48 protein-coding genes (2 of these 48 running past the window's edge) are annotated in these 57,671 nt (G+C 44.1%); 22 read left to right on the top strand and 26 right to left on the bottom strand.

Annotated features, from left to right (window positions below):
• On the top strand, positions 1 to 98 hold the 3' portion of the coding sequence (locus tag ACHZBG_RS01030; protein WP_320127577.1) for a carbohydrate ABC transporter permease. Its footprint begins 772 nt before the window's first position; only the last 98 of its 870 coding nucleotides appear in the window; its start codon lies off the left edge, out of view; it ends in the stop codon at positions 96 to 98.
• 308 nt (positions 99 to 406) lie between these two features.
• Positions 407 to 604 (top strand): hypothetical protein, encoded by a 198-nt coding sequence (locus tag ACHZBG_RS01025; protein ID WP_320127576.1) that lies wholly within the window; start codon positions 407 to 409, stop codon positions 602 to 604.
• A 35-nt stretch (positions 605 to 639) separates the two neighbouring features.
• Here ACHZBG_RS01025 and ACHZBG_RS01020 read toward each other — a convergent pair whose 3' ends face one another.
• On the bottom strand, positions 640 to 1,515 hold the full coding sequence (locus ACHZBG_RS01020) for a nucleotidyl transferase AbiEii/AbiGii toxin family protein (protein WP_320127575.1): 876 nt from the start codon (positions 1,513 to 1,515) through the stop codon (positions 640 to 642).
• Positions 1,516 to 1,517: 2 nt separating this feature from the next.
• Complete coding sequence (locus ACHZBG_RS01015) at positions 1,518 to 2,150, bottom strand: hypothetical protein (protein WP_320127574.1); 633 nt, start codon at positions 2,148 to 2,150, stop codon at positions 1,518 to 1,520.
• 313 nt (positions 2,151 to 2,463) lie between these two features.
• On the opposite strand from ACHZBG_RS01015, the gene ACHZBG_RS01010 reads away from it, so the two are divergent.
• Positions 2,464 to 2,658 (top strand): hypothetical protein, encoded by a 195-nt coding sequence (locus ACHZBG_RS01010; RefSeq protein WP_320127573.1) that lies wholly within the window; start codon positions 2,464 to 2,466, stop codon positions 2,656 to 2,658.
• A 58-nt stretch (positions 2,659 to 2,716) separates the two neighbouring features.
• On the opposite strand, the gene ACHZBG_RS01005 is transcribed toward ACHZBG_RS01010, so the two are convergent.
• The 7 genes from ACHZBG_RS01005 to ACHZBG_RS00975 form a co-directional block, all read right to left on the bottom strand.
• A complete protein-coding gene (locus ACHZBG_RS01005; protein ID WP_320127572.1) occupies positions 2,717 to 3,757 on the bottom strand; it encodes a serine hydrolase in 1,041 nt (346 codons plus the stop codon).
• Positions 3,758 to 3,958: 201 nt separating this feature from the next.
• On the bottom strand, positions 3,959 to 4,561 hold the full coding sequence (locus ACHZBG_RS01000) for an HAD-IA family hydrolase (protein WP_320127571.1): 603 nt from the start codon (positions 4,559 to 4,561) through the stop codon (positions 3,959 to 3,961).
• Entirely contained in the window at positions 4,558 to 5,406 is an 849-nt protein-coding gene (locus tag ACHZBG_RS00995; RefSeq protein ID WP_320127570.1) for a carbohydrate ABC transporter permease, read from the bottom strand. Before ACHZBG_RS00995 ends, ACHZBG_RS01000 begins: the two co-directional genes overlap by 4 nt.
• 11 nt (positions 5,407 to 5,417) lie before the next feature.
• A complete protein-coding gene (locus ACHZBG_RS00990) occupies positions 5,418 to 6,323 on the bottom strand; it encodes a sugar ABC transporter permease (protein WP_320127569.1) in 906 nt (301 codons plus the stop codon).
• Positions 6,324 to 6,385: 62 nt separating this feature from the next.
• The gene (locus tag ACHZBG_RS00985; RefSeq protein ID WP_320127568.1) at positions 6,386 to 7,690 is read right to left on the bottom strand and encodes an extracellular solute-binding protein; all 1,305 of its coding nucleotides are present in this window, start codon (positions 7,688 to 7,690) and stop codon (positions 6,386 to 6,388) included.
• A gap of 45 nt (positions 7,691 to 7,735) precedes the next feature.
• Positions 7,736 to 8,656: an N-acetylmuramic acid 6-phosphate etherase gene (gene murQ / locus ACHZBG_RS00980; protein WP_320127567.1), complete on the bottom strand. Its 921-nt coding sequence runs from the start codon at positions 8,654 to 8,656 to the stop codon at positions 7,736 to 7,738.
• A 308-nt stretch (positions 8,657 to 8,964) separates the two neighbouring features.
• Positions 8,965 to 10,002 carry a LacI family DNA-binding transcriptional regulator gene (locus ACHZBG_RS00975; protein ID WP_320127566.1) on the bottom strand — a complete coding sequence of 346 codons (1,038 nt, stop codon included), beginning with the start codon at positions 10,000 to 10,002 and terminating at the stop codon, positions 8,965 to 8,967.
• 233 nt (positions 10,003 to 10,235) lie between these two features.
• Between ACHZBG_RS00975 and ACHZBG_RS00970 the strand changes: the two genes are divergently transcribed.
• The 13 genes from ACHZBG_RS00970 to ACHZBG_RS00910 all read left to right on the top strand — a co-directional run bounded on the left by ACHZBG_RS00970 (position 10,236) and on the right by ACHZBG_RS00910 (position 28,064).
• Positions 10,236 to 11,249, top strand: coding sequence for a substrate-binding domain-containing protein (locus tag ACHZBG_RS00970; protein ID WP_320127565.1), 1,014 nt, complete (start codon positions 10,236 to 10,238; stop codon positions 11,247 to 11,249).
• A 91-nt stretch (positions 11,250 to 11,340) separates the two neighbouring features.
• Positions 11,341 to 12,828 (top strand): sugar ABC transporter ATP-binding protein, encoded by a 1,488-nt coding sequence (locus tag ACHZBG_RS00965; protein WP_394699287.1) that lies wholly within the window; start codon positions 11,341 to 11,343, stop codon positions 12,826 to 12,828.
• Positions 12,825 to 13,802, top strand: coding sequence for an ABC transporter permease (locus ACHZBG_RS00960; protein ID WP_320127563.1), 978 nt, complete (start codon positions 12,825 to 12,827; stop codon positions 13,800 to 13,802). The genes ACHZBG_RS00965 and ACHZBG_RS00960 overlap by 4 nt, the downstream gene beginning before the upstream one ends.
• A gap of 9 nt (positions 13,803 to 13,811) precedes the next feature.
• Complete coding sequence (locus ACHZBG_RS00955; RefSeq protein ID WP_320127562.1) at positions 13,812 to 14,885, top strand: Gfo/Idh/MocA family oxidoreductase; 1,074 nt, start codon at positions 13,812 to 13,814, stop codon at positions 14,883 to 14,885.
• A 12-nt stretch (positions 14,886 to 14,897) separates the two neighbouring features.
• Positions 14,898 to 15,887 (top strand): sugar phosphate isomerase/epimerase, encoded by a 990-nt coding sequence (locus tag ACHZBG_RS00950; RefSeq protein ID WP_320127561.1) that lies wholly within the window; start codon positions 14,898 to 14,900, stop codon positions 15,885 to 15,887.
• Between the two features lie 291 nt (positions 15,888 to 16,178).
• Positions 16,179 to 19,664: an EAL domain-containing protein gene (locus tag ACHZBG_RS00945; protein WP_320127560.1), complete on the top strand. Its 3,486-nt coding sequence runs from the start codon at positions 16,179 to 16,181 to the stop codon at positions 19,662 to 19,664.
• Positions 19,665 to 19,780: 116 nt separating this feature from the next.
• Positions 19,781 to 20,806, top strand: coding sequence for a branched-chain amino acid aminotransferase (locus ACHZBG_RS00940; protein ID WP_320127559.1), 1,026 nt, complete (start codon positions 19,781 to 19,783; stop codon positions 20,804 to 20,806).
• 94 nt (positions 20,807 to 20,900) lie between these two features.
• Complete coding sequence (locus ACHZBG_RS00935; protein WP_320127558.1) at positions 20,901 to 23,621, top strand: hypothetical protein; 2,721 nt, start codon at positions 20,901 to 20,903, stop codon at positions 23,619 to 23,621.
• A 236-nt stretch (positions 23,622 to 23,857) separates the two neighbouring features.
• Positions 23,858 to 25,135, top strand: a complete 1,278-nt coding sequence (locus ACHZBG_RS00930) for a KamA family radical SAM protein (protein ID WP_320127557.1) — start codon at positions 23,858 to 23,860, stop codon at positions 25,133 to 25,135.
• Position 25,136: 1 nt separating this feature from the next.
• Positions 25,137 to 26,123: an ATP-grasp domain-containing protein gene (locus ACHZBG_RS00925; RefSeq protein WP_320127556.1), complete on the top strand. Its 987-nt coding sequence runs from the start codon at positions 25,137 to 25,139 to the stop codon at positions 26,121 to 26,123.
• Positions 26,123 to 27,097, top strand: a complete 975-nt coding sequence (locus ACHZBG_RS00920; protein ID WP_320127555.1) for an ATP-grasp domain-containing protein — start codon at positions 26,123 to 26,125, stop codon at positions 27,095 to 27,097. The genes ACHZBG_RS00925 and ACHZBG_RS00920 overlap by 1 nt, the downstream gene beginning before the upstream one ends.
• A gap of 11 nt (positions 27,098 to 27,108) precedes the next feature.
• A complete protein-coding gene (locus tag ACHZBG_RS00915; RefSeq protein ID WP_320127554.1) occupies positions 27,109 to 27,585 on the top strand; it encodes a GNAT family N-acetyltransferase in 477 nt (158 codons plus the stop codon).
• Positions 27,586 to 27,605: 20 nt separating this feature from the next.
• On the top strand, positions 27,606 to 28,064 hold the full coding sequence (locus tag ACHZBG_RS00910; RefSeq protein ID WP_320127553.1) for a GNAT family N-acetyltransferase: 459 nt from the start codon (positions 27,606 to 27,608) through the stop codon (positions 28,062 to 28,064).
• 4 nt (positions 28,065 to 28,068) lie between these two features.
• On the opposite strand, the gene ACHZBG_RS00905 is transcribed toward ACHZBG_RS00910, so the two are convergent.
• The 6 genes from ACHZBG_RS00905 to ACHZBG_RS00880 all read right to left on the bottom strand — a co-directional run bounded on the left by ACHZBG_RS00905 (position 28,069) and on the right by ACHZBG_RS00880 (position 37,530).
• A complete protein-coding gene (locus tag ACHZBG_RS00905; protein WP_320127552.1) occupies positions 28,069 to 29,127 on the bottom strand; it encodes a D-alanine--D-alanine ligase in 1,059 nt (352 codons plus the stop codon).
• Between the two features lie 106 nt (positions 29,128 to 29,233).
• Positions 29,234 to 31,129 (bottom strand): ABC-F family ATP-binding cassette domain-containing protein, encoded by a 1,896-nt coding sequence (locus tag ACHZBG_RS00900; RefSeq protein ID WP_320127551.1) that lies wholly within the window; start codon positions 31,127 to 31,129, stop codon positions 29,234 to 29,236.
• A gap of 37 nt (positions 31,130 to 31,166) precedes the next feature.
• Entirely contained in the window at positions 31,167 to 32,078 is a 912-nt protein-coding gene (locus ACHZBG_RS00895) for a DMT family transporter (RefSeq protein WP_320127550.1), read from the bottom strand.
• Positions 32,079 to 32,188: 110 nt separating this feature from the next.
• Positions 32,189 to 35,320: an efflux RND transporter permease subunit gene (locus ACHZBG_RS00890; RefSeq protein WP_320127549.1), complete on the bottom strand. Its 3,132-nt coding sequence runs from the start codon at positions 35,318 to 35,320 to the stop codon at positions 32,189 to 32,191.
• Positions 35,321 to 35,322: 2 nt separating this feature from the next.
• Positions 35,323 to 36,255 carry an efflux RND transporter periplasmic adaptor subunit gene (locus ACHZBG_RS00885; protein ID WP_320127548.1) on the bottom strand — a complete coding sequence of 311 codons (933 nt, stop codon included), beginning with the start codon at positions 36,253 to 36,255 and terminating at the stop codon, positions 35,323 to 35,325.
• A 9-nt stretch (positions 36,256 to 36,264) separates the two neighbouring features.
• Positions 36,265 to 37,530 (bottom strand): TolC family protein, encoded by a 1,266-nt coding sequence (locus ACHZBG_RS00880; protein WP_320127547.1) that lies wholly within the window; start codon positions 37,528 to 37,530, stop codon positions 36,265 to 36,267.
• 184 nt (positions 37,531 to 37,714) lie between these two features.
• On the opposite strand from ACHZBG_RS00880, the gene ACHZBG_RS00875 reads away from it, so the two are divergent.
• Both ACHZBG_RS00875 and ACHZBG_RS00870 read left to right on the top strand, forming a co-directional pair.
• Positions 37,715 to 39,271 carry an FAD-dependent protein gene (locus tag ACHZBG_RS00875; RefSeq protein WP_320127546.1) on the top strand — a complete coding sequence of 519 codons (1,557 nt, stop codon included), beginning with the start codon at positions 37,715 to 37,717 and terminating at the stop codon, positions 39,269 to 39,271.
• Complete coding sequence (locus tag ACHZBG_RS00870; RefSeq protein WP_320127545.1) at positions 39,265 to 39,738, top strand: DNA-deoxyinosine glycosylase; 474 nt, start codon at positions 39,265 to 39,267, stop codon at positions 39,736 to 39,738. The genes ACHZBG_RS00875 and ACHZBG_RS00870 overlap by 7 nt, the downstream gene beginning before the upstream one ends.
• Positions 39,739 to 39,906: 168 nt before the next feature.
• On the opposite strand, the gene ACHZBG_RS00865 is transcribed toward ACHZBG_RS00870, so the two are convergent.
• From ACHZBG_RS00865 to ACHZBG_RS00850, 4 genes are all read right to left on the bottom strand, one after another.
• Complete coding sequence (locus ACHZBG_RS00865) at positions 39,907 to 41,211, bottom strand: TRAP transporter large permease (protein ID WP_320127544.1); 1,305 nt, start codon at positions 41,209 to 41,211, stop codon at positions 39,907 to 39,909.
• On the bottom strand, positions 41,208 to 41,774 hold the full coding sequence (locus ACHZBG_RS00860; RefSeq protein ID WP_320127543.1) for a TRAP transporter small permease: 567 nt from the start codon (positions 41,772 to 41,774) through the stop codon (positions 41,208 to 41,210). The genes ACHZBG_RS00865 and ACHZBG_RS00860 overlap by 4 nt, the downstream gene beginning before the upstream one ends.
• Before the next feature lie 99 nt (positions 41,775 to 41,873).
• Positions 41,874 to 42,896 (bottom strand): TRAP transporter substrate-binding protein, encoded by a 1,023-nt coding sequence (locus ACHZBG_RS00855; protein ID WP_320127542.1) that lies wholly within the window; start codon positions 42,894 to 42,896, stop codon positions 41,874 to 41,876.
• A gap of 76 nt (positions 42,897 to 42,972) precedes the next feature.
• Positions 42,973 to 44,037: a LacI family DNA-binding transcriptional regulator gene (locus ACHZBG_RS00850; RefSeq protein WP_320127541.1), complete on the bottom strand. Its 1,065-nt coding sequence runs from the start codon at positions 44,035 to 44,037 to the stop codon at positions 42,973 to 42,975.
• A gap of 235 nt (positions 44,038 to 44,272) precedes the next feature.
• On the opposite strand from ACHZBG_RS00850, the gene nagA reads away from it, so the two are divergent.
• From nagA to ACHZBG_RS00830, 4 genes are all read left to right on the top strand, one after another.
• Complete coding sequence (gene nagA, locus ACHZBG_RS00845; RefSeq protein ID WP_320127540.1) at positions 44,273 to 45,451, top strand: N-acetylglucosamine-6-phosphate deacetylase; 1,179 nt, start codon at positions 44,273 to 44,275, stop codon at positions 45,449 to 45,451.
• 47 nt (positions 45,452 to 45,498) lie between these two features.
• Positions 45,499 to 46,239, top strand: a complete 741-nt coding sequence (locus ACHZBG_RS00840) for a 6-phosphogluconolactonase (RefSeq protein WP_320127539.1) — start codon at positions 45,499 to 45,501, stop codon at positions 46,237 to 46,239.
• An 824-nt stretch (positions 46,240 to 47,063) separates the two neighbouring features.
• Complete coding sequence (locus ACHZBG_RS00835) at positions 47,064 to 47,846, top strand: ice-binding family protein (protein ID WP_320127538.1); 783 nt, start codon at positions 47,064 to 47,066, stop codon at positions 47,844 to 47,846.
• Positions 47,847 to 48,051: 205 nt separating this feature from the next.
• Positions 48,052 to 49,137: an ice-binding family protein gene (locus ACHZBG_RS00830; protein WP_320127537.1), complete on the top strand. Its 1,086-nt coding sequence runs from the start codon at positions 48,052 to 48,054 to the stop codon at positions 49,135 to 49,137.
• 98 nt (positions 49,138 to 49,235) lie between these two features.
• Here ACHZBG_RS00830 and ACHZBG_RS00825 read toward each other — a convergent pair whose 3' ends face one another.
• From ACHZBG_RS00825 to ACHZBG_RS00795, 7 genes are all read right to left on the bottom strand, one after another.
• On the bottom strand, positions 49,236 to 50,054 hold the full coding sequence (locus tag ACHZBG_RS00825; RefSeq protein ID WP_320127536.1) for an FAD binding domain-containing protein: 819 nt from the start codon (positions 50,052 to 50,054) through the stop codon (positions 49,236 to 49,238).
• Positions 50,048 to 50,524, bottom strand: coding sequence for a (2Fe-2S)-binding protein (locus ACHZBG_RS00820; RefSeq protein ID WP_320127535.1), 477 nt, complete (start codon positions 50,522 to 50,524; stop codon positions 50,048 to 50,050). The genes ACHZBG_RS00825 and ACHZBG_RS00820 overlap by 7 nt, the downstream gene beginning before the upstream one ends.
• The gene (locus tag ACHZBG_RS00815; protein WP_320127534.1) at positions 50,524 to 52,635 is read right to left on the bottom strand and encodes a xanthine dehydrogenase family protein molybdopterin-binding subunit; all 2,112 of its coding nucleotides are present in this window, start codon (positions 52,633 to 52,635) and stop codon (positions 50,524 to 50,526) included. Before ACHZBG_RS00815 ends, ACHZBG_RS00820 begins: the two co-directional genes overlap by 1 nt.
• Positions 52,622 to 53,290: a nucleotidyltransferase family protein gene (locus tag ACHZBG_RS00810; RefSeq protein WP_320127533.1), complete on the bottom strand. Its 669-nt coding sequence runs from the start codon at positions 53,288 to 53,290 to the stop codon at positions 52,622 to 52,624. Before ACHZBG_RS00810 ends, ACHZBG_RS00815 begins: the two co-directional genes overlap by 14 nt.
• A complete protein-coding gene (gene xdh / locus ACHZBG_RS00805; protein ID WP_320127532.1) occupies positions 53,283 to 55,853 on the bottom strand; it encodes a selenium-dependent xanthine dehydrogenase in 2,571 nt (856 codons plus the stop codon). The genes ACHZBG_RS00810 and xdh overlap by 8 nt, the downstream gene beginning before the upstream one ends.
• Before the next feature lie 78 nt (positions 55,854 to 55,931).
• On the bottom strand, positions 55,932 to 56,849 hold the full coding sequence (locus ACHZBG_RS00800) for an NTP transferase domain-containing protein (RefSeq protein ID WP_320127531.1): 918 nt from the start codon (positions 56,847 to 56,849) through the stop codon (positions 55,932 to 55,934).
• A 170-nt stretch (positions 56,850 to 57,019) separates the two neighbouring features.
• Positions 57,020 to 57,671, bottom strand: partial view of a calcium-translocating P-type ATPase, PMCA-type gene (locus ACHZBG_RS00795; RefSeq protein WP_320127530.1) — the end only. The gene runs 1,964 nt beyond the window's last position; 652 of the gene's 2,616 nt are visible here — the last part of the coding sequence; its start codon lies beyond the right edge, outside the window; the stop codon is at positions 57,020 to 57,022.

The raw sequence follows: 57,671 nt of genomic DNA, 5'->3' as shown, positions 1-57,671 counted from the left end.
CTGTAATTATTACGAGCACACTCCCTATCATTGTTTTGTATCCTTTCTTGCAACGTTTCTTTGTGAAAGGTGTCATGATAGGGGCCGTGAAGGGATGATGGACGACAATACAATATGATGAATTGTGCAGATATCCGTTGATGTTTTCGTCGAGGACAAAACAAATCAGTAATAGACAAACCGACTGCTATTTGTCACAACTGGAGACTATCTTTGATAGGCCAAGGAGAATGAAGAATCAATTTATATATAACGGCAAAACTACTTATGATAAGAATCTACATAGAACTTAATCGATTGCATAAGGCAATGCATAGCTCAAATTGACACTTCTATATAGTAGGAGTTACGCACAAAACGGTTAAAAATGGATGACAACTTGTTGTGCTGCAAGCATACAAGTAAGATGCAAAAATTGATGGAAACCTCATGTAACATGCTGTGCAAGAATTCCCGGAGGCTCGGCCTCAACGCAAATGCCCTTTTCGTAAAAGCCGTCCTTGGCCTTGAGGGCAAGGAGAACCAGCATGGATATGAAAGCAGTTGGTTTTCCATCCTGTTCCTGGAAATGGCTTTTGGTAGGGGCGATACCTGCCAATCATGAGACTACCCTGAGGTATATTCCCCTGCGTTTAACATTCAGTGGAATTGTCTTTCTGGAATCCTGCTGAGTCTGCTTTTGAATGTGGCGTTTTCCCATTTCTTGATGGATTCAACTTGAAACGATGAGAGAGCAAACCGAATGATATCCCTCTTGGCTTCTTGCCAATCAATGGTGTCGATTCTATTTTCCAACTCCCTAAGAATCCAGAGACGGTCGATGCTGGGCTTTGTCCCTTGCCATGGGCCCATCTGGTCAAGACTGTGTTGCAACAGTTCATAGTTAAGTTTGACATCGATTCTCGCGGTGTACCAAAGGAAATCATACCAATCGCGGCCCTTGGTATATTCTCTGCAGAGCAATGCATGGATTTTACCAGCGAACAGGGAGCCAAGTTCAAGCGTGGAGATGTTTCCGCTCGTTGGAAACAAAAGGGGAGTGCTTTGGACGATAGCTCCTTGGGGAGAATTGGTATCAATTTCCAATTTGATGTTCACGGTCTGGGATTTGTCAGTATTTCTGGTATAGGAGAGTTGGAGTAACTTTCCTATTGTGTTATCTTTGACAAAGACCTTTTTGACAGTTTTGTCCAAGATGGGCTTGTCTTTCAGCACCGCTTGATAGCCAAACTGGGAGAGCACATCACATAAAGAAGATAGATAACGGTTCCAGGTGAATGCTGGATCCGGTTGTAAGAGTGAGAAATCCATATCTTCGGAGAACCTGTCTAGATTGTGGAAAAGTCGCAGGCACGTACCTCCCATGAAAGCAGCCTTTTCGAAGAAATCAGTCTGGGACAGATGATACAGGATTAACTCCTGGGTAATTTGCCGGAGTGCAAAGAATTCTTGATTCTTATTTCCCGCTGTCATTTCTTCCAAGCGGTCTTTAACCATGAGGGTTTCCATTTTCATACTCATACCTCCAATTCTTTTCGCAGTCCCTGCAAAAATGCATTTACCCGGTCTGAGACATAATTGCCTTCCAGTTCCTCGAAATCATTCGCAGTCAATTCTTCAAGGTATTCCGGTTCAATTCTCAATGATTCAATCAAAGGTCCACTGTTAATCCAATCCCGTTTATGTACGTACACATAGTCTGCAAGGGCCTTCAGAGGCGTCGCCTGTAACCAGTAATATCCATTTTCACAATGGCGTTCCAGTCCAAAATAGAATCGGTTCTGCTTTACCCTATCATAGGCATAGATTCCGATGGGTGTATTGAACCATGCATTATTATTCATAGTAACGCTACTGTAGACTCCAATTGCCTCAGGAATCCATCCATGGTTAGCCAGCGCAGATTCCAAACTGATGTAGCTATAGCGATAGATGAAATGGCTAATGGCAAACTGGGGGATGGGTTTTTTCTGTAAATACGGGGCAAAGCCGTAGAATCCCCTTCGGATCCTAATAATATCACCATCTCGAATTGCCCGGTGTAGCAATCCAAATCGGACAGAATCCTCAGGTACCGTCTGTTTGATTTCCAATTCAGTGATGAAAGAATTTTCTGTTGTCTGTAGCAAGGCCTTGGTTAATCTGTTCATAATAGATACTTACATAATATGAAAGTTTTTATTATATGTCAATTATTATAGATACTTTCATAATACAGAAGTTTCGATGTATCTGCTTGCGATAATTCATACCTTTTTCCATAAACTCTATGCAGAAGAAGAGCGAGCAATTGGTGAGAACGGTGGGTAAAATGTTTTATTCTGCCGATAACGCAAAGCTTTGGTATCTGGAGATTCAAGCATCTATTTAGCGGCCATCACAGCCTTGACTACCGGACTCTATACCGCGGTGTTTTTCAGGAATGATTGATTAATTTACCTCAAGGGTACCCAATTCCCGGTCATGCTTTTCTTGAAAAATATCGTAAATGGAACCAGTATGGTAGGTGATGCCGCAGGGGCAGGGGATAAGACGACCATAGCAATTTCCATCAAGAGTGCTGTAATTATTACGAGCACACTCCCTATCATTGTTTTGTATCCTTTCTTGCAACGTTTCTTTGTGAAAGGTGTCATGATAGGGGCAGTGAAGGGCTAGTAAAAAGGAATTCCAGGAATCTGTCTACTTGAATGATTTGGGTTTCATAGAGGGGAAATCATTGAAATACCAAATTGTGAAATTCCCGTCTCATTCCTAGCAACGCTTTATTATTCCTTGATGGATGTATCCTATTGCAAAGTAAAATGGCTGCTTTGTCGCGTAAAGGGTCAATGGCAATTGAAGTACCGGTAAATCCAGTGTGTCCTATGGTTTGTGCACTAGCCACTGTTCCAAAAAGTTGAGCATCTCCGATTTTAAAACCAAGAGTTCTTTTTTCACCTTCACAATTGCCTGTTTGGAGTTTGAATAACAGATTCATTGTTTCAGGGCCAAGAAAAGTTCCTTGCTCGCTTTGCCCATTACAGAGAAATAACCTGCAAAATCGGGTAAGGTCTTCTGAAGTTGAAAACAATCCTGCATTACCTGCAACTCCACCCAAGAATCTGCTGTTCTCATCATGTACGGTTCCACAAAGGATTCTTTCTGTATCTTCAAGTTTTTCTGTTGCTGCATACTGAGCAGCAGGAAATTTCAATAAAGGATTGAAACCAGAGGCTTTCATTCCCAAAGGGGCCAGGACTTCTTGTTTGACTAGCTCTTCAAACGAAATGCCTGTTACTCTCTCCAGAATTTTGGCAAGGATTATATATCCAAAGCAACTATACTCTACTCTCGTACCAGGCTTATATTGAATCGGCTGACGTAAAATGAATGGTTGTGCCTCATCAGGGTCTTTCAGATATTTTTCCAAACGCATTTCAGAAATAAATCCGCCAGTATGTGTCAAAATTTGACCAATGGTCGTTTCTCTGAAATTGCCAGCATAAGGAAGAAGAAAACCAAGGTTCATATCCAAGGATATCTCTTTTTTCTCCATTATTCGAAGAGTTGCCATTAAAGTACCGACAACCTTAGTCAAGGAAGCAAGATCAAATTGAGTATTCTTGGTGAGAGGAAGTACCTGAGGAAAGAGTTGCCTGTATCCGAGGTTTTCTTGATATAGCACTGACGAACTGCTGAGTACCACAGTGCTGATGCAAGGAGAAGCTTGGTTCAGAATTTTCTGAAGGTAGAGATTTAAAGCGTCAATGTCCATAATATTTCATTACCGATGGCCTCCAAGGCACAGTCAAGGATTTCAAGTGCTGCTCCATGATAATTCAAATTGCACAAATTGTTTCCAGTCTGTTTATACCTGCTTCAAGCATAAATGCTAAATCGTCTACAAAATCTACCGTTTGAAAAGCGGCTTCAAAAGGATGCTCCAAAGGGATTTTTCGGTGAATCAAAGAACATTTCATAGTAACTTAAATTCTTTTAATTGGCATTCCAGAGTTTCTGCATCTACATATAAATACCCCTTCAAACCGGCTTGTATGGAAGCATCCACATTTGCCTGCATATCATCTGTGAAGAAAGCTTCCTCCGGATTGACTTGTTCTGCCTCGCATATTGCATGAAAAAATTCTAATTTGGGTTTTGCAATCCCCAAAATATGGGAGGGATATACCTTATCAAAAATATCATATTGGTGGAGTTGCTGGTGGATCTTGAAATGGGCATCTATAACGTTTGTGCCACAAACAACCCTGAAGTTCTTTTTTTTAAGCTTTTCTACCAAAGTAACCGTTGGTCGATCTAATGTTGGAGTGAAAAATCTTCCCAAAAGTGACCCTTGTTGTTGTGGAATTTTCTTATTTGTGATTTCACGATAATAATTCCAAAATTCATCCTCAGTGATTTTGCCTTCGCTATGAAGCGCTAGAGAAGCTCCGAGTCTTGGGTCATATTCTTGTAGTGTCTTGGTTTCAAGGCCTAGAAAGGGAAGAAGCTTCGGAGCAATATGGAAGTTCCTTATTATTACTCCCCCCATGTCAAAAATACATAATTTCATATTCATTCTTTCCCTGCACTATACATAGAGCTTCCACCAAGAAAATACTTTGACATGGTTATGAAGAGAATTATGATTGGTATACAAGCTATGACAGCTACTGCCATCATGGCTCCTTCATCAGAAGTTTTTTCTTCAGTAAATTTAACTATGTAGGTTGGAATGGTCTTCATGGTCTCCTTCTGGGCAATAAGGAGCGGCCAAAGGAGATTGTCCCACTGTCCTTTGAAACATAGGATTGCACATGTCGCAATGGCAGGGGTACTGTTTCCGAAAACAAGTTTCCAGAAAATTCCCATTTCTCCCAGTCCGTCGATGCGACCGGCATCCAATAAGTCATCAGGAAAAGACATCAGATATTGTCTCATCTGAAAAACTCCAAATGCATTCAGCAAGAAAGGAAGGACCAAGCCGGAATATGTATTTTGCATTCCAAGTTTCACTGCGGTGATATACATGGGAATCATAATGGCTTCAAAAGGAATCATCATTCTTCCCATGATCATCATGAATACCGTTGTTTTCCCCTTGAATTGGAATTTGGATAACCCATATCCAGCAAAGGCACTTACAATTACCGAAAGAATAGTCGTGCTGAGGGCAACTATCAGTGAATTGATAACGTTGCGAATGAACATGAAAGAACGATCATTCCCGGAAATGGCATTGAAGTAATTGATTGCATGTATTTTTTTGGGTATCCATCTATAAGGCATTGTGAATATTTCTGATGAACTCATAAGCGACGCCGTAAACATAAAGGCAATGGGCATCAGTATGGCTAAGCAACAAAGTATGAGAAATATATTCACGACCAGACGTCCAGCTAAGTTTTCTTTTACGATATTCAATTGTTGGCCCCCTAGTAGGATACTGAATCTTTTTCGGAAGATTTCAAACGAATGAGGGTGAGTCCCATCATTATCAAGAATAAGAGAACACTCATAACACAAGCCCTGCTGATATTTAAATCACGCATTGCCGTATTATAGATATTGAGGGTAATGACATTGATAGGCTCCAGGGGAGCACCTCTCTGTGTGAATAGGTACTGGGTTGAAAATGATTTCAAGCAACTGAGCATTGCAACGATTGAGACCATCACAGTTGTTGGTTTTATCAATGGAAATATTATCCTATGAATTATCTGATGTTTTCTAGCCCCGTCGATAGTTGCCGCTTCTATCACGGATGTAGGGACCTTGGCGATTCCTGTCACGAATATGATAGTAAAGTATCCGACATATTTCCAAACATAAATAGTACTGGTGCAGAGCCTGAGCATGACAGGATCCGTCAACCACTGATGATCGATTCCAGGGCTTCCCAAAGTGAAATTGACTACTGTATTTCCTAAACCTCTTGGGTCAAATATCAGAATCCATATCAATGCTGCCACAACCGAGGAAAGAATGGCAGGGGAATAGAGAATCAATTGGATAGTTCGCCCAGATTTTTTCCTTGAGGTAACCGCAAGGGCGAGAATCATTGAAAAAATGGTTAAAGGAACAAAGGCCCCAAAGGTGAAAATGAGTGTAGCTTTTGCAGAGTTCCAAAAATCTTTTGAATGTAAGATATAGGTGTAATTTTTCAAACCTACAAACTTTGGAGCTTTCAATGACAGTAATTTCATATTGAAAAATGTATTGAATAAGGCGTTGAGCATTGGATAGAACGAAAACAAGAGGAAAAGAAGAACTGCAGGTGTAACGAATACCCATCCCCAACGGGCTTTTTTCTTTTCTATTCCAAGATAAGTGGCTTTCATGGTAAAACTCCTTGGTTCATTATGTGGTTTCCTCATTTGAAGAAACCACATAAAGGATGATTCTACTGTTCGTTCAGTATGTCTTGGACAGATGCCCTGAAAGAATCAAGAACTTCTTTTGAATCTTTTCCCTGGAGCATTGAGCTCTCGACAGCAGCTTTGAATTTATCATTGATGGCACCGCTGTTTTCTGCGTAAAATACCAGGTTGGCGTGATTCATGTCATCTTCAAACACTGCAGAGAAAGGGGTTTCCTTGAAAGCTTTACTTTCAAATAATTTGTATGTCGGTTGGACAAGATTGACTTGGGTGAGATATTCTTCACCATGGCTCAGCATGAAATCAATCAGTTTCCACGACCAGATTTGCTTTGCTTCTGAACTTTGGCCATTGACAAGGTAGTAATGGCAACTTACTTTTCCTGAAACGTGTTGGATTGCATTTTCCCATTGTGGGTAAGGGACGACCATCCAATCGCCACTATCATAAAATTCAGGATTGGCAGCTTTTATCCTTGCTTCTTGATAGAGTCCGCTCTCACTCATGGCAATCTGGTTGTCGTTCAAGTCAAAAGCCTTTCTGGCGGCAGTGTAGGTAGGTCCTCCAAGATTTTTACCTTTAGGTCCCCATTCTTTCATATAGTCAAAGAATTGAATCCAAGCTTCATCTCCGATGACGGCTTTTTTACCATCATCACTGATGAGTTTTCCACCTAATTGTTCAACCATTGGCAAGAATTGCTGGGTATAGGAAGGATAGCGGAAATCAAAGCCCCTCCGTGTGATGATTTCACCATTCCGTTGAACAAGCTTTTCACTTAAGGACATGACTTCCTCCCAGGTTTTTGGATAACCCTTTTCAGGATCCAAACCTGCTTCGCGAAAAATCTGTTTGTTTATGAACAAGCACAAGTTTGTGTATTCAAGGGGAAGTCCGTGAACCCCTTCATCGAGCATAACGGCTTCTAAAGCACCTGGAATATACCGGTCTATCACTTCCTTTGTGGTTTTTGCACCAATCCAAGTAGGATTGAGAGTACTGGTACGTCCTTCAACTACAAATCTCCTGATAACTGACTGACTCTGGTTGAAAATATCAGGGCCTTGGTTTGCACTAAAGGCAACAGTCAGCAATTCACTCATTTTTCCTGAAGGATATGTTTGGTAATCTACCGAAACATTGGGGTTCTGTTTGGTGAATTCTTCGATCAGCCCTTTCTCCAATACGGCCCGGTTAGCATCTTCATGCGTCCAGAGCGTTAACGTTACGGGTTCTGTCAAGTCAACAGTTTTCTCTGTAGTTCCCTGAGCAAATACCGGTGATAAAAGTACAGCCAACAACAATAGCCCCAGTCCTAGATTTTTCATTTGTTTACCTCTTTTTTTAATATTCCTGCAAGCAGGAGTAATAATTCAAACTATACTGATAGAGTTCTTCTGCTCCATAATCCTCGAAATACTTCCTTTCGCCTTTTCCAGCATCTCTTCCGCTTCTTTTTTGTTCGCATTGAATAATCCCATGGTTATTGCAAGTTTTGTATTGCAACCAGACTGATTGAACAATTCAATGGAGGCCTTTTCGTCGCAATCCGTTATTTCCTGGATCAATCGTTGTGCCCTCAGTATTAATTTTTCATTTACGGGGCGTAAATCCACCATAAGGTTGTTGAATACTTTCCCGATTCTGATCATCGCCGTTGTCGTTATCATATTGAGAACAAGTTTCTGGGCTGTACCTGATTTCATCCTGGTTGAACCAGTGATAATCTCAGGTCCTACTGGAATGAATATCCTGTGATCCTCATCAATGATTTCAAAAACAGAAGAATCCTTATTGCAACTAATAGCTCCTACTTTTGCTCCAAGTGACCTTGCATATTTCAGTGCTTCAATCACAAAGGCGGCGCCTCCACTTGCGGTGATACCGATAAGGACATCATTTTTTGAAAAATTGACAGTTCTCAAGGATTCAACTCCTGCTTGTCCATCGTCTTCAGCCCATTCTACTGAAGTTGTGAGTGCTTCTTGTCCTCCAGCAATAATCCCTTGGACCATTGATGGGGATACCCCATAGGTTGGTGGACATTCAGAGGCATCCAATACTCCCAGTCTTCCGCTGGTTCCTGCCCCGATATAAAACAGCCTGCCATTGTTATTGAATGAGGCTACCACATCTTCTACGACCGTTGTTATCTGGGGAATGGCTGTTTGTACGACAAACGGGACTTTCTGGTCTTCGTTGTTGATTATTGACAATATTTCCCCTGTGCTTTTGGAATCAATGCGATAGGACAAGGGATTTCTTTTTTCAGTATCTAATAATTGTTTATACATTACTCAATCAGTGTAAAATGGTTTGAGTAACAAAACAATAAAAATTTTCATTGTTTTATAAAATATAATAAAAATTATTTTTAAATAAAATTACCGACATTACTATATACGACCAACATAGTTGAATTTTTTCCAGATATATACTAGTTCGCGTGGTGAAGGGATAGAGGTTGAGGGGTTTGGGTAAAATAACCCAGGATTATGTAAGTTATCGTGTAGACCTCAGTCGATATCATTGATGTGAACAAAAAAACAGACCAAGGGATATGCAATACCTCTTGCTTTAGATGTAGATCAGATGGCTGATGTCATTGCAACGGGAACCTGCTGAAAGGGGATCTTTTTTGAGTAGTTTCCCTGACGATGAGTTCTGTATCCATATACATGTTGCTGATGGGAATCTGTTCCTTGCTGATTCTTTTGATCAACATCTCACAACTGAGTAATCCCAATTGAAATTTTGGTTGGTTTACCGTGGTGATGGAGGGCGTGCACATTGAAGAGAGCTCAATGTTATCAAACCCTACTATGGCGATATCCTGGGGAACCTTCAAATTAGTACGTCTTGTCGCCTTGATGGCCGCCGCCGCATAGACATCGCTGCTTGCAAAGAAAGCATCGGGTCTTTTTTCGGAGTTCAGCAATTGAAAGACGGCAGAAACAGCCATATCATAGTTGATTTCCTGCAATTGTATGATCATGTCCGGATCGCAAGGGATACTGGCATCTTCAAGGGCTTGCAGATAGCCTTTCAGTCTATCTCTGGCATATTTATATTGGAGTGGACCATTTATAAAGGCAATTCGCTTCTTTCCCAAGGATAAGATATATTCCACGGCATTGCGTGATGCCGATACGTCATCGATGGTGACAAAGGGTATGTCCAGGGTACTGTCACACTCGCAGCACTGAACAAGTGGAATGCTGGCATTAAGTTTCACAAGATTCTGGCGTGATATGCAGTTGGTCGTGATAAGGCCCGCTGCATTGGTTTTCTTGAGCAAGGCCAGGAATGTATCGATGGAACGGTCATCTATTGGATCTTGGTTAAGCAACATATTATAGCCATTGCGTGCGGCTGAGGCTTTTGCGCCTTGGATGATCAAACTATAGAAGGGATTGTCCAGGGAAGGTATGTTAAAGATAATGAGGTCATTTGATTTAGCCGCTATTGCCTCAAGATGCGAGGTGTCATAGCCTAGTTGCTTCATGGAAGCGATGACTGCATTTCGGGTTTCTTCCTTCACATTGGAAGAATTATTCATGATCCGTGAAATGGTTGCCATGGAAATGCCCGAGACCTCGGCTATCCTTGAATATGTTATTTTATTTGCTTCCTTGCCCATCGGAATTCTCCTTGACACAGAGAATAAATCTAACAGTTCTCTTTTTCAAGAATATTTGAAAAAAATATGAAATATTTTCAGGAATAATGGAAAATGCTAGTTGTTTCTTGTCTATTCTGGGAAAATGTTAGGAATAACATGAAATATTACGAAAAAAGTTGACAGTTTTTCTGAAAGATTTATACTGCAAAAAAGCAGGTACCTTAAAAAAGAGGACCTGTCAGGAGGTTTGAATGAAAAAGGCAGTATTAGTTCTTGTTATTGCGCTCTTTGCGACCAGCTTGGTTTTTGCTTCAGGAGCCAGTGAAAAGGGAACAGTGGAAAAGAAACAACTCATGGGAGTAGTGACTCCCAGTGCTGATCATGGGTTCACCGCTGAATCGATCCAGCATTGCGAAGCACAAGTGAAGGCTTTGGCAGCAGAGCATGGATTTGATTATCGTTTCATGACCGCTGCAGAATCAGGAGAACAGAGTAATGCAGTAGAGACAATTCTCGGCATGAAACCGACAGTAATGATTCTTTGGCCGGTAACTGGTGATGAACTGCGTAGTGCAGCACAATCAGTGATGGAGGCTGGAGTACCTTTGATAGTGTATGACCGTTTCATTGACGGACTTACCCCTACAGCCGAGATTTCTGGTGATAACGTAGCAATAGGTGAGGGCGCCGGAAAATATTTCAACGAATATTTCAAGGCAGATCTTGCAAAAGGCAAAGTAAATTACCTGGAATTCAAAGGTGATAGCTCGACTGTTCCCATGGAACGAACAAATGGATTCCTTTCCACGGCCAGCAAGAATTTCAATCTTGTCCAATCCTTTGTGACAAACTGGAGTCAGCAAACGGCAATGGAACAAATGGAAAGTTTCCTTAATACGAAGAGTCCCGAGGAAATTGAATCCATCAAGGCAATCTGGACCCATGATGACGAGATTGTCTTTGGTATCGTGGAAGCACTGAAAAATTATCATGGTTCAGCAAAGATTGATATCCGTCTCATCAATGGTGTATCCGCCGGTAAGGGGTTCATGGATTTGTTTGAGAATTCAGGATTGAAAGGTGTGGATTTCATGACCTATACCTTCTCTCCCTCCATGGTCCGTGATGCAGTTGATCTTGGTTACAAAGTGATGCAGGGTGAGAAACTTGAGAAGAGTTACAAGATCCCTACCGAGATGATCGACAAGACCAATTACAAGAAGTATATGCAAAGCGACATGTATAAGACCCGTTACAGTCTCTAGGTAATAGCAGTACATTGGCAAAGTGCCTTGGGGAGGATTTGTTCCCCGGGCACTTGCCCTATATAGGGAGAGTTTCCTCATGATCTTGGAAATGAAAAACATATCCAAGTCTTTTGGTCCTGTCAGGGCACTGAAAGACGTCTCCTTTGATGTCCAGAGAGGAGAAATCCATGGACTTCTTGGGGAAAATGGAGCAGGCAAGACTACTTTGATGAATGTTCTTGCAGGAACTTTTCCCCAGGATGAGGGAAAAATTCTGATTGATGGAAAGGAAATTTTCGGAATGACTCCGAAAAAATCAAATGATTTGAAAATTCGGTTCATCCATCAGGAATTGAATCTTTGCAATGACTTGAAAGTTTACCAGAACATGTTTCTGGGGGAAGAATATACAAAGTCCTGGAGAATAGACAAAAGTCATGAGCAAAAACGTACTCAAGAGGTTCTTGACTCCATGAATACGGGTATTGATGCCTCTACCGTTGTTTCGGATCTCGATACCGCCCAGAAACAACTGGTTGAAATTGCCAGGGCCCTTTTGTTCGAATCGGAAATTATCATCATGGATGAACCGACCACTGCACTTAACAGCCAAGAGATAGAAAAACTTTTTTCCATTATGACGGCGTTGAAGAAAAAGGGTGTCAGTTTCATCTATATTTCACATAAAATGCCGGAGTTGTTCAGCATCTGTGACAGATATACGGTTCTTCGGGATGGTGTTTTTATCCAATCTGGATTCTTTAAGGATATAGATGAACATCAGGCAACTGAATTACTTATAGGCAAGAGATTTGTTGAAGCCCATTTGCGTGAAGGCCGTCCTTCCCCCGTACAAGAGGAAGTGGTGCTCAAGGCCTCGAATCTCAGTGGCGCAACTTTTCAGAATATTTCCTTTTCCCTGCATAAAGGTGAAATAGTCGTGTTTACCGGATTGCAGGGTTCCGGAACCGATGAACTGGCGACTTCTCTTTTTGGAGCTACCAAGTTATATAGTGGAACCGTGGAGAATCATGCGGGAGTACTGGACATGCGGGACATTCGGCATGTCATGCAAAGTGGAATTGGAATGATTCCCCGCAACCGCAAGGAACGGGGAATTCTTCCCGATTTGAGTATTCGCAACAATAATTCCCTGGCCTTTTTTGTGGCAAAGCATAACAAGCCCTTTATCAACAAGCATGAAGAAATCCAACGATTTGAGCATGGCAGAAAACGTATGGGAATCAAGGTTGCCAGTGATTTAGATCCCATAACCTCTCTTTCTGGGGGAAACCAGCAGAAAGTAATTCTGAGCCGCTGGCTTGAGCTCGATCCTGAGGTGTATATCATGGACAACCCGACCCAGGGGATAGATGTCGGAGCAAAATTCGCAATTTACAAATTGGTGGTGGAATTGGCAGAACAGGGAAAATCGGTTCTGTTCTTTACCAGCGAATATCCAGAAATACAGCAATTGGCCGATCGTTGTTTTGTTTTGTATAAGGGTGAGGTTTACGGAAAACTGGACAGAAAGGAACTTTCTGAAGAAGCAATCATGGCGTATTCGACAGGTACGCAGAGGGAGGCGCGCACGTGAGGACACTAAGTGAGAATACCAAGATAGGTAAGGATTCCTGGCGAAACCTGACTACAAATTACAGCCATTGGCTGAGTTTTATACTTTTGATGCTTGTTGCAATCATTATCAGTCCATCCTTCCTATCCTGGAATAACATTACCAATCAATTTGTCCAGGGTGCAGTGGTAGGGATTTGCGCCATGGGAATGAGCTTGATTATTTCGGCAGGAATGATAGACCTTTCCGTTGGTTCTTCCGTTGCCTTGATAAGTGCTTTGGGCGTTAACGTGATCAATAGCCAACATAGTCTTGCACTCGGATTGCTGTTTTGTTTGGTAGCAGGGATGCTTGTCGGTCTTATCAACGGACTTTTGGTTACCAAGGGCCGTATCGCACCATTTATCGTAACCCTTGCTACCATGTCTGCCTGGAGATCCGTTATCAACCAGCTAGGTCAGGGAGGACCCTTTACCATTGATAAGACAATGTATGCTTCCTTCCGTAATATTGCAGCGGGTCGCTTTCTCGGAATTCCACATCTAATGATCTTTTTTATCATAGTCTCGATACTTACGGCACTTTTGATGTCCAAGACAAAGTTTGGGACGTATGTCTACGCAGTAGGTTCAAACCAACAAGCTGCACGTCTTTCGGGAATCAATGTGAATCGTGTAAAGACCTTGATTTTTACGTATGCAGGTACTCTCTATGGTTTGGCAGCTTTTCTCCTTGCAAGTAGGTTGACCTCAATTCAGGCAGCCAGTGCAGGCAGTGGCTATGAGATGGACGCTATTGCCGCTGTCGCTATTGGTGGAACCTCCATGGATGGTGGACGGGGAAAGATCATCGGTACTTTCCTTGGTGTCTTGATGCTTAGAATCATAAATACTGTCTTGATCATGGCTAATGTGCCTCCGTTCCTCAATGGGTTGGTAACCGGAGTAATAATAATCGTAGCGGTTCTTGCCCAGTCGAGTAAGAAAGGAAAGTAGGAGAAATTCATGACTATAGGAATTGTTGGTGCTGGAGAAATGGCTTCCTATCACTATACAGGTTTTACACAGGCAGGAGCTTCCGTAGTGGCGGTTGCAGACAATAATTTTGGAAAGGCAAGAGCTTTTGCCGAAGAGAGAAAAATAGGGAAGGTCTTTGGTTCCTTGAAAGAAATGATTGACTCCTGCCCAGACTTGGATGCAATTTCCATTGTTACTCCGAATAAATTTCACCAGGAACTGGCACTGGAGGCCTTACGGGCAGGGAAGCACGTATATTGCGAGAAACCACCTGCAAGAAATGGGGCAGAGTTGCAACCTATGGTCGAGGCGGCAAAACTGTCCGGAAAAATCCTGTTATTCGATTTCAACAATAGGGTTCGCCCGGAAACGCAGGCAATGCATGCCTATATTGCCCAGGGCACTGTAGGAACCATCAATTCTGCCCAGGCAACCTGGATTCGAAGAGCAGGTATTCCTGGTTTTGGGGGGTGGTTCACCAATAAGGAACTTTCAGGGGGAGGACCTGTCATTGATTTATTGCACATGCTTGATTTGGCTCTCTATTTTATGGATTATCCAAAGGGTGCCTATGTGCTTGCCTCTACCTTTGATGATTTTATGGGCAATCCAGCATTCAAGGGTCCCTGGGGAATTGCTGATGGAACTGGTTTGACAGATGTGGAAACCGCTTGCCATGCACTGATTACTTTCAAGACAGGCCAATGCCTTTCAATACGGAATTCCTGGGCAGAAATGAATGAACGTGAAGTTGTTTCAGTTGTATTCCAGGGAACAAAGGCCGGTGGAAAGGTTGAGCGGTTATTTGGAAGGGATGGCTATGATGAGACAAGCATCGATACTTGTCAGCTCTATACCGAGGAGCATGGCAGGCAAGTAAACAGGGAAGTTCTCTTTGAGAAGGACGAGACCATGGGCCGTATTGCAAGTGCAATAAATTTTGTCGAGGCTATCCAAGGCTCGGCAAAACCTTTCAATACTCCTGAACAGGCCTTGCAACTCATGAAAATCATCGATGCAATCTATATCTCGGCCAATACAGGGAAACCCGTGGCTTTATAGTAGGAGAATGAAATGAAACGTATTGTAACATTAGCCTCGGGACAATTTGGCGATCTGAGTCTCGAGCAACTTTGTCCCTTGGCCAGGAAAATGGGTTTTGAAGGTATTGAATTGGCAACTCATGCGCATTTTGATGTCAGCAAGGCTCTTTCGGATGAATCATATATTCCGTATGTCAAAGGACTGTTGCAGAAAAATGATCTGCAATGCCTTGCCCTCAGTGCTCATCTCACTGGTCAGTGTGTATGTGATATCTGGGATGAGCGTTTGGATGGTTTTGCACCGAAACAATTAGCTGGACAGCCTGAGGCCATTCGTTCCTGGGCTATTCAGGAAATGAAGAATACTGCAAAGGCTGCAAGCCTGATGGATGTCAAGATTGTGACAGGTTTTACGGGTTCTCCCATTTGGGCTCGGTGGTATTCCTATCCTCAGACCTCTCAAAAAATGATTGATGAAGGATTTGCTTCCGTCTATGAGAGCTGGACTCCTATCTTTGATGTCTTTGATACCTATCAAGTCAAATTTGCCTTGGAAGTTCATCCTACGGAAATTGCCTTCGATTATTATACGACAGAACGGCTTCTCAAGTTATTTGGATATCGTCCCACCCTGGGCTTGAATTTTGATCCCAGCCATTTGTTGTGGCAAGGTATCGACGAAGTAGGGTTTGTCAGGAATTTCGCTGATCGGATATACCATGTTCATATGAAGGACGTGAAACTGACAAAAAATGGAAAGGGGGGGCTTTTGGGATCTTTTCTTCCTTTTGGAGATACTCGTAGAGCTTGGGATTTTGTTTCGGTAGGACATGGGAATGTAGATTTTGATGGAATAATCAGGGAATTGAATCTTGCACAGTATTGTGGTCCCCTTTCTGTTGAATGGGAAGACTCCGGAATGGATAGGGAGTTTGGGGCAACGGAAAGTTGCCAATACGTGAAAAAAATTAATTTCTATCCCTCGACTATGGCTTTTGATAGTGCCTTGAAGATAGATTGAAGAATAGGGAAATCAGTTGGGACTTGCCAAGTAGGAAACAAAAAACTTGGCAAGTTTTTGTATTTTCTGGAAGCTCATTTTTTTGGTTTTCCTCCTCTAAAGTGACAGAAATAAAAACATTTGCCGAAAGGAGACTCCGTAATGAAAGGAATCCTGTATTTTAAAACGGCAAATAGCGATTTTCACGAAATTTACTTGGTAAACATAGCCAGATATGTTATCTTATTGAGGTGGTTTATCATACAAACCTAGAAACCATAGTATATTGCGGCAAGGGAGTGGGGTTGGCAAATGCTTAATGTTCCTACTATACAAAGAGTAACGTTTCGTTGCCTTGAGGATGAATTTTGGTCAATTACAGAAGGTGGCGAAAAACTTGCGGCCTTTTTTGCTTGTCCCTATCATCAATTCAGTCAAATATACCACAATGCATTTTTGCAAATGCTTGTACGACCGAAAGTTCCCACTGTCGGGGATATTCATCTTTCAGTTATTCATGGGTTGACGGTTCTTTGTCAGGTAACCAGGGAACTTGAGGGATTTTCAATCAGTATTGATAAATTGCCATCGGAAGGCATGATCAGTGTGACCAACATAATGCATGTTGGTCTTTTTTGTTTTTCATCAGACACCACGATCAAAATTGCAAATGAGACTTTCTATCAGATGATTGGTTGCGACAGGGAATCCTTTTTCCTCAATCATGCCAATGACCTCGTATCGGTTGCAGGCTCATTTGTAAAACAATCACCCCATAAGTTCCCGATCACTCTTGCCAACGGAGAGCAGCGGGTTTTGCTTTTATATGCAGGAGAAACTGCAGGTTTCCTCTATATATTCAAGACAAATAATAATACGGAATTGCAGATATATCGGGAAACCCTTGTCGCCAGTGGAGTAAGAATATGGGAATATGACATTTCTGGACGAAATATAGTAGGCTTTGATTTCAGTAAGGAGGATATCAGTGCCTTGCAATCGTTGCACCAGAGTCTGGAAGATGGTGAAAAATCCTGCAATGCCACTGTTTTCCTTGATGGCGAAGATTCGCTTTCCCATTGTTATCATGTTCAATACCATCGAAAAGAGAATAGGGCCTTCGCGATTGCCCAGGATGTTTCCTTTCTTCCTGAACCCAACCGTCAGATACTTTTTGAGGAACAGTTCAGTCGTTCAAATACTTGTGACATGCTATCTTTAATGAAGGCCGATTTGACGAATGATCATTTGGTCAAGATTCAAAAGCAAGGATTTGATATAAAAGGTACCAATTCTCCTTTTAGCTACTCTGATTGGCTTGAACAGAACTTGTGTTCATTGGTCAGTGAAGAGGATAAGCGCATGTATCAGGAGCGTTTTAGCCTAGATGCCTTGCGTAAGGCTGCTTCTGAAGGAATACATACACTCTCGCTTGAATTCAAGATCAGGGATGAATTTGGATTTATCCGTTGGTTGGAGAACATGACTTTTCTTATAAGGGATACTGAGACGGAAATTCTCTATGCTGTAGAAATTTCCCGATATATCACCAACAAGAAAAAACTGGAACTGGCTTTGCCCGAAAAGGCCGTCAAGGATCCCGACAGTGGATTCTATGACCGCAATACAATAGCCCTCATGGTTTCATCTGCGCTCAAAAACGTGAATGATTTACATTCCAGTTATGCTTTTGCCTTGATAGATATCAAGGGCTTGAAGACGGCATCTTCCCCTGTCAAACATTCCTTTGTGCCTGCACTGGCAGAAATCTTACATCTTGGATTGTATGAAAGTTGTATTATTGGGCGATTTGATGGCTCGTTGTTCATCGTTTTCTTCGAACAGGTGGATAGTGCTGCGCAGGTTCGAAAAAGTTTGGAAAGACTATCGGGCATGATTGCCAATGCGTATATGTTCGTACCCGTTTCTCGATCTTTTTGGAGTAATATAGGATTCTCTGTAGGATGTTTCAATAATTCTGATACCTATCAGGTATTATTTGAAAAAGCCTCCCTTGCTTTGGATAAAGCCCATGAGGCAGGAAGAAATCAGATTTTTTCCTATGATTGGGAAGAGGGGGCGGTATCGGGCGGCACGTTCGCTCCTACCAGCAACCTTGATGAAAATGCAACTGGCGTGTTGCTAGGTTGCATGAATGCAACCTTGGCTTCCGAAAACCTTGTTTCTACCTTGCCTTTGGTACTTTCCCAGTTGGGTATGTATTATAAAGCCAAAAGGGTTTGCCTGCTTACCCAGGAACAAACAGGGGTCCTGGAAATCTCAGCTAGTTGGGAACCGGCCCATGCAAGCCATTCCTATGGAATTTTTGAAGTTGATCCCTTTGAGGAAATCTCGATGGTCAATGAAGTGGTTCATCTTGCAAATACTGAGGAAGAATATACAGCTCCGTGTTTTCTGGGATCTGACTTGTTGTTGGGAAGACTGAATGTATGGGGATTGAAAAAAGGATACCTTGTTGTTGTGAATCCGAATACGATCGAGCTTTCGGTCCTGGGCCGTTCAGCTCAATTAATATCGAGTAGTATGACAAAAAGAAGATTGCTCGACCGTCAAGAGTATCTTGTGTACCATGATTCGATGACTGGCTTGAAGAACTATAATGGGTACAACCAGTATGTATCAACCTTGCATGAAGATGCTCTGTCTTCCCTTGGCCTTGTCTTGCTCGATATCAATAATTTGAGGGACATGAATAAAAACTTTGGCAAGGAATATGGAAACGAGATTATAAAACTGATCACGGTGAATCTTCAGCAATTATTTCCCGATAACTCCTTGTTCAGAATTTCGGGAGATGAATTTGTCATTATCTGTGTGGACTTGACCTATGATTCGTTCAACCGTAAAGTAGCCAGGCTAGTTGCAATACTTGAGCAAGAGAAGCCTGGGGCAACGACGCTCGGACAAGCTTGGTCAGAAAATGATCTGCACGTTTCGGTTTTATTCAATCAGGCAAATATCGTTCTGGATGCAAGAAAACAAAATACTCGTGACCGATCGGCAAGCAAGGCCGATTATCAGCTAGCTGTAGAAAATCTTGTTCAAGCCATCAACCGGGAGGAGTATATCGTATACCTCCAGCCAAAAGTCAGTTCACGCTCAGCAAAGGTATGTGGGGCCGAGGCTTTGATCAGGCATATGGATCCCAAGCTTGGTTTGGTATCCCCAGCCCAGTTCATAGCCCAGATGGAAAAGGATGGTTTGGTAAAATTCATTGACCTCTTTGTCTTTCGGCAAGTTTGTCAAATGCTTCGCCGCTGGATGAATGATGGAATTTCCTTGTTACCCATTTCCCTGAATTTTTCACGGGTTACTTTGTTGGATGATGATCTTATTTCGTCGATGCTGGCAATCAAGGAAGAATACCTGATTGATAGTAGATTCATTGAAATTGAAATTACCGAAAGTTTCGGGGCCTTGGAGCGAAATCTGGTCAAGAAGGTAGCACAGGCAATCTCCGATGCAGGTTTCTGCATTTGCATCGATGATTTTGGGTCGGAATATAGCAATCTCAGTATTTTGACAACTCTTCCTTTAGGCATATTGAAACTGGACAAAAGCCTGATCAATAACCTTTGTACCAATGCGAATAACCAGGTCTTTGTCGATGGATTTGTCAGTATCTGCAGAAAGCTTGGAATTCGTACCGTAGCCGAAGGGGTGGAAACGGAGAGTCAGAAAGATATGGTCGTCGAAATGGGATGCGATATGATTCAGGGCTATTTCTATGATAAACCAATACCCATAGCAAATTTTGAACAAAAATATTTAGCTTAAAAATAGAATAAAATTACATTTTTTGCATAAGGAAATAGATTTTTACATTGCTTAGTGCTACAATCCTACCCAATATTGCTAAGAAAAGGCCTTTTTTTAGCCAGAAGGATTGGATTATGGAAAAGAAAAACATCGATTGGAGTAATCTGGGATTTGCCTATATCAAGACAGATAGCCGCTATGTTTCCTATTGGCGCGATGGTGCCTGGGATAATGGAGCCATGGTAGGCGATGCCGAAGTTACCATAAGTGAAAGTGCCGGTGTCCTCCAGTATTCCCAGACCTGCTTTGAAGGTCTCAAGGCCTATACCACTGAAGACGGCCATGTCGTGACTTTTCGCCCTGATATGAATGCTGCTCGTATGTCCGATACCGCCGATCGTTTGCTTATGCCTTCATTTCCTGTTGAACGGTTTATTGAGGCCATCGACAAGGTGGTCAAAGCAAATATTGCCTATGTCCCTCCCTATGGAAGTGGTGCTACTCTATATATCCGTCCCTTCCTATTCGGCAGCGGTCCCGTTATCGGTGTAGCTCCAGCGCCAGAATATATGTTCAGAATGTTTTGTACTCCTGTAGGGCCTTATTTCAAGGGTGGTGTAAAGCCTCTTCGCCTCCAGGTCAGTGCATATGATCGTGCCGCTCCTCATGGAACCGGGCATATCAAGGCAGGGTTGAACTATGCAATGAGCTTATATGCCGGAAATGAGGCTCATGCCAATGGTTTTGCAGAAAACATGTTCCTTGATGCAGCCACCCATACCTTGGTTGAAGAGACCGGGGGGGCCAATTTTATTTTTGTAACCAAGGATGGCAAGGTCGTTACTCCCAAGAGTCCCACGATTCTTCCTTCCATTACTCGTAGGTCCCTGATGCAAGTCGCCCGGGATTATCTCCATTTGGAAACAGAGGAGAGAGAAATACCCCTTACTGAAGTCAGTTCCTTTGCAGAGTGTGGTTTATGCGGTACTGCTGCGGTAATCTCCCCAGTCGGTTCTGTAAAGACTGCAGATGGTGAAATTAAATTTCCCAGTGGTATGGAACATATGGGTCCGATAACGCAGAAACTGTATGATACCCTTACAGGGATACAGATGGGAAGAATTCCTGCTCCAAAGGGTTGGATTCATACTATAGCCTAACTAGTTTTTTCTGGTAAAAGACCCTATCCAAATACATAAAGGATAGGGTCTTTTATGTTGTATACTGTTGCTGCAGAAAAGGAGTGGTTTTTTCATGAAACGTACTTGGAATAATGTTTTGTTGTTGATTTTTCTCGTATTTATGATCATTCCAGGGATGTTGTATGCCTCAGATGAAAAGTATGAGGGATGGAAAAGAATCGAGACCGCTCATTTTGAGTTGATATTTGAACCAAGGGATTTGGAATCTGCCCTTCATGTCGCTTCCTTTGCCGACGAAGTCTATGATGAGTTGACTGCTTTATTGAACTATGCACCGATTGAACATATTCCCGTGGTGATTTCAGGACGTACCAGTTGGGCAAATGGTTGTTACAGTTCCTTTCCTGCAACGGTATTTCTCTTTGTTACCAGCCCAGAGGATCGATTTTTGGGAGCCAGAAGTTCCGATTGGCTGAGGAGTCTGTTTGTCCATGAGGTGAGTCACTATATTCATTTGACCTCTCCCGTCGGAGTGGCAAAATATTTGAAAAAGATATTTGGGCCCGGAGTCTTGTCGATGTATTCGCCATTCATGGATGGTTGGTGGGTGGAAGGGTTGACCACCTACACGGAAACAAATTTTGCAGAAGGAGGGCGGGGCGATTCCTCCTTGTTTGCCTTGACCTACCAAGCTCCCCTACAAGAAGGGGCAATGTGGTCAATTCGCCAAGGTGCTTATCAATCCTCCTTTCCTCCTTCCGGGCGTATTTATACCACCGGCTATCTGATGGTCGACTATATCATGAGAACCTACGGGACGGATATATTTTCCAAGGTAAATACTCGGTTTGCCTGGTTTCCTTTTTTTGGTATTTCCCCTGCCTTGAAACAAGAGACTGGATATACTGCAAAACAACTTTTTACCTTTGCCCTTGCAGAAAAACAGAAAGGGATCGGAAACAGGAGCATATCTTTTTTTTCTCCCGCAGAAGGTAATTATTATCTTCCCTATGTAACAGAAAAAGGTCTTTTGGGATTTTCCTATACAAATGAAAATGGAGGGGCCTTGGTTTCCTATCAGGGGACGGATTGCAAGTTGCTCACCAAATTGCCCATAAGTGATCAGGATTCCCTTGGCATAGCATCAGATGGTCGATCAGCGGTATTTTCGATGTATTGGACAGACTCCAGCAACAAAGCCTCTCTTTCCCTGGCTTCTGTCGGGTATTCTGATTTGTACAGGTATGACTTGACTTCTGATTCCTTTACCAGGTTGACCTACGGTAAGTTGCTCTATGCTCCTGCCTTGAATTGCACAGGAACGCGTTTGATAGCCAGCCAGAGAGTGGATAGTCGATACAGACTTGTCGAAGTGGACCAGAAAACCGGGCAGCTGACAGTGCTGTACGAAAACCCCCAGGGCAGTATCTATGAACCAAAGATTTCCTCGGATGGAAAAAGCATCATCGCAATCGAAATTGTCGAGGGAAACTCCTGCCTTGTGGAAATTGAAAAGGACGGAACGAAAGTCCTATTGGTGGGGCCCTCAAAGGGAGAGATACGGAATCCGCGTTTCATCGATGGAGATACCATTTGGTTCTCCAGTGATGAAACCGGTATCTATTGTCTCTATGAAGTTTCACGCAAGACCTTGCAAGTACATGAACTGTTTTCTGATCAAATTGGAGTGCTCGGGGCTTTGAAAATGAAAGATTCCTTCATCTATCAGAGTTATACGGCAAAGGGGTTTGTCCTTGGTTCTACTCCGGTCTCGGCATGTAGTTTCTCACCGGTTTCCCTCAATGGTACCTTGCCAAAGTTGCAATCTATTGGGAAAGACGTAAAACCTGATGTATCGGTACAGCCTTATTTGGATTTTCCCCGATTCAACTTGTTCCTGCCTATGCCCTTTGATGATGGGAATTCCCTGACGCTCGGTGCTTGGATTCATTTCTCCAGTTTGTTGAGAAAACACCAATTCATTATCTATGGCGGCTATAGTTTTGCAAAGGATCTTCCTTTGCTGGAACTGAGTTATGCGTATACGCCAGGCCCCTATGAACTGACCCTGGAGGCGTTTGTCAATAAGAAGTATACCAATACAGAAAAGAGGCAACAGGCCCTGACCCTGGACTTCACCCTTCCGGTTTGGAAAGAGACCAGGGTGAAGACCTACCAGCAATTGGCTCTGGATACCTATTTTTCCGGTATTCTCAGGGACGATACTTCCCGTTTGGGATCTGCCTTGCAATTGGCATATCAAATCAACGGTCGATCAAATCCCAAAGATTATTTTGGTACGACTTCCTTGTTTTCCTATGCCGGAATCATGACCCAGTTCGATACCCAAACTGAAACTTGGTTCTTCAAACCCTTTGGTGGTGTTGAATCCAAATTGAAAGTTTTCCGAACCTCTCAGACGATTGGCCTTGATGTCGCTGTCCTTGCGAGCAATACCGGTATTCTTGCCACTGACCTTCCGTTTGACGGTACGATATATGGCAAGGGAGAAGGGGAAGCCAAAGCTTTGGTTTCTGTTCGCTATACCATTCCCCTAGGTCTTTTCGATCAGCCGATACCTTACGGGGGATTGACGAAAATGGGTCTCTCCTTGGTTGCCCAGAGTGCCTTTTATTATTCTACGGGGCATGTTGATTGGGAGCAAGATATTTATGTGGGAGGAAAACTATCAGTTAATTTGATTGTTGGTTCCTCTGCGATTCTCAAGCCTTTCGTTGGGTTGTCCATCAGTTCTTTTACGGGTGTGGCTACCTGGTATTTTGGTGTTGACAGTAATTTACAGATAGGGTCTTCCTCTCTTCCTGCATGGTAAAAATTGAGTGAAAAATAGAGTTTTTTCAGGCATCTTTGAAAAAAATCGACCAGGAATTTCTATTGGCTATCATTGCAATTTTTTTATATGTTTTTTTTGAAAAAAGATGGTTCTCCTAAGTGTTGTTTTTATTGAATAGTGCTACAATCCTCGTCAAAGATAACCGAGATGTTTGTAGGAACCTGGTTCCAAGAAAACACGAAAACTCGGGTTACCGCGATTGAAGGAAGTGAATCGTGGAACAATTCAATACCAAACAAGCAATTGTTATTGATGCAGACGAGCCTCCGCTTACGCGGAGAGACGTGCCTACTTGCACGTCATCGTACAGTCCCAAAAAGAGACAGGAACAGTTTGCCCAGAGTCCTCGAAAAGGTACCGAGATGAGCAAAACCACACAGTTCAGGAAAACATATTTCCCGAGCACGACAAACAAGGAATGGAACGATTGGCACTGGCAACTGGCCCATCGGATTACCACCTTGGAACAAATTACCAGGTTCTTGGAGCTTTCTTTTGATGAACGGCAAGCCCTTGAGCTATCCGGGACTCAATTTCCGTTTTCAGTCACTCCTTATTATCTAAGTCTTATTGATCTCAACGATCAAAACAGCGCAATTCGAAAAACCGTAATACCTTCCATCAAAGAATCCTTTACCTGTCCAGGGGAAAGTGAAGATCCCCTACATGAGGAGAATACCAGTCCTGTTCCCGGTATCGTACATCGTTATCCTGACAGGGTCCTTTTCCTGACTACAAGTTTTTGCTCAACCTACTGTCGGTATTGCACCCGGTCGCGTTTGGTTGGAGGGCATTCGGAAGCCTTGGAGAAACACTGGACCCAGGCTATCGAGTATATCAGAAATACTCCGGTAATTAGGGATGTCATAATTTCCGGGGGCGATCCCCTTACGTTGTCGGATGAACGCCTTGATTGGTTGCTCAATGAAATTTTCTCAATTTCTCATGTGGAGATGGTAAGACTTGGGACCAAGGTTCCCATGGTGCTGCCCCAAAGGATTACGCCCAAATTGCTGGGAATACTCAAGAAATATAAACCCCTGTATTTGAGTGTCCATTGCACCCATCCAGATGAAATTACCGAGGAATCCTCAAAGGCTTTCAATAAGCTTGCCGATATCGGGGTAGTCATGGGAAGCCAGACTGTTTTGCTCAAGGGAGTGAATGATTCGGTTGAAACCTTGACGGAACTGTACCATCGGTTATTGAAAGTCAGGGTCAAGCCTTACTACCTCTTCCAATGTGATCCCATTACCGGATCAGGGCATTTTAGGACTACCGTAGACAAGGGTAAGGAAATAATGCGGGGCCTGAGAGGGTTTACCAGTGGGTATGCCATTCCGCAATATGTCATCGATACCCCGGGAGGTGGGGGAAAGGTTCCCATTCTTCCCGAGTACGAAGTCTCCCGTGATGCAGATAACCTGTATCTTCGCAACTATGAGGGGAAGGTCTTCGCCTATCCCGACCGTGCCGAGGGCACAGACAATTGAAATGCTAGTCGGAATAACCTATGACCTGAAAGATGATTACCTTGCAAAAGGATATGCCCCGGAGAAGGTTGCTGAATTTGACAATCTTCAAACTATAGATGCGATTGATGAATCCCTCAGGTCTCTCGGTTATGAAACCCTGAGAATAGGGAACATCGAGGCTTTGGTCCAATTCCTTTCCAAGGGGAACCGATGCGATTTGGTATTCAATATTGCCGAAGGGTTGCACGGTTTGGGACGAGAGGCCCAGATTCCTGCACTCTTGGATGCTTATGCAATTCCGTATGTGTTTTCCGAAACCTTGGTGCTTGCCCTTGCCTTGCACAAGGGTATGACCAAGGCGGTAGTGGAGAAGGCCGGGGTTCCTACCCCAGAGTATGCCGTGCTTGAGAGTGTTCGGGACATTGCAAAGGTTTCCCTGCCATTTCCTCTTTTCCTCAAACCCATTGGGGGAGGGACCGGAATGGGAATCAGTGAGAGTTCCATCGTGAGGGATACTGTATCCTTATTGCAAGAGACAACACGGCTGTTGAAGGCCTTTGGACAACCGGTCTTGGCAGAACGGTTCCTTGAAGGAAGAGAATACACAGTCGGAATTACCGGTACGGGGGAGCAGGCGAGATGTGTTGCCGTAATGGAAATACTGGTGGATCCAAAAAGCGACCAAGGAGTCTATTCCTATAAAACCAAACAGGAATATTTGCAGTATGCAAAATATCGATTGGTATCTGGTCCTGTCGCCGAGGAATGTGAACGCGTTGCTCTTGGAGCTTGGCTCAGTCTTGATTGTCGTGATGGGGGAAGAGTTGATCTGAAAGAAGATGGACAAGGAAAGGTCTATTTTCTGGAAGTAAACCCGCTGGCAGGCTTGAATCCCGTGGATTCGGATCTACCTATTCTCTGTAGACTATCAGGCATCGATTACAAGACGCTTATCAGCAGGATAATGGACTCTGCCATGACCAGGATGTTTGGGGAAACAGCCTGATGAAGGTGTTGATCGTACATGACCGAGTTTCGAAAACACCTTCCAAGGATGAAGAGGATACCCTGCTCGAAGTGGAGCAGGTATCCAAGGTCCTGCAAGAAAAGGGCGATATCGTAACTTCTGTCGAGTTTTCCCTTAACCTTGCTGATTTCGGTGAATATATCGCAGAGTTTTGTCCTGATGTCATTTTCAACCTTGTGGAGACGCTGGAAGGCAGTCGTCTGCTCTATCTTGCCCCGGTTCTTTTTGAATCCCTGCATTTGCCCTATACAGGGGGAAATTCCCAAGGAATGTTTTTATCTTCGGATAAGCTTCTTGCAAAAGAATTGCTATTGGGCGCTTCCATTCCTACACCACGATGGTTCTCTTTTCGCAAGAGGCAGAAAGATCCATTGGATTTGGAAGTTCTCGTGGATCTTCCCCTGATTGCCAAACCAATTAGTGAAGAGGCTTCGGTAGGAATCAATGATGACTCTATTCTCACATTTTCTTCAAGCAAAGCTATCGAACAATTCTTATGCACGCATGACTTTGAAGGATTATTCTTGGAAGAATTCATTGAGGGGCGAGAGTTCAATATCTCTGTGCTCTGTGTAGAGGGAGAACCAAAGGTGCTTCCACCAGCAGAGATTGTTTTTGATGACTATCCTTTAGGAAAACCTGAGATAGTAGGGTATGAGGCGAAATGGGATGCAGATTCCTTTGCCTATTCACACACCCGACGGACTTTTGATTTTCCCCTATCTGACAAGCAACTTCTTGAGCGTTTGGAAAGTATAACCTTGCAATGCTGGAATCTCTTTGGTGCGAAGGGCTATTCACGGGTGGATTTTAGGGTTGACCGACAGGGAAATCCATATGTCCTTGAAGTTAATGTAAATCCTTGTATCTCTGATGACAGCGGATTTACCGCAGCTTGCGAACGATCAGGGATGACGTATGATGGAATGATCGATCGTATTATCCAGGAATGAAAGGAGTGCAGATGATTACCTATAGGGAAAAACCCAAAAAATCGGATGTCGAGGCCGTGGCCACCATTTTGAGGGACTCGGGATTTTTCAATTCCGAGGAACAGGAAGTCGGGGTCTCCCTGATAACTGAACGATTGGAAAAAGGTGAATCTTGCGAGTATTTTTTCCAGTTTGCCGAGGATGAAGGGCATGTATTGGGGTACACCTGTTTTGGTCCTATTCCAGGAACTCAATCGAGTTATGATCTCTATTGGATTGCAGTATCACCTTCTTTACAGAAAAAAGGGATCGGAACAGGCCTCTTGGTCCAAACCGAGTCAGAAATTGCCAAAAGAGGGGGCACTAGAATTTACATTGAGACCTCTTCCACTCCCCTGTATGTTCCGACACGTAGTTTTTATCAAAACAATTCTTACCTATTGGAAGCAGAACTTAAGGACTATTATGCTCCTTGTGATGATAAACTGATGTACGTAAAAATCCTGTAATGTTTTTGGAGGTAGATAATATGCTGAAGATAGTTCCCTACCAACATGCAGATCCCATTGAGGATTTTGATGGGTTGGTCAAACTGGTCCAGGGACAACTTTCATTTATCGGATATCAATTGGAAATCGAAGAAATATTGAAGGCAATAGAGAATTCCAGGAAGGAGGGCAGTCGTTCGGTATTCTTTGTTGCCTACGATAGTACTAACAAAGCCTGTGCCTTTGCTTTTGCAAACAGATGTTGTGGACTGGAAAATGGAGGAGATTATCTTTGGTTGAATGAACTCTATGTTTCCCGGAGCAATAGGACCAAGGGGTTAGGCTCCAAGCTTCTGGAATATATAAAAACCTGGGCCAAGAAAGAAGGTTGCGTGTATCTTGCCTTGGTTACCCATCCGACCAATGAGAAGGCCAAAGCGCTCTATCAGCAGAATGGGTTGGAATTGGAAAAGCTTGTCTGGGCAGATGAATATCTCTGATTCGTTACGGTCTGGCAACCTGTACAATGGTTTCCAGTATATCTTCAAAAGGTACATGCGCCTCGTTGGCTAAATGATAGAACCCATAGAAGCTGGGATTTCCGTTTATTTCCAGGACCCAGGGTCTATTTTGCTTGTCAATACGGAAGTCGACTCTTGCATATCCTGAGAGAGCAAAGACTTCCCAGCACTTTCTAGCAATGATTTTCAAATTTTCGACCAAGGGAAAATCTTCTTCCGCCGTCTGGTAGTTGGCTATGATATGGTTGTACCCAAATGTATTTTCTGTCCATTTTGCATCATAGGTGATAATTTTATCTTTATGATTCTCCTCGAATCCCTGGAATACCCATTCATAAGGGGCAAGGATCTTTGGATTCTCCAAGGACCCATACATACAAACAGTAAATTCCCTTCCTTCGATGAACTGTTCTGCAAAGCATTCTTTTCCTGTGTCTTTTTGCTTCAATTCAATTTTTGCCTGCACTGACTGCAGACTTTCTGATACTACCAAGGAATTGTCATCCAATCCGATGGAGGCATCCTCACTGACTGGTTTTATCAAGTATCGCAAGGTATTTGAGGGTACAAACCCACCGTGCTCTTCTTGATAAACCCAAAAGGGGGTATCTATTCCCTTGCTTGCCATACGACGTTTGGCCAGTAGTTTATTAGTTGTGGAAAATAATGCATTGAACGAGCAACCCGTGTAAGGAAGATGAAGGTATTCCAGAATTCCCGGAACCAGATAGGCCAGGGTTTCTTCTCCAGGAATGGAATCGACAAGGTTGAACAGTAGCAACGGAGTTTTTTTATTTTCTTCCAAAATACCCTGTAAGGTTCCTAGTGAAAAGGGAACCAATCGGGTGACATAGCCTTTTGCATCCAAAAGTTGGGCGATCCATTTGGCTTGGGTGAGAATATCCAGGACATCTTCGGGAGAGTCCTTTTGTACTTGATTGTGAAGGATGATGATAGATGGTTGTGTTCTCATGTAATCCTTGGGGAATTCAGCACTGTCGAAAAGGCAGGAGGGTGAACCTCTTCTTGTATCTATAGGCATTATCGAGCGTCTCCCATTGTTCGATTCCCAGTAGCTCCTGTCAAGTCCTCACAGAGTTTCTGCCAAAGAATTTCGGAGAAACTGGTATATCCCTTTGTCAAACTTCTTATTCTTCTCGTTCGGCGAACTCCAGCCAACGGTTTTCCATCTCCTCAAGTTCTTCGGCATGTAATTTGTATGCTTCAGTACGTTGTGCAAGAGTCCCCAATTCAGTGTCTTTTGCATCAGAAAAACTTGCTTCAAGTTCTGTTTGCAAGCCTTGCAAGGCTTCCATATTTGTCGAAAGTTGCTCAAATTCCTTTTTTTCCTTGAAGGTGAGGCCTTTCTTTTTTTCTGAACGGCGGGAATCTGTAACGGAAGAATTTTCCTGTTTCTTGAGGTTTTGCGCTTGTTTCTGCTCTTCTTCCTTTCTTTCTGCCAGATCTTGCCTCCATTCACTGAATGGCCCTGGGTAGGATAGGATATCTTCATCTACTCCCAAGACAAATAACTGGTCGCATGTGCAGTCGAGAAAAGCACGGTCGTGGGAAACCACCAGGGTACAACCTGCAAAATCCTGGACGTATTGCTCAAGGTTTTCCATGGTTTGCAAATCCAAGTCATTGGTTGGTTCATCCAGCATCAAAAAATTTGGATTTACCATAAGGCGGGAGACCAGATACAATCGACGTTTTTCACCGCCTGATAGAGTACCAATGGAAAGTCTATGCATTGAAGAAGGGAAACCAAAGATCTCCAGGAATCTGGCAGCCGTCACTATCTGGTCTTCACTGAGAGTAATGCGTTCACTGATGTCCTCTACATATTCAAGGATCGTCTTGGCGCTATCCAGATTTCTTCCTGTCTGATCATAATATCCAAAAACGGTATTAATTCCTGCATCGACAATGCCGCTATCTGCACTGAGGTGCCCACACAGCAAATCAAGCAACGTTGATTTACCGGATCCATTAGGGCCTACGATACCTATCTTTTGTCCCTTGGTGAAATTGAAAGAAAAGTCCTTGATGATGTTTTTAGCACCAAAGGCCTTGTATAGATGTTTTACTTCAAGTATTTTCTTGCCGATACGTCGGGAGCCTGAGGTAAAACTTGTCTGTTCAACATCTGCAACGGATTGCTGGGAATCGAGCATTTTCGCGATTCTGTTCTTTCTGCTGCTATCTTTACCTGTCCTTGCCTTGGCGCCTTGTTTCAGCCATTGCAGTTCTCGTCTAAGAATCGTATTGAGTCGATCTTGTTCTTTTTGCATATGTTCAAGACGCTCGGCTCTTCGTTCAAGATATTCACTGAAGGAGCCAGGATGGAAATACATGGAACCGCGGTCAAGTTCGAGGATTGAATTGCATACCGCATCCAGAAAGTATCGATCATGGGTTACGATGATCATCGTGGCACTGTTTTGTGAAAGATATTTCTCCAGCCACTCGATGGTTTCGATATCCAGGTGGTTGGTCGGTTCATCCAAAAGCATCATGGTCGGTTTGGCGGCAAGAACCCTCGCTATTGCGACTTTCTTCTGCATTCCTCCTGATAGCGTTGCCATACTCTGGTCGAGTACTTCATACAACCCTAGTTCCCCTAAGAGGGAAATGAAATCGTTTTCCAGATTCCAGGTTCCAGTGGTTTCTATTTGGTCGGTCAGTTTGATGAGCCTTTGCTCCACGGCACCGGTATGTTCCTGACTGATAAGGTCATGGTACTCATTTATAAGGGAGATTCGATTGCCTGTCCCTTTGTAGAGATAGGATCGGACAGTGTCCTCTTGTTCGAAGTCCACTCCTTGATCGAGCATGACCAGATCGGTATCGCGAGCCATCGATATAGTCCCTGTATCGGGAGGGAAATCCCCACGCAAGAGGTGCAGGAAGGTTGATTTTCCTGACCCATTATGGCCAATTAGCCCTACGTGGTCACCACCTTCGAGGCCGAAGGCAACTTCCTGGAACAAAGGTGCGTCATTCAAAGTTTTTGAGATTGATTCCAATGAGAGAACATTCATACCAGAAGGGTATCGAAAGAAGACAAACGGTGCAATATCAAGCGGCTAAAAAGAGTATGGCAATGCCTCCTATCGATACGAAAGTTCCGATAATGCTGGAAGTTGTCAGTTTTTTATGAAAAATAAACTTATCCACAGGAAGCAAGAGTATAGGGGATATCTGTACCAAGGTGGTTACGATACCTACGGGGGCCAGCGTAAAGGCCTTCATTTGCAATGTCATACCAAGCACAGGTCCGACGATTGCCGCAAGGAAAAGGAGTCCGAATCGCTTGGGGTCCCGAAAAGCCTTGAACTGGGATTTGGCGTTTCGTTTGATCAAAAAATCATAGAGAAAGAAAGCAAAAAGGCCTCCCATATTTCTCAGTAGGTTCGTAGAAACAGGACCTGTGGTTTCCAGTGCATATTTTGCCAGGATGAGAGAAATGGCTTGCAAAATAGAGGCAACTATTGCCATTGCAAGACCTTTTGCACGGTTCTTTCCAGAAAGATCCTTCAGGCGGTGTCGCATTTCAGAAATTACCATGAAAATGACACCACTTATCGTCAAGAGAATTCCCATGATTTGCATCGCTATCAAGGTTTCGTCAAACAGAAAATAAGACAACACTGCCGTTGCTACAGGTGATAGCATCATGATGATAAGCGATTCCCTTGCCCCAAGCCAGACATACGCCTGAAAAAGCAAGAGGTCCGTGAGAAAATATCCGATGACACCACTGAGAAATAAGAATAGATACGTCTGGCCGGAAAGTCCCATGGGAAAACAGGAACCCTCCGTTAGATAGGTAAGCAACATAATGGCAGGGAGGGCTATCCACATACGTATATGGGCTACGGCATCCGAGCCTACCCGTTCTCCGAGATACCGATAGGCTACTGAGTTTTGAGCCCAGCATCCTGCTGTCAGCAGAGCCAAAAGTTGTCCAAAAACCAAATTTGAATCCATGATGGCACACAATAGCATATCCGCTCATCCGGGGCCAGTATCATTCTGCAAAAAAAGGCATGTCCTCATTCAGTCAAAGACATGCCACAGAAACGCAAAGGTTTGAAGACTTACCTACCTTCCTTATCAAATAGTTCTAGCTGGTTGGCCAGGGTATTTGGATTGTCAAAGTTTCTTTCCCTACGTTTGTTGAATATAGAGTAGAGGACAGGGGAAAGAAAGAGTGTCAAGAATGATCCTGTAAGCAGTCCACCGACGAAGGTAACGGCAATTGGTTGCATCATTTCTGCTCCGCTGCCGGGGAAGAAGGCCAACGGAATCATTCCCAGTACCGTAGTGAGTGTGGTCATCAGGATTGGGCGCAAGCGTGTCCTGGCCGCCGTCAGACAAGCTTCCTTGACAGGAACACGTTTTGCAACGAGCTGATTGATTGAATCGACCAGAACAATACCGTTGTTTACAACGACTCCTATGAGAGCAATGATTCCGACGATGGAGAACAAGGTGAAGTCCTGTCCCATGACCAAGTGAATGAATATGACACCTATCAACAGAAGTGGTATGGTGGCAAATATGATGAAAGGGTCGACAAGCGATTCAAACTGTGCGGCCATGACAGCAAATACCAACAAGAGCGCAAGGATGATAATCATCACCAACGTCGGTCCATAGGTAGCGAATTGTTGCATATCACCGCTTTCATTGACAGTGACACCTTCGGGAATCAAAAGATTCTCATCAAGTGCGGTTTGTATTTTTGCCTGAACCTGATTTGCGGAATATCCGTCTGCCAGGCTTGCTGTGACCTTGTTTACCCGTTCCTTGTTTTTTCTGGTGATTGTTTGGGGGGCTTTGCTATTGGTAAAGGTAGCAATACTATCAAGTCTAACTGTTCCGTTTGGAGTGTCTATAAGTAGATTGCTTAGATCATTAGCCGTTTGCATGGAAGTTGGGTTCATTTCGACGTCTAAATCATAGGTTGCGTCACTGCTGAAGGTGCTGAGGGTTGTGGCTGTAGTTCCGGCTAGGGCATCAGTAACAGCTGTATTGATGGTTTCCATCGATACTCCCAAATCATTTGCGACCTCCTTGTCTATTACTATATTAATTTTAGGCGATCCATCTTCCAAATCCGTAGAGACATTGGTTGCCTCAGGGACAAAGGAATTGATGATGGAGGCAATCGAATTGGTTGTCTCGGTGATATCCGAGATATTGGATCCTGTAATGCTAATTTCAATAGGCGTGCTATTCCCAGGTCCTCTGCCTCCACCAAAAGTCCAGGTAGCCGAAGGATTGCTGTTTAACAGAGGTCGTACCAGATTTTTGATATCTGTCGCACTGTATTTCTGTTCGGAAACATCAGGAAGGCTTATTACCATTGATCCTGTGTTGGTTTTTCCAACATTGATCATTATTTGGGTGTAGGAATCAAGAGGCAGGGCTTTTGCCAATTCTGATTGCAAGGCAAATAATTCACTTCTGGTGGCGCTCTTGGTAGTTCCAGCAGGCAAGGTCAGGTTCAGGGTGACAGAATCATCAGAGTTCATTGATGGAGTCAAGCTTATTCCGATTCCACTGAAATGCTGGAAACTGAAAATGAGTAATAAAGCGAGAAGCAGGACCAGTAACAGACGATTTGACAAGAAATAGCCCAACGCCTTCGCATATGCATTCTGTAGTTTTTGCTCAAAGCGGAGGTATACGGAATCCATCCATTTCAAGGGTTTGAAACGAAGAGGTTTCTGTACTCGGGTATCCAGACGGAGAATGCTTCCTGTAAGGGCCGGAACAAGAGTCAAGGCGACAAAGAGCGAAGCAATCATGGCGATACAAACGGTGATGATCAAATCCTGGAACATGATGCCTATCATTTCCAAATTATTCTTGAAAATAAAGAGAGGGATGAAAACACAGAGGGTAGTGAGGGTCGAGGCAATGATGGCTGTGCTCATGTTCTCACTGCCGAGGATTGCCGATGCGGCGGTTCCGTGTCCTTTTTGCCGATAGTTATAGGTATTCTCCAAGATAATGACCGAGGCATCAACTATCATTCCTATACCCAGGATCAAGCCACTCAGGCTCATACTATTTAGGGTGATGTTGAACATCGACATGACCATCATGGTAAGGAGGAGTGAAATAGGCATGGAAAGAGATATGATCAAGGTTGCCTTGAGGTTTCTGAGGAACAAGAAAATAACCAGGGCTGCAAGGATTATCCCTTCTATAGCGCTTTTATAAACCTCATTGAGAGTACTGGTAATCATGGTTGTCGTATCTTCTTGGATGGTCAATTTCATCCCAGAAGGCAAGGCGCTGTTGATGGAAGGCAATGCTGCCCTTACAGCGTTGGCAACAGTTGTAGCATTGCTATTGCTATCATTGTTCACGGAGAGTGTAACAACCGAGGATCCATCAAGATAGCGTTCCTTGAAACTTCTTTCTGTGTCAACTTGCGATGATCCTATGTCTCTGACATGGATTGGTACTCCATCAAGGGTAGTGATTACGGTGCTTTCAATATCAGAAATAGTGAAATATCTTCCATCCAAGGTTACTGAATAGTCAATATCGTTCTGGGTAATGGTACCGTTGGTTCCTTGGATGTTTCGATTGGCCAAGGCGGTTTTGACATTGGTGAGAGTGAGATTATATGATGCCAGTTTGATAGGATCTACCTTTACGGTATATATTCTGGTACCTGTACCTGCGACATCTACAGTCGAAACACCTTTGATACGTAGAAGCAATGGGCTAGCTGTGTCATCGGCAACGGACTTCAACGCGCTTTTGTCTGAAGAACCACTGATAACTAGAGTCATCAAAGACGAGAGGGAGGTGATATCAAGTTGCATAACCTGTGGGGCATCAGCCCAACTGGGTAGACTGTCGGTAAGCAAGTTAATAAGTCTTGTTACGTCAGTCTCTGCCTGATCGAGATCGGTTCCATAGTCGAACTCCAATACGAGACGAGCTTCTCCGGTTGAGGATTCAGAGGTCATGGTATTCAGATTCTCCACGGACCCCAAAGAATTTTCCAATACCCTTGCAACTTGTAACTCGATTTCCTCTGGGCCTACATCATTGCAGTTGACCCTCACGGAGATGATTGGCATGTCGACGGAAGGATAGAGGGCAATGTTTATGCGTGAAACAAATATGGCAGCAATTACCAAGAGAAGTACATATACCATGGTAATAAGAACAGGGCGCCTGACGGACAATTCACTCAATTTCATGGTTACTCCTCGATAATCTTGATTGCGGAACCGTCAACGACGGATCCTGCAACGATAATTTTCTCATCACCTGTCAGGCCTGAAGTCACGACGCTTTTAGTATCATCAGAACTTGAGGTGGTTATCGATACTCGTTTTGCTTTGTTATCGACGGCTATATAGACGACAGGTTTTCCTAGGTAGGTGGTGATGGCATCGGTCGAAATAGTCAAACAAGAATCTATTTTTTCGGTTACCAGTTTTAGTGTAACGTACATTCCTTCCTTGAGCTTGGGATTATTTTTGTCAAGGGAAAGTGTTACCTTGAAGGTTCGATTACTCGAATTTATTGTAGGGCTGATAAGAGTGACGGTTGCTTCTTCCTGTTCCTCAGGCCAAGCTGCCGTAGTAAATATAGCTTTGCTTCCAACTTCAATGGTAGAGAGATAGCGTTCAGGCAGGTAAGCGATTATCTGCAGGTCACCGGCTTCCACGAGGGTGGCTAAACCTGTACTTGTGGTGATTTGTTCCCCAATATAAGCGTCCACCGAAGATACTGTACCCCCTGTGGTAGCCGTGATGGATGAAGGTTTGTATTGATTGCCCGGAGTTGAGGGGTCCACAGTCCCAATGATGTCACCTGCTTTCAGTACGTCACCCTCCTTGATGCTCAAGGCTGTGAGCTTTCCTCCTGTGAGAGTGCTTGTAAGGGAAATTGAAGCGATGCTGTTTTCCAATTCTGCCCCGAGGGTAGTGTATTTTGTAAAGGGACCTGATGTAACGGACTCAACCGATACATTGATTATATTATCCTGCTTCTTCACTTCAGAAAGAGGACCTTGTGTTTGACCTTTTGATGAGTTGATTAAATTATTTCCTACGATAGCTGCAAGAACGATACAAATAGCAACCAAAATAATAGTTACGATTTTGTCAAAGGATGATTTTTTTTCCATGATATGCTCCTAGTTGGTGATTGTTATTACGGATGAATCGACTTCAAGCAGATAGCTCAAATCGTAGAGAGACAAAGTGTATTCAAGGTTCTGTTGAACAATGGCGATATTGGAACTCTGGACTTCTGTCAGACTGTCTTGCAAATCACTGAACGTTGAAAGACCAGCTTCATAGGATTGTTGAACCAAAACCAATTGTTCCTTGGCGAGTGCGTTATGTTCCTTGAGTTTTTTCAAAGTGCTCAGGGCTTGTTGGAGTGCTGTATATGCTGTTTTTACTTTAGCTTTGAGGGAAGTCACTCCGCTTTCATATTCAGCTTGTGCTATTTCCACTCCATATTTTTTGCTATCAAGTGAGACCTGGGAAGAGGAATTCTTCAGATAAGCATCCAAGGGAACGGAAACTCCAACCGAGATACTGGTGGCATCTGCGAAAGTAACCCCTGAACTGGAGATGGAACCAGATAATCCTGTTGAGGCACTTACACTGAGTGTCGGGCTGAGGGCAGTGCTTTTCTCGCTTGCCAGATTAAGTTTTGCTTGTTGTACTGCAAGGTCGAGGGTCTTTACCGTCGTTGTTTTCATTGTCAGCGCTGTCAGTGCATCCAAGGCTTGCACTGTCTTGAGTGTTGGAAGATCATCCATTTCCCAAGTGTCTGATTTTCCCAACAATAAATTTAGGGAGTCAATTGATTTCTCTGTAGTAATCTGTGCCTCTTGAAGAGTAAGTTGTGAATCATAAAGGGCTAGTTTTGCTTCGTTGACTGCCAATTGTGTAGTGAGTCCTGCCTCGTATCGTTTTTGTGCCTGATCATAATAACGTTGCTCTTTTTCAACTGTAGCTTGTTCACTTGTTTCTGCAAGCTGTGCTGCGACTACATTCCAATATGCGGTCGTGACATTGGCTTCTACGGTATTGAGAGTGCTTTGGTATGTATTCTGTGCAGTAATTGAAGAAAGAGCCAATTGTTTTCTTGTATAGCTATTCGAGCTGTCCAGACTAAAACTTATACCTCCTACCGAATATGTTGTATCAATGGAGTTATTTGCTATGCTTCCTACTGTCTTTACTCCCAAATCCAAGGAAATGGAAGGAAGATAAGTGTTTGTTTCACCTTCGCGTAAAGCTTGTTGGAGGGTGAGGGTAGCAACCTTGATAGTGCTGTTGCTTCCCCTTGCAGCATCCAAGGCTTGTTCAAGGGTGAGACTGCTTGCAAAGAGGCCTGTCCCCATTATAAGGATAAGGCAGAGAACTGATATTTTTCTAATCCGCATACAAAGTGCTCCTAAAAATATTTATACTGCTTAAAATAGCATGAAACGGTAGTTGTTTTATTCGTTAAATAGCGATAGAAACATGGAGGAATGTGTAGTTTTTGTGTAGTGAACGTAAAAACTGATTGTATTGTATGAACTGTATACGTTGACCATCCAAGTATTCCCTCTATACAATGGAGCCATGATTAAAGATGTTTCACTTAGGTTATCACCAGAGATAGCCACTGATAATGATGCTGTTTTAAAAATAGCCTCAAAACAAGCAAATGTAAATATAGCAGACATTACTGCTCTACGTGCCATTCGTCGCAGTGTCGACGCCCGGCGTAACCCCCCTGTCATCGATATGCAAGTACGTCTCTTTTGCAACGAAGCGGAAGATAGTGCTTTTGAGAAGACCGAATACCCCCAAGTCAAGGATGCAAAAAGCGTCATTGTGGTTGGTGCTGGACCTGCAGGCCTATTTGCAGCGTTGCGCCTCATTGAGTTGGGGTTAAAACCCATAGTTCTCGAGCGGGGCAAGGACGTCCATCAACGTAAAAAGGATATTGCCCTGCTCAACCTTGAAAAAATCGTCAATGAAGAGAGCAACTATAGTTTTGGAGAAGGTGGCGCCGGAGCTTTCAGCGATGGCAAGCTTTATACTCGGGCAACCAAGCGAGGAAATGTCAACAAGGTCCTTTCCCAGTTTTGCCAGCATGGGGCCTCAACCGATATCCTTTTTGATGCCCATCCTCATATAGGTACGGATAAACTCCCTTCGGTGATTGAACAGATTCGCAAGACTATCCTCGCCAGTGGGGGCGTAGTGCATTTTTCCAGCAAGGTTGTCAGCTTTTTGACCGAAGGAGAACAGCTGGTTGGTGTAGTAACCGATGTAGGCATGGAATTCCATGGTCCGGTGATCCTTGCCACAGGGCATAGTGCCCGCGATATGTACGAATACCTGGACAAGAGCAATATCGCCATAGAGGCAAAGGCCTTGGCAATAGGTGTCAGGCTTGAACATCCCCAGGGACTTGTGGATAGGATTCAATACAAGAACACAGAGGGCAGGGGAAAATATCTTCCTCCTGCTGAATATTCCTTTGTCACTCAAGTAAAGGAGAGGGGCGTCTATTCCTTCTGCATGTGTCCCGGTGGATTTGTCATCCCCGCCGCAACAGCAGAGGGCCAACTGGTCGTAAACGGGATGAGTACATCCTCTCGTAATGGCGAATATGCAAATAGTGGTATGGTTGTAGAACTGCATCCAGAGGATTTGCCGCAGGACCAATTCGGGGGAAAACTCGGAGTGATGAAATTCCAGGAAGCTTTGGAGCGAAGGTGTTTCAAGGCAGGAGGGAACAATCTCTGTGCCCCCAGTCAGCGTATGGTGGACTTTGTAAATCATCGTATTTCCAAGGATGTTCCTGCAAGTTCCTATATTCCCGGTCTTGCAAATGCAGATTTGCATCATGTATTGCCTTCGTTTATTTCTGAACGCCTTGCCTTGGCTTTCTCGGTTTTTGGCAGACAGGCTCATAAGTTTCTTACCAACGATGCCGTTCTCATTGCCGCTGAGACAAGGACAAGCAGTCCTGTCCGAATTTTGCGGGACAAAGAGACCTGCATGCATGTTCAGTTGCAGGGGTTATTTCCTTGCGGTGAAGGTGCCGGTTATGCCGGTGGAATTGTCAGTGCTGCCTTGGATGGCATAAACTGTGCCGAGAGCGTGGCCAGGTATCTTGGATGCTAAATGGATTTCCGCCCATCGAGGACCAGGAGGCAAAAATCTTGGTCCTTGGTACCGGCCCCAGTGTTCGTTCTTTGCAAAAACAGCAGTACTATGGTCATGAACGAAATGCCTTCTGGCCGATAATGGACCAATTTTTTGGTACGAAGTCGGAAACGTATGAACAGAAATGGTATTTGTTGCAGGGCCATGGTATTGCTTTATGGGATGTTCTCTCTTCCTTTGACCGCAAAGGATCTCTTGACAGTGCGTATTCAATAGTTGTTCCCAATGATCTGAAGGCCTTTCTTCAGGAACATGGCAAGATCCAAAAAGTATTGTTCAATGGCAAGCAATCAGAAGCTTTCTACAAGAAGTATGTAGCCTTTTACCCTGAAGGTATAACGTTTGTAACACTTCCTTCTACAAGTCCTGCCTATACACTCTCTTTTTCAGAGAAGGCGAGAATATGGAGTGAGCAACTAAGATAATCCAAATATCAAAATGATGATAGTTTCAATCAATACAAGACAAGCGGCCTTATTATGCCGCTTGTCTTGTATATAATGAACACATCCCAATTTCCGACTTGCTGCTGATGTTTCATGAAGTAATACTTTGCAAACTGAAAACCAGAATTTGATACTTGTTTGAATCTATCAGGCTACATAGCCCATCATTCTTGGAAGAATGAGAGAAATATTCGGAAGGGCAATAATGAGTATAAGGACAATTAGATAGGTGAAGTAGAAGGGTAAAAAGCCTTTGACGGTTTTTTCTATGGGCACTCCAGCGATGGCACAACCGGCCCAAAGAGTAGTTCCCACTGGAGGTGTCAACAAGCCAAGGCCGAGAGACAATACCATGATGAGACCAAAATGATATGGATTGAAGCCGAACGACATTGCAACGGGATACAAAATTGGAGTCAGTAGGATGATAAGAATTCCCATATCCATGAAACATCCCAAGGCAATCATCATAAGGACCATCAGGAGCATTATGACGGAGGGGTTGTCCGAAACGGTCAGAAAAGCCGTTGCGACTCGTGCTGGAACCTTCAGATAGGAAAGTACGTAACTGAAGGCACTGGACGTTGCAATGATTGCCATGATCGTGCTGAGGGTTTTCAAGGATTTGAGTAGGCAATCAGCAAATTTCCTGAGAGTCATCGTTTTGTAGACAAGGGTAGTAATGACTAAAGCATAGACAGCAGCGATTGCACCTGCTTCGGTTGCCGTAAATACCCCAGAAGTAATTCCAACGGCTACGATGAGTATGGTAACCAATCCCAGTATCGCTTCCTTGACGATCCTGATATTTTCTTTCCATGATTTTGCTTCTGATACGGGATAATCCTTTTTGACCGCAATCAGATAGGAACAGACACATAAGGCGAGCGTTAGCAGAAAACCCGGGATATAGCCAGTCATGAACATAGTACTGATTGAAAGCCCACTTCCTGCTGCAACGATGAAGAAAATCATATTCTGGCTAGGGGGAATGATAACTCCCTCAACGGAACTGGTACAGGTTACCGCAATGCTATAGTCAGCATCGTAGCCTTCCTTGATCATCGATGGTATGAGAAAAGCTCCGATGGAAGAAACGTCAGCGACTGAAGAGCCAGAAATTCCTCCGAAAAACATTGATACGATACAGTTTACGATTGCTGTTCCACCTTTCATTCGACCGACAAGGACATTGCAGAACTTGGTCAGACGGTCGGAGATTCCTCCGTCAGTCATAATCTGTGCCATAACGATGAAGAAAGGCACACACATGAAGGTAAAACTGGTAATGCCAGTAGACATTTTCTGAAACAGATTCATGAAGGGAATGCCAATGTAAGTTGCGGTTATCAAAGCAGAAATCCCTAAGCTGAAAGAAATAGGTACCCTTACAATCATCATGAAAATGAGAGACCCAAACAAAATGGCTGTTCCTGAAACGATTGGGTTCATACACCACCCCTTTCAATGTTTATTTCTTCGATAGTCTTAATTTTTTCCAGACTTTTACGGTATTCACTGAGGGGAGTCGTCAAAGCCAAGAGGAAGTTTAGGCTAGTAAACAGCACCATCAGAGATCCACATACGACCAACGGGGCAAAAAGCAGACCCTGAGAAAAATGTGTCGCAGGTTGTGGCTTGGGTGCATTGATCCTGGTGATGACAGACCCATATTTGACCATCTCAACAAATAACCAAGTCAGTATTCCATGGCGGAATAAATCGGCGCCTTTTCGTATCGGGGCGGGCAGTATGTTGTATAGAAAATAGAGAGCAGCATGAGAATCGGTAAAAATATCTATTGACATGCAGATATAACCGAACCAAACAAGGAACATCAGGGTTACTTCTTCAGCCCAACTGAATGGTGCATTGAAACAGAACCGCATTACCACCTGTACAAAAGTGATGGCTATCATAATGACAAGTAGCACTGCACAAATGTATCGCATTGCCTGAAGTAAAACTTCTATACCTTTTTTTATCAATGCAAGATATATTCGAATTTTTTGCATATACCAATCCTTTGGAATTGTTGGGAGAGTCCCAAGATTTCACCATGCCTCCGAAGGGTAGGCATGGTGAATAAATATACGTGACGAAATGGTATTTTCTTAGTTGATTGCCTTTATGGCAGCAATGGTTGTGGCATATTGTGGATATTTTTCATAGATTCCAGATACAGCATTTTGAAACTCTTTTGTATCTACTTCGGTAATTATGCAACCTGCCGCTTCTACTTTTGCACGCGCTTCGCCTTGGTAATCTTGCATTGCCTGTCTCTGCCAGGTTGCTGCTTCCTTTGCTGCTTCGCGTACTGCAACCTGCTGACTGGCACTCATCTTGTCCCAGGCAGTCTTACTCATGAGCAACATTGCTGGAGGTGCCATATGGCCGTCAAGGGCATAGTACTTGGAAACTTCATAATGACCGCTGGTGTAATAGGAAACGAAATCATTTTCCGCACCGTCGATAACTCCGGTCTGGAGACCCTGGTATACCTCGCCATAGGACATCGGGGTTGCTGCTGCCCCTAGCAATTCCACCATCTTGATTGCAACATCTGACTGTTGGACGCGAATTTTCATTCCCTTCAAGTCTGCAACGTTTTTGACCTGTTTTTTGGTTGTGTAGAAACAACGTGAGCCAGCTTCCCAATACTCAAGACCGATCATATTGTATTTAGTCAGCCCCTCACTTATTGTCTGTCCGATTGAACCATCAAGGACCTTGTATTTCTGGTCCATGCTGGTAAAAATGTAGGGAAGGGAGAATACTCCGACTGTATCGGCGGTAGAAACCATCGCCGAGGTATTGACACGGGCAAAATCCAGTGTACCTGCCTGAATTTGGTCAATCGTTTCGTTCTCGGTGCCTAGCTGAGCATCCAAGTAAACCTCAATGGAAACAGTTCCATTGGTTTTCTCTTTTACCAAATCAGCGAATTTCAGCATTCCCTTCGATACCGGGTTTTCTGCGGACTGGTTCTCTGCTAATTTGAAGTTCAAAACCGGTTCTGTTTTAACAGTAGGCTCTGTAGTCTTGGCAGATGTCACGGTTGTGGCTTTTGCATTGCATCCGATTAGCACACTGACAAGCAATGACAGAACGAACGTTGTAGATAAAAACTTTTTCATTTTTTCTTTCCTCCCAAAATGAAACCTATGGCAATTTCTCTCCCTATCAGCCAAACATGCTGTTGGGATAGTAATTTCAAATACGATCTTTGAAGAAATGGAGATTGTTTTTCAAAATGATACTGATTGGTACTGTCACAGCATCTGAACTAGGAGTGATTTTCTGGATGATATATGAAAACAGTAGATGGAACCCCTTGATTCCTTTGTCATAGCCATTTTTATAGATAAGGGCCTGTAATACATTGTCAGTCAATAATTTTGCTGTTTCAGGGTATAGATCGCTCCCAACTCCTCGGATTTTTCCTGCCAGGCCACAGTCGATGACTGCTTGGGAGAGGGGGAGTGTCTCTCGAGCGGTTACCGAATAAAAAGCAACGATATCGCTGTGCTCTTTAAGAAGCTTCACTGCTTGCGAGTAGGTTTTCTCATAGTCGGCATAACTATGAATGACCAAGCACTCGAGAGGAATTTTATTTTCTTCAAGATAGGTCTTGAACCCTGTCAGGTTATGGCAATGCGATGGATTGAGCTCAGCTCCTCCAGCTATCAAGACTTTTCCGCTTTTTGTTGCCATATAGGAGAGTTCCTCGGCTCCGAGGCGCCCAGTAAGTGTATTATGGGGAGCCACACAACAAAGTCTTCCTGAATCGGGAATATCATTGTCCATGAGGACCACAGGAATATTGTTGTAAGTGTACCGTTCAATTATTCTTCGGGTTTGTTCATCCTGCTTGACGGGGATGGTCAATAGTCCATCAAGATTACCATTGTTTTCATCGAAAATACGGGCTAGGACGCTATATTGGCTATCTGAAGTCTCCTCAAAGGTATCAAGGATCAGATGTACGTTGAGATCATTGGCTTCCCCTTTGCAGGAGCGAATGGCGTCCCAGAAATAACGGTAATAATATTGCCCACTTCCAAACTCTGAGGGGAGAACCACAGCGAGGTTCATTGTACGACGTTTAAGGGAGGATGCCACATAATTCATCGTGTACCCAAGCTCCTCTGCTTTTGCAAGGATTGTCTGCCTTACTTCACTGCTGATTCCCTCTTTATTATGTATGGCCCTGTGTACCGTGGTACGCGAGACGCCGAGTGCAAGTGCAATGTCTTGTAAAGTAGTTTCGCTGCTCATGTGGTTTTTTACCTTGATTTTGATAGATTATCGATTACGTAACTGGTAACGGAATCGATTACTTGACATTATCACCTTTTCAATGCAAAATCAAGCTATAAAAATTAAAGTTGTAGCAACACCTTTCCCTGTGCCTATGTAATTATGGTTTTCACACTTTTGTGTGGAAAATTGGATTATCATGGGGTGTAATTCTGTTAACTGAAAGGGTGGGGAGAGAGGGGAGCGATTTTTTATGAAGACATTTATAAATGCCAAGCTGATCAAGCCTGGGGAAATAGTCAACCAAGGTTTTCTGAGAGAAGACAAGGGAATTATAGTAGCTGTCGGTAGGATGGAAGAACTTAGTCAGGTTTCTGGCGAAGTATATGATTGTGCCGGTTCCTATCTTTCTCCCGGATTCATCGATATCCATAATCACGGAGGTGGTGGATGTGATTATATGGACGGTTCCCTCAATGATATTCTTTGTCCTGCCCGAGTTCACCTTGCTCATGGAACGACTTCGCTTTTTCCTACGACACTATCCAGCAATGATGAGGATTTGTTCAAGACCATAGATAATTTCAAAGCAGCCCAAAAGGTTTCCGATTCCATGCCAAATTTACTTGGCTTGCATTTGGAAGGTCCTTATTTCAACATTGCCCAGAAAGGTGCCCAAGACGGGAGATGTCTCAGAAATCCTTCACCTGAACACTACATGCACATACTCGAATATGCGGAAGGGACAATCAAGCGGTGGTCTCTGGCTCCCGAATTGCCTGGCGCCTTGGAAATGGCTGATAGATTGTCAGGTATGGGTATTCTTCTTGCTGCAGGCCATACCAATGCAACCTATGAAGAAATGCAGAAGGGTTTCGATCATGGAATTACCCATGTTACGCATTTATATTCAGGAATGTCGACCATAACTCGAAAGAATGGGTTTCGGGTTCTGGGGGCTGTGGAAAGTGCTTTTCTTATTGATGGTTTGACAGTTGAACTTATTGCCGATGGGATGCATCTCCCTCCTGAATTGCTACGTTTGGTACTCAAATGTAAAAATCATGATGAGATTTGTCTGTGTACAGATAGTATGAGAGGAGCAGGAATGAGTGATGGACCTTCAATCCTGGGGTCCCTGAAGAATGGACAAGAAGTTTTTATTGAGAATGGAATTGCCATAATGCCGGACAGGCAAAGCTTTGCAGGCAGCGTCGCCACTGCCGACCGATTGGTTCGGGTAATGGTAAGAAATACAGGTCTGAGCCTATGGGAAGCCGTGAGTATGATGAGTCTTAACCCAGCGAGATTTATGCATATAGATTCTCAAAAGGGTTCGCTGGAAAAAGGTAAGGATGCGGACCTGATTGTATTTGATGAAAATGTAATGATTTCGGCTGTTTTCGTAGGTGGAAAGTTCCAAATATTCTAACTATGCATTATTAAATAAACTTACTATCTCTTTCAGGAGGAAATACGATGAACATGAACATTAACATTGCCCCGGATGCAAAAACCTTGGGACAAAATGCAGCAAAAGCAATTGCTTCGCTATTACGCGATGCAATCAATGAACAGGGCTCTGCAAGGATTATTCTTTCAACGGGGGCTTCCCAGTTTGAAACTATCTCTTCACTTGTAGCAATGGATGTACCTTGGGATAAGGTTGAGATGTTTCATCTTGATGAATATGTTGGTTTGAGTGAAACACACAAGGCAAGTTTTAGAAAATATCTGAAGGAGCGTTTTGTAAGCAAGCTTTCCCTTAAAGCTGTTCATTTCGTAAGTGGTGAGGGTGATGTTGCGAAAAATATTGAAGAGCTGACCAAAGAACTCAGGAAAGCTCCCATAGATGTTGGTGTAGTTGGAATTGGAGAAAATGGGCATATTGCATTTAACGATCCACCAGCAGATTTTGAGACTGAAAAAGCCTACAAGATCGTTAATCTTGATGAGCGATGTAAGTTGCAGCAAGTAGGGGAAGGTTGGTTTCCAACACTTTCCGATGTGCCTTCCCAAGCAATTACGATGTGCGTGAGACAGATAATGTCATGCAGGAATATAGTCACTGCAGTTCCTCATGGAGTGAAGGCCAAGGCAATCTTTGATACCTTGACCCAGAGCGTGAATCCGAATGTGCCTGCTACAATCATGAAGGGACATCCCTCCTGGCAATTGTTTATTGATGATGATTCAGCTGGAATGCTTTTCAAATTATAATAATTTGACGATTTTCAAAATTTATAAATAGAGCATTTCCTTGGGTGTCTTAGTTTTTAATGATAGAAGTACGATCTTGTATTGATTCTTATTCTGAATCCCTGCAATTCCTTTGGTTCTCGGGAAACCGAAATTTCTCTGGCCTTGCAGGGGTTTTCTTTTCTTGGAATGTCGTTTACCTTCCATTCTACTCGATGATTCAATGTTTGAATTCTTCAAATGATTAGTTGATATATGTGATAAATAGGATTTTATCCTAGCTCTTTGGATCTATTATTGTCCAATGCTATACATATTATTAGAAATGTAGTATATTATATATAACAAGAAGTGCATTCTCTAAAGTAGGGGTCTGAGCTTCCCAATATTTTTTGCTATACAGTTTGTTTGCTTTTCTAATCATCTGTCTGATGATTCCTTTTATAAAAGCAGTGATTTCTCAAGCGTTGTTCCAACAACCTTCTTTCAGTATGAGGCTATTGCTCCACAAAAGAAATCTTACTTGATATCTGTATACTTTCAGGTCCTCACAATTTTGGCTTGGCCGTGGATTGCGTACGCAATTCGAAGGTTAGTGGCTTTTTGGGGTGAGCCTTCAATTTTCAAAATACCGATTGTTTGATCAAACCGTAGTGACATTTGATATCAGCATGATATTCCAACCAGCTCTGTGGTAACTTGTTTGCCAAGATGAAAATAGTATATGTCGTTTGCTTGCCGGATATAAAGAATCAAGATCCACAACCAATCCTTTTCTTTTTTATGCAACCAGGACACGAAGGCGAAGCCGGGATGTCAGGTTGCAACTACAGGAGTAGTAGATCATGAAAAAAGTTACTTTTCTCTTATGTACACTTTCCCTCATTCTTGCAGTGACCCTGCTTGGATGTTCCGGTACGCCGAATGTACAACTGACGAATCCTTCCGGAGAAGGCCCCCAGACTGTTGCGTTGAGAACTTCCGCTAATTTTGTCATCTTGAGCAAATCAGGTGTCAGTACGGTACCCACTTCTGCAATAACTGGTGATATAGGTACGAGTCCTATCGATTCCACAGGACTTACGGGTTTTGATCTCACTGCGGATGGTACCAATGTGTTTTCGACCTCAGCACAGGTTACCGGGAATTTGTATGCATCTGACTATGCTGTACCCACGCCTTCCAACCTTACAACGGCAATAAGCGATATGCAACTTGCCTATGATGATGCGGCGGGAAGACTTGCTCCTGATTTTACTGAATTGGGGTCGGGGGAAATCGGTGGAATGACTCTTGCGCCTGGCCTCTACAAGTGGTCGACCGGTGTTTCAATCTCTACTGATGTCACCCTTAGCGGAGGCGCAAATGATGTCTGGATCTTTCAAATCGGGGGAGGCCTTACCGTTGCCGCTGCCAAATCCGTGATTTTGGCAGGAGGAGCTTTACCAAAGAATATCTTCTGGCAGTCAGCCGGAGTAGTCTCTTTGGGAACCACCTCCCATTTTGAGGGAATAATTCTTTCTCAGTCCTCCATCACCATGGACACGGGAGCATCTATCAACGGAAGATTGTTGGCTCAGACATTAGTTGCCCTGGATGCCAATACAGTTACTCAACCAGCTTTATAGTATTTAATTATTCTCTCTCTTTCCAAAGGCTTCAGGGCGCTTGGAGGAGAGAGTCTTTTTTAAATGAGTTTCCATTTTTTTAAAATACCGATTGTTTGCCTGATAGTAAGGATTCAGGTCTACAACCAGTCCTTTTCCTTCCTATACAACCAAGATGCGAAGGCATAGCCGGGATGTCAGGTTGCAACTACAGGAGTAGTAGATCATGAAAAAAATCACTTTTCTCTTATCTATGCTTTCCCTCATTTTTGCAGTGACCCTGCTTGGATGTTCAGACGCGCAGACAAATCCTTCTGATATACCGCGAGTAACCTCTTCGGATCCTGCCGATACCCAGACCAATGTTCCCTTGAACAGGAATATTTCGGTTTCCTTCAGTGAAACTATGAACGAAAGCACCATCAATGCATCTACCTTTACCGTTGCAAAGGGATCGACGAATGTTGACGGCACTATAATCTATGAAAATATGATGGCTACTTTCATTCCTGATTCAGATTTGTTGGCAAGTTCCTTATATTCCGTGACCGTTACCTTGGGTGCCGAAAACCAGGGGGGAACATCCATGAGCTCGGCCTATAATGGTTCGTTTACCACAGGAACCACTACGGCCCTCGGTCCCAAACCTGTTATGCTGGGTTCTAGTGGAAATTTTGTCATCTTGAGCAAATCAGGAGTCAGTACCGTACCTACTTCCGTGATAACCGGTAATGTCGGAACCAGTCCGATCGATTCCACGGGGCTTACGGGATTTGCCCTCATTGCAGATGCCACCAATGTCTTTTCCACCTCCTCGCAGGTTACGGGAAACCTGTATGCCTCTGACTATGCAGTTCCTACACCTTCCAACCTGACCTCGGCAATCAGCAATATGCAACTTGCCTATACGGATGCAGCAGGAAGGCTTAATCCTGATTTCACTGAATTGGGATCGGGAGAAATCGGAGGCATGACTCTTGCACCTGGCCTCTATAAATGGGGAACCAATGTTTCAATCTCTACTGATGTCACTCTTAGCGGAGGACCGAACGATGTCTGGATTTTCCAGATCGGAGAAGGCATTACGGTTGCCGGTGGCAAATCCGTGATTTTGGCTGGAGGCGCTTTGGCAAAGAATATATTCTGGCAATCAGCAGGAGTAGTTTCCTTGGGAACCACCTCTCATTTTGAGGGAATTGTTCTTTCCCAGTCCTCCATCACCATGGACACTGGAGCGTCTATCAATGGAAGGTTGCTGGCTCAGACAGCAATTAGCCTGGATGCCAATACAGTTACTCAACCAGCTTTATAATATTGATTTTTATTCTCTCTCTTTCCAAAAGCCCAAGGGCCTTTGGAGGAGGGAGTTTTTTGTTTTTTCTGACCTCTTGTCTGGCTTTTCCTATTCTCTCAAATTCCGTTTTGTTCCAGGAAATCAGCAAGAAGATTCATGCAAACTGTCTTGCGGTACTCGGCGGAAATTCTTCCTTGAATCGGATTGATGATAGCCTTATAAGCATCCAGATAAGCTTCCTTTACCGCCTTGGCTTCTTTTATGGTCTTGCCCGTAAGCATGGCATCCAAGTCAGGTCTGCGGATTACCATCTCGCTTATGGCTCCGAACCCCACGGAACAAGAAATGATTTTCTCGTTCCGTACTTCCATCAATGCGGCGAAAGCCACTCTTGAAATGGCAAGAGCCTTTCTTGCCCCTATTTTTTTATAATACCAGGAAGAGGGAAGCTCCTTGGGTAGCAATACCTCTATGATCAATTCATCAGGGGCCAGGTCCAACTGCTTCCTTCCCTTGTAGAATTTTTTGATCGGTACCAAACGTCCACCCCTGATACTTGTAACATGAACCAGGGCATCGGCAACGAAGAACACCAGCGCGGTATCGGCTTTTGCCGAGCCGTTGCCAATATTTCCACCGATGGTTCCCAGATTCCTGATAGCAGGGGCAGCCAATTCCCGTATTGCTTGTTTTAGCAGGGGTGGTGTCAGTGCATTATTCAGTACGTCGGTAAAGGTGCAAGAGGCACCGATGCGAAGGTACTGTTCGTCTTTGACAATCAGGCACATTTCAGGGACTTTGTGCAAAAAAAGATATTCTGCCTGTTCCCGTTCCGTAACCATAAGGTCCGTTCCCCCGACATAGGGGGTATAGGTGTTCTCTGCCATTGCGACAAGAGCTTCCTTGAGTGAGGTGGCAACTAATCCGTTTACCATAATCCCTTGCCCTCCTTAGCTGCAATTCCGATTGCCTTGACAATTGCATTGTATCCGGTACACCTGCAAAGATTCCCCGAAATCCCGTCACGAATTTCTTCTTCGGTCGGGTTTGGGTTGGCAGAGAGAAGACATTCACTTGCCAAAACCATGCCAGGTATACAGAACCCGCATTGGGCTGCGCCTACCGACGCATAGGCTTGGTCTATGATTTTAAAACGCTCGGTCTTGCTATAGCCTTCAATGGTTACCACTGTACAATTCTCGACTCTTCCCATGGCAACCATGCAGGAATTGATAAGCAATGAATCCATGATGATCGAGCAAGCTCCGCATTCTCCTTCCTTGCATCCACATTTGACTCCGGTAAGATGAAAATGGTCTCGAAGTACATCCAATAGACGATCACTGGCACTTCCTGCATATTCTACTTTTTTTCCGTTCAGTATGAACGATATGGGCTTATCCATCATTTTTTCTCCTTGGTCAAAACTTTCAGGGTATCTTGGGTGGTAAAGGGAATATGGAACAGCGAACAACCCAACGCTTGCTCCAAAGCTCCTACGTAGGCTGGTGCTGCTCCAATAAGAGGTAGTTCTCCAGCTCCTTTTGCACCATAGGGTCCCAGAGGATATTTTTCTATGTGGAGTTGAACCTCCATGTTGGGGACATCCACGGAAGTGGGGATGATATAATCGGTGAAACTGTTGTTCCTGATTCTTCCCAGCTTGTCGGTCGTCATCTCTTCAATGGAAGCGTAGCCAAGGCCTTGCATCAACCCACCTTCCATCTGGCCAATGACGATATTCGTGTCTATGGGGGTTCCTACATCGTAATTTCCGTTAACCCCGATAATCCTCGCTTCTCCTGTGAGCGTATCGATTTCTATTTCCACCACGGTAATTGCCCAAGCATAGGTAGGGTAGGCATCTCCTTTGAAGGTTTCAAGGTCGAAGGGAATGACGAAATCGGGTTCCTTGAAGTGTTCTTCCACTTCTTGTTCTTCGCCATCTTTCCAGATGGTCATGAGTTTGATGGATGCCCTACGCAACAATTCCCCTACAATCATCAAGGATCGTGAGGCTACGGTGGGGCCTGAATCAGGGACTCTGTCCGTATCTGGATCCTCGGCAATGATCCTATCCAGGGGTACATTCAGTTCATTGGCAACTATCTTGGCGAAGGTTGTCTTGATTCCTTGCCCGATATCGGTATTTGAAGCCAAAATTTCTATCTTGCCATCAGCATACTTTCTTAGTTTTGCAACCGCCTTGATATGATCCCGTTCCCCTGATCCCGTAAACCCAGCTCCATGGAAAATGAGGGAGAGTCCCATGCCCCTGCGGTATCTTCCTTTCTGTGTCTTATAGAGCGAGTATTTTTCCGAGTAGAAGGAATTGGCCTCTATTTCTTGCAACATTTCCCTGAGGGGAACCGGGAAATGATATTTCCCGCTGGTGGAGGTCTCATCTCCTTGCTTTACCAGATTGTCCAGTTTGAATTCCAAAGGATCCTTTCCAAGATCCTTGGCTATATGGTCCATGATCAATTCAACGGCAAAGAACGTCTGGGGCGCCCCAAAACCGCGGTAGGCTCCTGAAGGGACTGTGTTGGTCTTCATTGCCAGTCCCCTGATAAGAAGGTTCTTGACCTCATAGGCCCCACACCCGCAGATTATTGCCCGTTGCAGGACAACCGCGGAGAGAGTGGTGTAAGCCCCACCGTTTATCTTTACCTCGACATCCATTGCAGTGACTTTTCCGTCTTTCACCGCTACCTTGTACTTTGATATCGATGGATGCCGTTTGGGGGTGAACTCCATGTCTTCCCTCCGGTCGAAGATTACCCGTACCGGTTTTTTAGCCTTGAAGGAAGCCACGGCCACTTCACAGGCCAGGATGGAAGGAAAGTCTTCCTTGCCCCCGAATCCTCCTCCAGTGACATCGGCTTGGATTTGTACCTGGCTGGCTTCATACCCCATTGTTTTTGCGACAGCCCCATGAATGTAATACGGGCACTGCATTGAACCATGGATGGTAATCCTGTTGTCGTGGGCGTTCCCTACCAGTCCTTGTCCTTCCATATAAGCTTGTTCCTGAAAACCGGTCTTGAATGTCTCTATATAGATTTTATCGGCTTCTTCGAAACCTTTCTTTATATCGCCTTTTTCAATGGTATAGTCGAAAAAAACAGTGTCAGAGGCTTCCATATCCAAAACAGGAGTGAGTTCCTCATAGGTTATGGAAATCTCCTTGGCGAGGTGATTCACCCTTCGTTCGTCAGGACCGACGACCATAAGGATAGGGTCTCCGATATATTCAACATTCCCCTCACTGAAAACAGGAGTGTCATCCTTTACGATATGAACCCTGTTGATACCCGGGACATCCTTGTAATCTACTATGAGATACCCTTTTTCAAGTGGGGGAATGTGGATATCAAGAATTTTTGCCTTTGCTTTTGTCGATCGAACCAGCTTCCCGAACAACACTCCTTCCGTTGGGTAATCGGCAACATATTTTGCCGAACCATCCATCTTTGGCCCGTGATCTTTCTTTCTGACCGAATTACTTATATCCATAGGTAGACACCTCCTGTATTGGTTCTTGTTCCAAGGATTCACTTTTACAAATCCTGCCTAGAAAAGTTGTATAATCTTGTTGGGTATCCAAATCTGTTTCACATCCTTTGTCATCGACGGCCACTGTAGCAATGCTATCCTCGTAGACGGACCAGATGGAACGGAGGCCTCCCTCTCCTTGGTAGGAAAGAATGGTCTCTATGCATTGCGTATCGACCAAAGGAGGGTGTTTTCTCCGTCCCTGGAGTGTCGGAAAGGCAATGAGGCAATTGCTTGTGACCCAAGTTTCCTTGACGGATAGAAAAGTAGCCTGCCCTATATCGGGCATATCCCCGGGCAGAAGGAAAAATGCATCGCAAGGCCCTAGGGCCCGAAGTCCGATTTTTATGGAATAGAGCATGTCGGTGGTGGCAAAGTCTGTATTGTAAACAATAGTGACCACCTTTCTGTAGGTATCGCCCAAAACAGCTTCTATTTCTTTTGCACGATACCCAAGGACTAGGATAATTTTGGAAATTCCGCTGAGCACCATTGAATCGATGCTGTTTTCAATGATTGTTTTCCTTTTTACCTGCATCAGGGGTTTGAAATCTCCCATACGCGAGGAGAGTCCTGCCGAGAGTATAATTCCCTTTATCAACGGCTTTTCATGCATCTTTTACCTTCTTGTAATAAGTTCCTCTCAAAGGAAGGGTGTTTCTTTCCTTTCCGTCGAGACGGTAATAGGCATGACTGCAAGCTGGAGAGGTGGGAATGAGGCAAAGTTCCCCGACACCCTTTGCTCCGAAAGCATACGGAAGTTTTTCCCTGTCTGGTTGTACCAGGATGACTTCAATAGGAGGAGCATCGGTTGACCGAAGCAGCCCCAACGTACCATATCGTACATGAGGATAGCCTCCTTCAGTGGGGAAGTCTTCGGTAAGTGCAAACCCAAGGCCCATAACGATGCCGCCTTCTATCTGTCCTTCTACGCTCTGGATATTTACAGGGGTTCCCACATCATAGGCGGCAACGACTTTTTCAAGTTTCCCTGTCTTATCCAGAATGATTACTTGTGCTGCATAGCTGTAGCTGACATGGCTGACAGGGTTTTGCTTGGGAGATCCCATTGGATCGGTCTTTGCAGAGAATTCCCCATAATATTCCCTTCCTTCAAGGTCCTGCAGCGTTTTGCCTTCCCCAAGGTCGAAGGAAAGTTTTGCTGCGGATCTCCGCACTGCTTCCCCTGTGACCACTGTTTGTCTGCTTGCCGTGCTGGTCCCGCTATTTGGGGTTCTGACGGTATCTGGTTGTTCATGGAGTATGAAACTGGGAGAAAGTCCTGTTTGCTGGCATACCATCTGGGTCGCCATGGTTGCAATCCCTTGTCCCATGCAAGCTGCAGAGGTTCGTACATGGACCATTCCTTTCTCTATGGAAAGAATGCAACGTCCAATATCTTTAAGACCAACACCTGTCCCGCTGTTCTTGAAAGCACAGGCCAGGCCTGCATAGGGATTTTCCTCATAGCTTTTCTTGACTGCAAGCAAGCATTCTTTCATGGCGCAATTGGGATCGGCAATTTGTCCGTTCGGGAGTACTTGGCCAGGTTCTATAGCATTGCGATACCGAAATTCCCAAGGGGAAAGACCTGCCATTTCGGCAAGCAGGTTTATGTTATTCTCGGTGGCAAAGCAACTTTGGGTAACTCCAAAGCCTCTATAGGCTCCTCCTACCACGTTATTGGTGTACACTGACATTCCCAAAATATCAATGTCCTGGTAGTTGTAGGGACCGGCGGCATGGGTGCAAGCTCGTTGCAAAACAGGACCGCCCAGGGACGCATACGCTCCCGTATCGGCTATGATAGTTGCCTTCATGGCAGTCAATTTGCCGTTTTCGTCACAGGCCGTCGTAAATTCCATTTCCATGGCATGGCGTTTTGTATGATAGAGTAGGCTTTCCTGTCGGGAAAATCGTACTTTTACCGGGCACTTCAATTTCCAGGCCATAAGCGCTGCATGGTGCTGTACGCTCATATCCTCTTTTCCCCCGAATCCTCCACCGACAAGCATCGAATGACAATGAATATTTTCCGGAGGTAAATCCAGCATATGCGATATTTCTCGTTGTTCGTCATATACCGATTGCCCACCGGTATAGAGGAGCAGTCCATCCTTTCCTTCACTCAATGCAATTGCACATTCTGGTTCCATGAAGGCATGGTCATTGAAAGGCGTGGAATACTTGCGGGTAACTACATACTTGGAATTCTTTATTGCTGTTTCGCTGTCCCCTCGCTTAAGAATTTCTTTTCGAAGGACATTGCCTCCTTCATGGATGAGTGGGGCATTTTCTTCCAATGCCTGGGAAGGAGAGGTTATAGGTGTGAGTACCGTATAGTCAACTTCGATAAGGTCAAGGACCTGGTCGAGGGTTTCCTGGTGGTGGGTGGCTACCAAGGCGAGGCTATCTCCGATATAACGGGTAATTTCACCTTCCGGAATAAGCACGTCCCAATCCTGTACGATATGGCCTGTCTTGTTATTGGGTACATCCTTTGCCAGGAGAATCTTGATACAGTCAGGATGTCCCAGGGCTTTTGAGATATTGATTTTATTTATCCGGGCCCGGGAATATTTACTTCTCAGGGCTTTTGCAAAGACCATGCCGGGAAGAACAAGATCATCAGTAAATTTTCCCGTTCCCAGAATTTTCTCCTTGGCATCGACACGTTTGAACCGATGGTTAACCGAGCCATCGATTTCTGGCCCGGGAACCTCGAGGTTTTCCCTGAAATATGTGGCAGCCATAAGAATGGCCTCTTCAATTTTCTTGTATCCGGTGCAGCGACAAATATTTCCCTTGATAGCTTGTTTGACTTGATCAAGGGTAGGGGAAAGATTGGTATCGAGAAGACTTTTTGCCGAGAGAATCATCCCAGGAATGCAGAAGCCACACTGGACTGCCCCAGCTTCGGCAAAGCAATGGGTATAGACTTCTTTTTCTCGTTTGGATAATCCCTCGACGGTAAGCACTTGTTTGCCCGCAAAGCGTGATACTTTCTGGATGCAACATTTGACTTTCTTGGAGTCAACAAGAATGGTGCAGGAGCCACAGACACCCTCGCTGCAACCTTCCTTTACCGAGGTAAGACCCAAGTCTTCCCTCAGGAATGCCAGCATTGTCTTGTCTTCTGAACAACTGACCACCGTATCGTTGACTGTTAAAGTAATCATGTCCATTCTCCCTATTCTTATCAACTCAATGATATAGGAGCAATGGCTTGAGTGCAAATACTTTGTAGGAAGAACTCGCTACGTCCTTTCCAGGAAGTATTGGAACTGTAATTGGGTATAGGAGAATACTTTCTCTTCCATTTGTTGGTAAGCCAATAAAAAGGTTTTTCCCTGATCTGACAATTCTGTGGTTCCGCCTCCGGAACCTCCTCTTTGCCTGTTTACCACAGGGTATCCCAATTCTTGTTCCAGAACATTGATCATCTCCCAGGCTTTTGCAGGGGAGAGTGCCATCATTGTGCAGGCTTGTTTTACCGAGTGGTTTTCCTCAATAAGAAAGAGCAATAGTTTGCATCGAGGATTGAAAAAGGGGTTTTCCTTTCCCAAGCCAATTTCCACTATTGGGTGAAACAGTTGTCGATTGTACGTACTGAGATTTTTATGGAGCTGTTTTCCGTCATGGATGGTTTCCAGGACTCCTTCATCCTGGACTTCCACCCAAGTCCTAATTGCTTTCTTGCTTTCTATGAAACCTTTCAATCCTGATGGCCCCTGGTAATCCAGGATAGCCGGGATTATTGAATTTGCCAGGACAACTGGATGCCCTCCGGATTGCTCAAAGGAGGGAGTAATGATCTTTCCAGGAGCTTTGAGCAGTTTTTGGAGGGTGGAGGGATAGAACATGGGTACATTGACCGGGGTGAAAACAATCTTCTCGCATTTGTCCTGAAGAAAGGTCAGCCCCAGTTTTATGGATTCCAACAATTGTGGTTCTTCGTTGTCTTCGTTAAACAGAAAAATAACACCAAAGGCTGAGAGTTGGTATTTTACTTCGGCTTCCTGGGTTCCCGTAACGATGACGATGGGAAAGATACCTGCTTGTTGGAAGGCTATGACAATTCGTTTGATAACCGGTATTGACCCTATTTGCAACATTGGCTGGGCAGCTTTCTTGCTTGCCGCTGCTATAAGGCCTCCAACTTTGCTGATTTGCATTGTATCAGACTCCTTGGGAAACGGTAGCATGACCTGCCTACCTTTGCAAGTGGATGGAGAGAATTGAATAGGAAAAGGGCAACAGGAAAGAACAACAGGAAATGAAAAAGAACTAAGCTCAATATGAAATACGGCCAGAATGCATCTGGCCGTATTTCCCTGAACCTTTTTTAGTCCATGTACTTGATGAGTCCTAGTTTCTTTGCCAGTTCCAGCACTGGGATGGGAACAAAGGCCAGAAGGGCTGCAAGGCCATAGAGCTTACCGCTCAATAGAGAAAGTCCAAAGATACTGGTGACCGGTGGGATGAACAACACCAGGAAGAGCATAAGGACAGAGGCGAGTATCGCCTTGTTTAGGCTTTTGTTGGTAAACGGTCCTATCTTGAACAGTGAAAGGGCTGATCTCATATTGAAGGAATGGACCAATTGCAAGGAAGAGAGCACCATGAAGGCCATTGTTCGTCCTTCTTGGAGGTCTCCATTCTCTTTCCACCCTATAGTGAAGGCAATGAGCGTCAGAATTGCAAACATGGTACCCTGCAGGATTACCTGTAGGGTGAGTCCTCCTACAAACAGACTTTCAGTCTTTGGTTTGGGTTTTCTGTCCATAACCTTGCTGCCAATGGGTTCCATTCCCAAAGCTATAGCCGGAAGGCTGTCGGTAATGAGGTTTATCCAAAGCAGTTGCATGGCCAGCAATGGAGTCTGTTTCCAGAACAACATGGCAAGAAAGACCGTCAAGACTTCCCCTATGTTGGTGGAAAGCAAATAACTGACTACTTTCTTGATGTTGTCATAGATACCCCGGCCTTCCTTCACG

Origin of the sequence: uncultured Sphaerochaeta sp., assembly GCF_963676625.2 — a bacterium.
Lineage (GTDB): Bacteria > Spirochaetota > Spirochaetia > Sphaerochaetales > Sphaerochaetaceae > Sphaerochaeta.
This window is presented reverse-complemented; position numbering and strand designations above follow the sequence as displayed.

Excerpts from the sequence above, each read along its gene's own strand:
- ACHZBG_RS01000 (WP_320127571.1), bottom strand. The coding sequence starts at position 4,561 with ATGAATATGAAATTATGTATTTTTGACATGGGGGGAGTAATAATAAGG.
- ACHZBG_RS00970 (WP_320127565.1), top strand. The coding sequence starts at position 10,236 with ATGAAAAAGGCAGTATTAGTTCTTGTTATTGCGCTCTTTGCGACCAGC.
- ACHZBG_RS00910 (WP_320127553.1), top strand. The coding sequence starts at position 27,606 with ATGCTGAAGATAGTTCCCTACCAACATGCAGATCCCATTGAGGATTTT.
- ACHZBG_RS00875 (WP_320127546.1), top strand. The coding sequence starts at position 37,715 with ATGATTAAAGATGTTTCACTTAGGTTATCACCAGAGATAGCCACTGAT.
- ACHZBG_RS00860 (WP_320127543.1), bottom strand. The coding sequence starts at position 41,774 with ATGCAAAAAATTCGAATATATCTTGCATTGATAAAAAAAGGTATAGAA.
- ACHZBG_RS00925 (WP_320127556.1), top strand. The coding sequence starts at position 25,137 with ATGCTAGTCGGAATAACCTATGACCTGAAAGATGATTACCTTGCAAAA.
- ACHZBG_RS00880 (WP_320127547.1), bottom strand. The coding sequence starts at position 37,530 with ATGCGGATTAGAAAAATATCAGTTCTCTGCCTTATCCTTATAATGGGG.
- ACHZBG_RS00905 (WP_320127552.1), bottom strand. The coding sequence starts at position 29,127 with ATGCCTATAGATACAAGAAGAGGTTCACCCTCCTGCCTTTTCGACAGT.
- ACHZBG_RS00835 (WP_320127538.1), top strand. The coding sequence starts at position 47,064 with ATGAAAAAAGTTACTTTTCTCTTATGTACACTTTCCCTCATTCTTGCA.
- ACHZBG_RS00965 (WP_394699287.1), top strand. The coding sequence starts at position 11,341 with ATGAAAAACATATCCAAGTCTTTTGGTCCTGTCAGGGCACTGAAAGAC.
- ACHZBG_RS00870 (WP_320127545.1), top strand. The coding sequence starts at position 39,265 with ATGCTAAATGGATTTCCGCCCATCGAGGACCAGGAGGCAAAAATCTTG.
- ACHZBG_RS00815 (WP_320127534.1), bottom strand. The coding sequence starts at position 52,635 with ATGGATATAAGTAATTCGGTCAGAAAGAAAGATCACGGGCCAAAGATG.
- ACHZBG_RS00945 (WP_320127560.1), top strand. The coding sequence starts at position 16,179 with ATGCTTAATGTTCCTACTATACAAAGAGTAACGTTTCGTTGCCTTGAG.
- nagA (WP_320127540.1), top strand. The coding sequence starts at position 44,273 with ATGAAGACATTTATAAATGCCAAGCTGATCAAGCCTGGGGAAATAGTC.
- ACHZBG_RS00825 (WP_320127536.1), bottom strand. The coding sequence starts at position 50,054 with ATGGTAAACGGATTAGTTGCCACCTCACTCAAGGAAGCTCTTGTCGCA.
- ACHZBG_RS00885 (WP_320127548.1), bottom strand. The coding sequence starts at position 36,255 with ATGGAAAAAAAATCATCCTTTGACAAAATCGTAACTATTATTTTGGTT.
- ACHZBG_RS00850 (WP_320127541.1), bottom strand. The coding sequence starts at position 44,037 with ATGAGCAGCGAAACTACTTTACAAGACATTGCACTTGCACTCGGCGTC.
- xdh (WP_320127532.1), bottom strand. The coding sequence starts at position 55,853 with ATGATTACTTTAACAGTCAACGATACGGTGGTCAGTTGTTCAGAAGAC.
- ACHZBG_RS00950 (WP_320127561.1), top strand. The coding sequence starts at position 14,898 with ATGAAACGTATTGTAACATTAGCCTCGGGACAATTTGGCGATCTGAGT.
- ACHZBG_RS00865 (WP_320127544.1), bottom strand. The coding sequence starts at position 41,211 with ATGAACCCAATCGTTTCAGGAACAGCCATTTTGTTTGGGTCTCTCATT.
- ACHZBG_RS00915 (WP_320127554.1), top strand. The coding sequence starts at position 27,109 with ATGATTACCTATAGGGAAAAACCCAAAAAATCGGATGTCGAGGCCGTG.
- ACHZBG_RS00920 (WP_320127555.1), top strand. The coding sequence starts at position 26,123 with ATGAAGGTGTTGATCGTACATGACCGAGTTTCGAAAACACCTTCCAAG.
- ACHZBG_RS01025 (WP_320127576.1), top strand. The coding sequence starts at position 407 with ATGCAAAAATTGATGGAAACCTCATGTAACATGCTGTGCAAGAATTCC.
- ACHZBG_RS00990 (WP_320127569.1), bottom strand. The coding sequence starts at position 6,323 with ATGAAAGCCACTTATCTTGGAATAGAAAAGAAAAAAGCCCGTTGGGGA.
- ACHZBG_RS00830 (WP_320127537.1), top strand. The coding sequence starts at position 48,052 with ATGAAAAAAATCACTTTTCTCTTATCTATGCTTTCCCTCATTTTTGCA.
- ACHZBG_RS00810 (WP_320127533.1), bottom strand. The coding sequence starts at position 53,290 with ATGCATGAAAAGCCGTTGATAAAGGGAATTATACTCTCGGCAGGACTC.
- ACHZBG_RS00820 (WP_320127535.1), bottom strand. The coding sequence starts at position 50,524 with ATGGATAAGCCCATATCGTTCATACTGAACGGAAAAAAAGTAGAATAT.
- ACHZBG_RS00890 (WP_320127549.1), bottom strand. The coding sequence starts at position 35,320 with ATGAAATTGAGTGAATTGTCCGTCAGGCGCCCTGTTCTTATTACCATG.
- ACHZBG_RS00855 (WP_320127542.1), bottom strand. The coding sequence starts at position 42,896 with ATGAAAAAGTTTTTATCTACAACGTTCGTTCTGTCATTGCTTGTCAGT.
- ACHZBG_RS00975 (WP_320127566.1), bottom strand. The coding sequence starts at position 10,002 with ATGGGCAAGGAAGCAAATAAAATAACATATTCAAGGATAGCCGAGGTC.
- ACHZBG_RS01015 (WP_320127574.1), bottom strand. The coding sequence starts at position 2,150 with ATGAACAGATTAACCAAGGCCTTGCTACAGACAACAGAAAATTCTTTC.
- ACHZBG_RS00800 (WP_320127531.1), bottom strand. The coding sequence starts at position 56,849 with ATGCAAATCAGCAAAGTTGGAGGCCTTATAGCAGCGGCAAGCAAGAAA.
- ACHZBG_RS00935 (WP_320127558.1), top strand. The coding sequence starts at position 20,901 with ATGAAACGTACTTGGAATAATGTTTTGTTGTTGATTTTTCTCGTATTT.
- ACHZBG_RS00895 (WP_320127550.1), bottom strand. The coding sequence starts at position 32,078 with ATGGATTCAAATTTGGTTTTTGGACAACTTTTGGCTCTGCTGACAGCA.
- ACHZBG_RS00840 (WP_320127539.1), top strand. The coding sequence starts at position 45,499 with ATGAACATGAACATTAACATTGCCCCGGATGCAAAAACCTTGGGACAA.
- ACHZBG_RS00985 (WP_320127568.1), bottom strand. The coding sequence starts at position 7,690 with ATGAAAAATCTAGGACTGGGGCTATTGTTGTTGGCTGTACTTTTATCA.
- murQ (WP_320127567.1), bottom strand. The coding sequence starts at position 8,656 with ATGTATAAACAATTATTAGATACTGAAAAAAGAAATCCCTTGTCCTAT.
- ACHZBG_RS01010 (WP_320127573.1), top strand. The coding sequence starts at position 2,464 with ATGCTTTTCTTGAAAAATATCGTAAATGGAACCAGTATGGTAGGTGAT.
- ACHZBG_RS01005 (WP_320127572.1), bottom strand. The coding sequence starts at position 3,757 with ATGGACATTGACGCTTTAAATCTCTACCTTCAGAAAATTCTGAACCAA.
- ACHZBG_RS00940 (WP_320127559.1), top strand. The coding sequence starts at position 19,781 with ATGGAAAAGAAAAACATCGATTGGAGTAATCTGGGATTTGCCTATATC.
- ACHZBG_RS00955 (WP_320127562.1), top strand. The coding sequence starts at position 13,812 with ATGACTATAGGAATTGTTGGTGCTGGAGAAATGGCTTCCTATCACTAT.
- ACHZBG_RS01020 (WP_320127575.1), bottom strand. The coding sequence starts at position 1,515 with ATGAAAATGGAAACCCTCATGGTTAAAGACCGCTTGGAAGAAATGACA.
- ACHZBG_RS00900 (WP_320127551.1), bottom strand. The coding sequence starts at position 31,129 with ATGAATGTTCTCTCATTGGAATCAATCTCAAAAACTTTGAATGACGCA.